The following is a 57,671-nucleotide window of genomic DNA, read 5'->3' as shown; positions in this document are numbered from 1 at the left end:
CCTTTTGGGGGACGCAAGATTCTGTATGTGTGGGAACAGATAGAAAAAGACATGATTAAACCCCTTGGGGTCGATCAGTTGATGGCTGGTATTCAATAGGAGGATAAACAATGTCCAGTATAAATCAACGTCACGGAAAGCTCTTTTTTGATTTTCGTTATCAAGGTATACGTTGCCGGGAGTACACAAAACTTGGAGATTCACCAGCCAACAGAAAGCGCTTACTGGCAATTCTCGACCGCATTGAAGCCGAAATTCTGCTCGGAACGTTTAACTACGCTACTTACTTTCCCGGCTCCAATCGAGTCGAACAGTTTAACTCGATAGACCAAAAGAAAGCGATCACCCGAACATCAGTGCCCACATTGGTTGAGTTTTCAGAGGTTTGGTTCAGCGAAATGACGCCGCAGTGGCGAAACTCACACATTAAAAGCACTCGGTTGATTCTGGATGTGCATTTGCTACCTGAGCTGGGCAACCGCCCATTAAATACTATAAAAAAATCGGACATACTGGCCTTTCGCGCCAAACTAGTCAGCAAACCGTCCATAAAGGTCAAATCAAAAAAGCAGATGAGCGCCTCACGCGTTAATCACATAATGATGCCGTTACGCATGATCTTAAACGAAGCAGCAGAACGCTATGGCTTTGTAACGCCCTGGCAGAACATCAAGCCCCTAAAGGTCAACCGCACAGATGTAGAGCCGTTTGACCTTAATGAGGTGAAAACCATCATCAACACAGTAAGAGCTGATTTTAAAAACTACTACATTGTTCGTTTTTTCACGGGATTACGCACTGCCGAGATAGATGGCCTTACATGGAAAAAAGTCGACTTTAAACGACGACAGATCTTGGTACATCAGGCATGGGTTGAAGGCGAATTTGTACCCACCAAAAATGATGGGTCTCATCGCTCCGTGGATATGTCATCCATGGTGTACGACGCCCTGAAGGCCCAATTTAAAGCCACCGGAGACAAGGCAATGGTTTTCTGCAACAGCCTTGGTAATCCGCTATCGCATCAGACCGTCACCAACAAAGTATGGCACCCACTGCTTCGCCATTTAGGCCTGAACAAACGCAGGCCCTACCAAACGCGACATACCGCAGCCACTCTATGGCTTGCCGCCGGAGAGTCCCCCGAGTGGATAGCCCGACAGATGGGGCACAGCACGACCGAGATGCTCTTTAAAGTGTACAGCAGATATGTCCCTAACCTAACCCGCCAAGACGGCAGTGCAATGGAACGTTTGCTCACCGAGCACGCGCTGCAAACTCAAGACGCTAAAGAGGAGGAGTAACCAATGTCGAATGTTATCTATCTAGACAACTTTAGCAGCTACGATACAATTCCCCAGCTTCACTCCGATATTTCGCGGCGTAAGTTCGCGAGAGCACTATTACTTAAGCTTAACGCGCCAAAGGATGGTGACATTGCCACCATCTTAAAACCCACATCTGACCAAACAGACCTAGAGTGCGTACTCCGTTGGCTAGCTGACAGTATTGATCACGAAGCCATACCGCTCGATCTTGATCAATGCTATGAGCTTTTATGTAGCGAGCTAAACGATCGACTTAGATCGCCTTAAAGTTAATGCTCGTATTAATATCGTCATCAAAAACGAAGTAAAGAACGATTACAATCCCTCCGCGACTTGTCAATGCAACAGGATTAGTTGCCCCCGCGCCATAGCAATTTATACGTATTTATCTCTACTGCGTGTAATTACACACAGTAGAGATAAATACGTATAACCGCGAAATTTAAGTTCAGAACAAAAATTTTCTACCCCCCCCCACACACTACGAGCCTGTTCAGCATGATATTGAATAATATATACTATATATATTTGAAAAATATTCCGCATTATCACCAACTGTTCCTTTAATAGCGTAGCCGGACAGGCACTGCATATAGCCGCTCAAATCTAATCTTAACGGCCCAAAGCAGAAAACAATTGAATACCAGACCAATCTTGAACTACGAGAACCTGGGTACGTATAGCTAGAGTATCCGCTTACATCTAGCTCCGAAAACCCGACATCTTCCGCTGCAGGCCGAGGAAAATTGATTCTTAGTTTCGCACCAGAATACTCAGCTAAACCAGTGCTTGCGCTTTGCCGTCGCTTTTCTATTCGGGCGATGGGGTAACACCTTGCGTCGAAACTTTCTCCTCCCAAAGAGAGCGAAGCCACACATTGGCCTGTATACGAGTATCGCCCCAATCCTCATCCGCCCACAAGGCTTGAGACTCCCAGTCGGCGTTAATATAGGCAAAAACACCAATGATATCGGCGTGCTGCTCGATATGGGCAAACACCGGGCGGTACCAGCTATCCCACAGAGCAAGCGATTCGGACTCGGAGAGTTCATCCAATTGATAACCTCGCGGCGCAGCTTCGGCGATAAACACCGGCTTTTGTTTGTTCCGGGCGAACTGCACCGTAGCGGGCTCGGATGCACCTAAAACCAGACCACTGTCAAACAGCGAATACCCCACCCAGTGCACATAATCATCCCCGGGCCAATACTGCTCCCAGCGGCCCGCCTTTGTGGCGGGTGTGACCGAGCTCATTACAGTATTAAAGTTGCTCAATTCATACTCAAGGAAAGTATCCACGATACGGCGGTAGGCCTGTTTGAAGGCCTCGGGCTCGTAGTGGTTATGCGCACCGTCAAATTCGTACCCCGGACGTACAAAGAAAAACACCTCTGGGTAATCGCCCATAAAGCGGGCCATTTGTTCAATGCAGGCGTCTTTGTCGCCATTGGCGATGGCCACTTCTGAGTCACCATAGGCCATGTCAAGGGACAGGTGTATCCGTACTCCATCGAGGGTGCCCGAATCCAGATAATGTTTCAGGTTAATGGGGCCAGCGCCATAGTCGACGCTGGTGGCCAACCCAGGTAACACCGGTAGACAGTCAAACCCAAACCCCAGATAAGAGGTAATTCCCGCCGGCACACCCAGGTGATCGACATAGCCGTTGCTGTAGGTGAAGTTGCCTCCGACGGACGCATTATCCTGGCCAATAAACACCCAGGTCTTCTCGGTTTCAGGGCGATTCAACGAGGGCATGTCCGATACCGGCTCTTGCGGAGTGCTGGGCTCAGGCTCAGTTGGTTCGGGGGCCGGGGCTTCTGGGTCAGGAGAGCCGGACCCATTGGAAGCCGGTCCGGCAGAACCACCGCCCGCCCCACCACAGGCAACGAGGCTCAGTATTAACACGGCCATCAGGGCCAAAGCGGTTTTAGTGAGTATTTTACGCTTCATCGGAAAACGCCTCACGAATCATGGCCATTTGGCGCTGAATGGCCAGACTGTCTCGCGCGGCCACCACCGAAGAGCCTGCCCTGCCCGCAAGCAGATCGTTGGTGACGGCCTGAGCTTCGTAATGAAAGCCCTCGGTAGCACGCTTATCTACAAAGTGATCAACTCGATCATCCAACACATACAGAGACGCTTCGCGTGCGCGCCAAAAATCGGGGATAGCGATATAGCCTTGCTCACCAATGATGTACGCCCAGTTTTGCAGCTTACAACGGAAGGACGTACCTAAGGTCACAACGGATTCTGGATAATTAAATAAGATGGCCAGATCATCTTCGACCCCGTTAGGCGCATGACGGGCCACTACCTGAATCTCCGCCGGGTCTTGCCTCATAAATAGCCACGCCAACGCTACGGGATATACTCCCATCTCCAACAGACAACCGCCTGCCAAGCTCGCATCGTACACACGCTTTTTAGAATCGAAAGGAAACTGAGGGTACCCAAAATCAGCTTTAATCTGGCAAATGCGACCAATGCGCCCCTCTTGTACCCAACGCAAAGCCGTCTGCACCGGCGGGAGAAAGTACGTCCACATGGCTTCCATCAAGTAGCCACTTGTACGCAAGGCGACACGCTGTAGCTCTTCGCATTCTTCGGGGGTTACCGTCATCGGCTTTTCGCACAGCACTGCTTTGCCATGCTCCAACGCGGCCTTGGCATGTTCGAAATGCAAGCTGTGGGGAGTCCCGATGTAAATCACATCGATTTCTGAATCCGCCAGCAGCGGTTCGTAACCTGCGTAGGCCTTCTCTATACCGTGCTCGCGGGCGAAGGCGCGAGCAATGTCACCATTGCGAGCGGCCACTGCATGGATTACCGCATTTTCCACCGCGCTAAAGTCCTGGGCAAATTGCCCCGCAATATTGCCCGCACTTAAAAGCCCCCAGCGAATAATTCGGCTCATGGCGTCTCTGCCCGGGTAAACTCCGCCTCTAATTGTTCTAGGGTTTTACCCTTGGTTTCCGGCAGCAGCCAATACACCAGCACCAACCCAATAATTGCAAAAACCCCGTAGTTCAAGAAAGTAATGAATGAGCCCCAGTTGGACAGCTGCCACGGAAACACAAATTGCACCAAAAAGCTGACACCGCTGTTGATCACTCCGATGAAAGCCATACCGATACCGCGCAAATGATTAGGGAAAATCTCCGACAGCAAGACCCACATCACCGGCCCTAGCGACACCGCAAAAGAAGCCACAAAACCGAGAATACCGATCAGGATTAACGTCGGCTGCATGTTGATAGCCGCTTTAATAATTTGTCCCTGTTGCTCGCGTAATTCACTTTCGCTGAGATACGCTCGCAAAGCCCGTTTAAAAGCCACATCGCTCTCGTACACCACCCCCTCTAATGGCTTCAAACGGCTTTTTAACTCGGTGTTTTGAATTTCAATGGCCTGAATATCGTCTATCACGTAAGTGGCCTGCTTGAACCCATAGGCACACACAGCCATGCTGATGACGACCCCCAGTAAACCCACAAGCAACAGCGGCCGTCGTCCGTAGCGATCTATGCAAAACATCGCCACCAAGGTGAACACCACATTGGTAACGCCCACCCAAATAGCCTGAGCAAAGGCGGCATTGGTACCCACACCACTTTGCTCAAAAATGGTCGGCGCATAAAAATATATCGCGTTGACCCCGGTAATCTGCTGTGCAACCCCAATCACAAGTCCCACCACCAGCGCGAGACGTACACTCGGTTTCATTAACCCCGACAGCCGCTTTAAGAAAGGCTCCATCGCGCTGGAATGGCTCGCGCGAATTTCACGTACTTCTTGCTCAGCATCCACGCCGGGCATCAGTTTGTGTATCACGCGTTGGGCGCGCTCGGGTTGATGATTTAAAACCAGCCAACGAGGGCTTTCGGGTATGTGCAACAACATTAATACGTAAATGCCGGCGGGTAGCAGCTCAATACCAAGCATCCAGCGCCAGGTGTTTGAATCCAAACCAATCGAGCCCACCCAATCAGCGCCAGAGGCGGCTGCTTGCAACAGGGCATAGTTGGCAAAATAGGCGGCAGAAAATCCCACAACGATATTCAGCTGGTTGATGGACACCATTCGCCCGCGCTGGGATGGGTGAGATATCTCCGCTATGTAAATCGGAGCCAGCGTTAACGAACCAAACCCCAACCCCCCGATAAAGCGAGCTAGCGTGATGGTAAGAAAATCTGGTGCCAGCGCCGAGAAAGCGGCTGAAACGGTGTAAAGAATAGCGATAACTAACAGTATCGGCTTGCGCCCAAAGCGGTCACTTAACGGCCCGGCGGAACCACCCGCGATAATGCCACCCAAAGTGGGTGAAGCGACCACTAAGCCCATCTCCCAATCGGATAAAGCAAAATCAGCCGCAATGGCGTTAATGGCTCCAGAAATAACGGAGGCATCAAAACCGAAAAGAAAGCCACCTAAAGCAACCACAATCGCCAGGCGAAAAGTCTGAGCGGAGCCGCTCACGGGTGCTGTCGGCACCGACGACGTTGGCTGGCTCATGCATCACCCCCCGCCATACGATCTTCCACTACCGAACTGGTTTCAAACTTGTAACGCATGTTGCGGTAAACACACACATCGGTAATATTTTCCGGCGTACCTTGCGGACAGCAGCGGTAATTGGTGGACACCCGATAGCCTCCAATAACGGGGCGAACTCGATGCCAGGTATGGCCATGAAGCATCACTAAGGTCCCTTTTTTAGGTGTCAGTACTGTTTGATCTGCAAAATCCTCGTTCACGTCACCCACGGTGATAGTGCCCCGCCGATGAGAGCCGGGTATAACCAGTGTCTGGCCGCCGATCTCTTCGCGGATATCCTCAGTGTAGATTAGCCGATTCACGTTGAAGCGGGCGGCGCTTTCCTGCGGATCGCAGTCCTGATGCCACGCCTGACCTTTGGTTCCTTTGCGAGAAAACATGGTCATGCAGTACAGCGAATACCACCCCTCGCCTAAAATCGCTTCTGTCAGCGCTTGCAAGCGCTCATCATTCTGCGCCACATCAAAGGCGTTTTGCCCCTCTTGCTGAGGAAACCAGGGGATGACCTCTGTAGCAGATTTGTTCAAAAATTCATCGGTGTGAAGAAATGCCGGACTTGAACCAAAATGACGAACTATCAACTCCTGATACTGATCCATCAAATCGGCAGAAAAAAAATCCTCTAGCACCAAATAACCATCGCGCCAGAATTGCTGGGCCAACGCTTCGTAGTTCATAAAACCCCCAGAACCATAGATATTTCGTTATTGTTAAGTCGGGTATCAACAGCGCAATTACGCCGCACTCACTGACCGTGCTCGTGCGGCTTATTAACGTTATTCGTCTCGTTGGTAATAAAAATGATGAAAATCAGCAGCCCGCGCTGTGCCGGTTAAATCCTGACACGCCATACCAATAAAGGTACCAGTAAAGCTTGCGCCCTCGCCTTTTCCCGCTTCGCAAGACAAATGCCGATAATCTAACGTAACAGGCAACTCACACCATTCACTATCGTCATAGCGATAACTGAAAGTCAGTTCAGCCCGCCTAATCACGGCTTTTAAATGCACTTTCTTATTCTGCTCCAACGCAATCGGAGCAACCGGGAAACTCGCCTCCAGCCCCAACTTCGCATCGCAGGACATGATCGCCAAATGTTTGCCAAGTGCCTCATCGTGAGAGATGTATAAATAATGAAACTTCTGCGAATTGTAGTAACACACCAAACCAGCCATTTGCTGAAAATTTTCTGGATTAAATTCCACCAGTGTTCCCGCTTCACAGCTCAGACAGTCTTGGCGTAAAGCTACTAATGCCGATTCAAAATGGCTCCCCAAAGATTCTCGTCCAAACAGCCGCAAACACCCGGCCCGCTCCGTCAAGCTAAATAAACGTTCATGGCGCGGAGTTCGCAACCACTGAAACGCTTGAGGCAGTTCGCTGCTTATAAAATCAAAATCAGTCGCTTCCGCTGGCCACGGGTGTTCTGGCAGGTTCGGCGCCGGCACCGAAGTTTCCGGCAAGTTCGAATCATTGTCGAGGCGCAGCCAGCCTTGATCATCCCACCGCACTCGCTGTATCGCCGACTCTCGCCCCAACGGACTGAAGCGATCATTAGGCGAAAACGGCCGCGAGCACAAGTGAACAGCATAGTGCTCACTTCCGTTAGGCGTATCCACTACCGCACCGTGGCCACATCTTTGTATGGCAAGCTCAGGGTTATCTTTAGCGGTAATAAAGTGGCCATTGGGGTCCAGCTCGTAAGGGCCGGTTAAAGAACGCGACCGGGCTAAGGTCATTGCATGATCGTAGCCTGTACCACCTTCAGCCGTCAGTAGATAGTAATATCCATCGCGCTTGTATATATGGGGCCCTTCCGTAAACCCTAACGTCGAGCCTGCAAAAATATTTTTCGCGGTGCCGATAAGCTGTTGCGAAGATACATCGTATTCCTGCAGTAAAATTCCGCCGAAAAACGTTCGCTCGGGTCGGTGGTCCCACACCATGTTCACAAGCCATTTGCGGCCATCCTCATCGTGAAACAGCGAGGGGTCAAAACCACTGCTGTTTAGGTACACGGGATCGCTCCACTCACCATCAATACTTTCGCAAGTGGTGAGGTAATTATGAGTGTCTTTAAAGTTACCATCAAAGCGCTTCACATCGGTGTAAATAAGCCAAAAGCGCCCATCTGCCCAACTGAGACAGGGAGCCCAAACACCGCAAGAATCGGGTTCACCCGTCATGTCCAATAACGCAGGGCGGTTAAGTGGACGACTCACCAAACGCCAGTTTTTCAAATCGCGAGAATGGTGAATTTGCACACCGGGATACCACTCGAAAGTTGACGTAGCGATATAATAATCATCGCCAACTCGAACAATAGATGGGTCAGGGTTAAAGCCCGGTAAAATGGGGTTACGAATATTTTGATTCTTCATGGCGTAACTTCTGCCTATTACTGATGGTAAGGTCTATCGGTGCACAGTGAGCGTTACACTCACCGAGCTGCGTGCGCGTACAAAACGCAATTACGGCCCACTCAGTCAGTACCACTTCAACTTGAGGGCTCGTGCAATTTCACGATGCTTTCAATTTTTTATGCTTTATCGTTTTTAAATTCACCCCTGCCGACCACAAACTAACGCCTCAGCAAAAAATAGCTGCCCGCAGGCAGCCCAAGGCACTTAGGGAGGAGGGTTACCTCTTACTAAGTCTAGCTTTGGAGAGCTCAGCTAGAAGGTTGCGTAAACTTAGAATCCAATCCGTCAACTACCCAGTTTTCTAACGGGACACTTACCTTGATTGTTCCAGGCCCTGCTTTATTAAGCTTATCCGGCGTCACAAGTAGAGTATGAACCCTGCCAAGCACGACGCTATACCAAGCATCACGACCAGTTTTCAATACTCCGCAGCCACTTTAATTTCGTTATCGTTAACGTTAACAAAAGTGCCTTACGGTGGTCAATAAATAATTAACTCAAGCGGTTAAAAGCTCTCGCCAATCAATCAAATTTACGCAGAATAAATAGCCGTTGCTTGCGCAAAAAAACTGATAACAACGAAAGCAGCTCAAAGAGGCAAGCTTTTTTAAGCCAGCCTCTGACTACTCACTAAGAGCAGCACTTACGGCAAAGCGAACTTGTTTTAATGCTGCAACGCTCAATGAGTCGAGAAGATGCACCTAACGTTAAGCCTGTAGGCACGCCTTGCTAAGTCGACCCCACCAAACTCTGATGAGACCTTTACACCGAAAGGTAGCGCTTTAGAAATTCCGCGTGACTGGGTAGCTTGGCAATATGCGACTGCACACTTTGAGATAATTGCTTTAGCATTGCGGCCAGCTCACTCTCTGGCATTTCATCCACAACGGCGTGATAGGTTTTTGGAATGAGGCCCTGCCCGATCATCACCTGAAACCAAGAGTCGACAAACAGCTCGCCATCTTCCAGAAAGAATCGCCCCGTTTCCTGGAACTGCTCCATACGATGTGCCAGAGAGTCAGGCACGCTCATGGTGCGACAATGCCGCCAGAATGGCGAATCACTTCGCTCGGTCAAGCGATAATGCAAAACGATAAAATCCAGCACCTGGCGATACTCAGCATCCGCCCTTCGGTTAAATTCATCGCGGTCCAATGCGCACTCAACACTGTCCGGAAACAACTTAATGAGCTTTAAGATATTCTGCTGAATAAGGTGAATACTGGTGGACTCCAAAGGCTCCAAAAACCCGCTGGCAAGCCCCAGAGCAATACAGTTTTTATTCCACTGCAGTTTCCGCTTTCCTGTCACAAACCGAATCTTATTGGGCTCTGATGTCAGCCCTCCTTGGACGGAGTGGTTTAATAAATTTAGCGCTTCATCGTCCGGCAAATATTCGCTGGAATACACAATCCCGTTACCACGACGATGCTGAAGGGGAATCTCCCATCGCCAGCCAGCCTTGTGCGCGACTGCGCGAGTATAGGGCTTGGGGTCTCCGGTTAACTCAGTTTGCAGAGCAATCGCCCTGTCGCAGGGTAACCAATGGCTCCAATCTTCATAACCTGTCTGCAATGTCTTTTCAATCAGCAACGCTGCAAAACCCGTGCAATCAATAAACAAATCACCGTCAACACTTTTTCCGTTATCCAAGGTAACCGACAGAATATTTCCGCTATCTTTGCATTGATCCACTCGCGTGACTTTGCCTTCTTCTCGTATTACTCCGTTACGCTCAGCTATTTTCCGCAAATACTGGCCATATCGGGTAGCATCCAGGTGGTAGGCGTAGTTCAAGCCACTGTCAGGGCCAATTGCAAATCGATCCGCTTGGGCAGCCTGAACTTCACGGCAATACCTTCCGAACGATTCAGCGAGCCCCAACTCGTCACCACGGCGCCAAAAATTATGAAAGCCCGCGGCCCAATAGTTCTTGCCGGTTTCACCAAAACCGTGGATGTACTTTTGCTCCGGTGAACGCCAGCCCTCGAATTGAATTCCAAGCTTAAACGTGGCTTGAGTCTCTCGAACAAAGTCGCGTTCATTAATGCCCAGCAGCTGATTAAAAAATTGCAGTGTCGGTATGGTGGCCTCACCGACACCCACGGTACCGATGGAATCCGATTCCACGAGAGTGACTTTTAATCTTTTAAAAACCTTGCTCAACGCTGCAGCGGCCATCCAACCTGCGGTGCCACCGCCAACAATGGTTAACGACTCGACTCTCTGGCTCATATCCAACCTCTGTTATTATTTTGACTCAACAAAAAGAGCCGCTATCGCTGATACGATAGCGGCTAAATACCACTAACAACAAGTTTGGTTAAGTGTCACGACTAGAAAGAATAGCGTGCACCCAATGCATACCGAGCACCTTGCTCACCATAAAACACCAGCATGTTGTCAGTGCGCCCATGTACACGAATATCTTCTTCGGTGATATTCAAGCCTTCCAAGAAAATAGACAAATTATCCGTCAGGTCATAATTAACAGAAATATCTACCTGGCCATACGCCTCGGTGTATACAGGCTCCTGCTGACCATTCCCTTGCTGTGTACCACTTAGAAACTCGTCACGCCAGTTATAAGCGATACGAGCTTGAAGACCATAATTATCATAAAAAGCAACCACGTTAGCCGAATCACTCAAGCCTAACAAGGCAAACTGATTTTCATTAATCACATCATTGTCGTAGCCGATATCGCCATCTACGGTAGTGAAGTTAACAATACCCCCGAAACCTGACTCGCCAAACATATGCTGCAACGCAAATTCAAAGCCATCGATAGACGCTTCTTTTTCGTTGACCGGCACACGTATGGTGTACATCAACGGGTCGTAGCTACTGCGATCTCCCAGCAGCTCACCGCTGGTTCCGTCAATCCAACCTTGCGCGACGTAATAGTCGCGAACATCCTGACCAAAGTTATCAACAGACGCTTGAGCAGCGGCCTCTTCGTAACGGGGACCGGTTGCGGGGTTTGCTACTGAGGGAAACAGCACTTCGTTTTCAATGCTTGTGCCGATAAAGTTTTCTACGTCTTTTTGGTAATAACCCAGAGAAACATAGCTGCCTTCACCGTAATACCATTCGGCGGAGAAATCAAAGTTAGTGGATTCAAACGGATCCAGATCCGGGTTTCCCGAACCTGCGGTACTGTTATCGAAAGTACGCGCCTGCGGACTATCCGGAATAGCCGTGCCTTGTAAGTCGCCATAATTAGGACGCGCAATCGTCTGACTGAACGAGGCACGCACAACTACGTCTTCTGTAGGCTGGATGGAGAAATCAATATTGGGCAGTAAATTATCGTAAGAGCCCGTTCCCTCACGGAAAATTCCACCATCGGCTTGCAGCAGCAATTCGTTCGGCGTGCGCCACTGACCGTTAAAATAATTCGGCAACAAAGAGTTAGACGTTACGTCAGTTTCTTCGTAGCGCAAACCCAGCGCCAAGTCAGTCGGCATGCCGGCGGTATCCCAGCCCAGGTTTACTTGAACGTAAGCGGAAGACTGCTCTTCTTCCATGCGGTTATCGACCGCGTATTCAGGGTTGATGCACAGAGTGCCCGGGTCACAGAAAGCAAAGGCATTGCCACCAGCGCCCTGCCCATCGGGATACTGCTCGTAAAAACGCGCAATGTCACCGGCAAACTGATCGTAATTTACATCAACAAATTGACCATAAATCCCGCCAGCAGACAAATCATCAAACTCACCCGCCAGGCTCTTAAATTCAAACGCGGAATCATCAAAGTTATTGTCGCCATCACCTGCAGCAGAGTTCCAGTCGCCACCGATATTGGTGTAACCCAGCCCACCCCAGTTGCCACCCTGATTGAGGCTAAACGCTGTGCGGTTTTCTATTTTGGTGGCCGCCAAACCAAAGTCCAGACTCTTAACCACAGACTCATCGAACTCGTAGCTACCGTCTAACTTAACCTGATCGATTTCGGTTTTCTGGTATGAGTTACGGTGACTGGTACCCGTAGCAATAATATCGCTTGCCGTAAGAGCACCATCATCCATTTCGACCGTCATTAACGGTAAATCCTGGCGGAAGTCGACGGTCGTTCGGGTACGGGTAAATGCAGCAGCGGTCACTACGTTATCACTGCCACGATAATCCTGAGGCTTGGCTTCTGCTTTTGACGAATGTGCATCCAAGGCCAAGGTGAGGTTGTCGGTCGCTTGCCACTCTACATTTAAGCCCAAAGAATCCATCTGGCTGTCGGTGCCCCAGCTACCCACACCAAAACCCACGTCACAGCAATCTGTAGCCACCAGATACGAGGGGGTAACGACACTGCTTTCGCTGTACAGCTCGCTATCACCTTGAGAACTGAAACCGCCACCAAACCAGGCCGAAAGCTCTTGACGCTCACGATCTACGGACTGCTCGGTGTAGGTGTAATCAGCTGTAGCCGTAATACTGTCGACAGGCTGCCATTGCAAGGTTGCCTGGGCGTTGGTGCGTTCGCGCGAATAGTCATCCACACGGTACATATAGTTTTGCGGGGTAGACATTAAATCGCCAGCAGCTACTGGGTAGGCGTCGATCAGCGCATCCCCCTCACCGACCCGCAGACTGTTCCAGCCGGATGAAACAGTGCCAGATAATTGCGCTGAATCGCGCTTCTGATAGCTCGCCGATACCGCCACACCAAAGGTATCGTCGGCAAAGGTGTTGCTGTAAATACCGGAAATCTCTGGGGTTACATCGTCGCCAATACGATTGGTGCTGTCTGCAACGGCTTTTACCCCAAAGCTCGCGTTCAACCCGGCGTTTTCCAGCGGACGAGTCGTTTTGATATTAATGGTCGAACCTATGCCACCGGTGGTTAAGCTCGCCTTGCCAGTTTTGTAAATTTCTACACCACTGACGCTTTCCGCCGCTAACTGAGAGAAGTCAAAAGAGCGGGAATTGTTGGTACCGGTTTCCCCGAGGTTGGCCGTGGGCATTTGACGACCATTGAGGGTAATCATGTTGTAATCGGGTCCAAAACCACGAACGGTCACACGAGAACCTTCGTTGTTCTGACGGTCAATGGACACACCGGTCACCCGCTGCAGAGATTCAGCAAGGTTGGTATCGGGGAAGTCACCGATATCCTCGGCAGAAATCGCGTCAACCACACCCTGAGAGTCACGCTTAACATCCATTGCTCGGTCCAAAGAGGCGCGGATACCCGTAACCACCACTTCTTCTAACAACTCAGCATCAGCTTGACCACTTTGCGCCATGGCTCCAATGGCGCCCCCGCCCATCACCAGGGCAATGGTCGAGGATAAAAGACGTTTTTTAACAGTAAATTGGCTCATTATTTTTTTGCTCCAGTTATTACTTAACGGTGAGCTGGAAATGGCCTCGTCTCCATATCCAGCAAGCGCACCTTAATGCGCGTTACCGTTAACGTTAACAAAAGCCTTCAGAGTGCGTCAACAGAATTTTTAATAATTACATTCGCCCTCTAGGGGTCGGCTATTTTTACGTGCGAAAAGTAGATACTGCAGGCTGGGTGAGCTTACTCAGGAGCCGTTGAGCCGCGCTGCACAAGGGAGTGGGCCAATACCTCATGTTTTTGAAGCTTTATCCCCAATAAGCTATCGGCCTTAACCACTTCAATTAACAAGTTAACGGACTGAGAGGACAGCTCTTCAATCGGCTGACGCACGGTTGTGAGCTGAGGAAAAATAGAGGTGGCAATGTTCGTATCGTCAAAACCCGCAACGGCCAAGTCCTCAGGAACCCAAAGGCTGCGACGGTGTGCCGTTGCAATGACCGCGCTGGCCATATCGTCATTACTGGCAAAAATTGCCGTCACAGGTTTACCGGCATCCAATATTTTCGCGCAGGCCTTCATCCCGCTATTAAAAGAAAAGTCCCCTTCTGCGACAAGCGCTTCATCAACGACCAAGCCATGCTTGCTCATTGCATCCTGGAACCCTTTGTAACGGCTGACGGCGATTCCTTGGTGGGTATCCCCCTTTATGAATCCGATAGACGAATGCCCTTGCGCAATCAAGTGCTCGGTCATTTCAAAGGTGGCCCGGTAGTCGTCGATAGAAACGTAGGAGGATCGCTCCAACTCTAAACCCGGCCCCACACGCACGTAACGCACACCGGCTTTATCCAGCGCATCTAACAAGGGGACATATTCACACAGCGGCGGGGGGATGATCATGCCATCCAGTTTGTAACGCTTGGTTAACTCGCCAACCACAGCGTCCACGTCATTGTCGCCGTAAGAGCAAGGCTCAATGACGAGGTGATACCCAAGCTCATTGCAGCGCTTAAGAACACCAATCAGATACTGACTGATGTAGCTACCGAGAGAGTTATCGTAAAAAAAACCGATCAGATAAGACTGCGCCCCAGATAAGCTGCGAGCTGACGCGTCCAAGCGATAGTTTAACGCCTCTACCGCTGCCATTACCTTGTCGTAAGTGGCGGCCGCCACTCGATCTTTATTGAGAACCCTTGAAACCGTCATTAAAGACACGCCAGCTCTTTCGGCGACATCTTTCATGGTGACCCGTGTCGATTTACCCGCGCGTTGTTTTTTACTCATCCAGCGTCCACACCATCATGTTACAGCAAGCCATATTTTCTGCGGCCACAACCCCGCCCCTATCGGGACGGGGTCACTAAGTAACACAAACCCAAGGGAAATTCTATGCCCAATTACGGTGAGCCCCCTGACTCTTAGCGACTAAAGCGACATCAAAAAGTCGATCATCGCCTGCCGCGACCCACCGGTAGCGCCGTTATAGGCGGCCTTGCTCGCCGACGCATCGCCGTTGTGCCTCTGTACCGCCTCATCAATCGAGGCAGCCTGACCGTCATGCATCAACTCCAGCGCAGAAGTCGAGCCATTGCTGACGTAGCCGGACAAACCCAGCCCCCAAAGCGGCGCCGTACGAAAGGCCCCCTCACCCAAATCGTGCAACAGCAAGTCCGTGAACGGATGAATCGTCTGGTTAGCAATCTCGGGAAAATCAGTATTGCTGCCAGTGGTGGCTGTGGGCCTGTGACAGCCGGCGCACCCAAAAGACTCGAACTGCGCCAAACCTGTCGACCCGGCCAGGTTATCGCGCGGCACAGGCACCGCGAGCAAAGAAGAATAAGTCACCAGATCCATAAGCTGGGCGTCAGTAAGCTCCGAAGGACCAAAGTCGGCCACACTGGTGCCCACGCCGATGTCGTCGTGAAGCGCCTTGGCGACCTGATGCTCGACGCTCACGGCCTCCGCGCGCCAACCAAAACGCCCGATCTGCTGGGCGCCACCCACCGTCACACGGCTGACAGTGCCACCATTCTCCGCGGCCCAGGCCTCAATCTGGCTGTCGGGAATAGCCCCCAGCAACCCCAGGCCAATCATTTTGGGCGGCACCACATCCGCACCGGTCTGCATGGGGCCCACGCTGTTGTTGGTATGACAGGCTGTGCAGCTCGTCTGTACCGGGTTGGTCGCCTTGCCGGCCATGGCCGGGAACGGCAGATTACCGCCAATGGCCTGAGGCCCGGGAAGCAACTGCTCCACATGGTTTCCATACGCAAAGTCGGTATGGAACAGGCGTCGCCCCTGCAACCAGTTCTCGATGTTTGCAGGGCTTATATTGTAGGCGTGCTGCATAAATGACAGCCGGCGCTGTTCACCGCCCGTGTCAGACAGGTGAGGCACCGTGGTATCACCGCCCAGTTTGGCAAAGCTGTCATTAATGCCCACCGGTCCAATGGCCGGATCCTGATTGTTGACCACAAAACCCTCCCCCAATACATAGCGGAAGGTCTGACCATAGTAGTTGACGTTGTCACCCGTTACCTGGGCCCGGTCAAAGTTAATGGTGACCTCAAACTCCACTTGTGCGCCGCGCTCAAAATCCCGCGGAATATTGGCATCGGTGCGCATCACAGCCTGCCAGCTGGTGGCGTTCGCGCGCTGGCTCTGCGTGGCACTGCACGCCGGCACCACGGTACCGTCTGGCAGCAAAATATCCATAACGTAGCCGTAGTAAAAGTTGGTCTCATCCCCGTAAAACTTGTGGTACCGGAAGTTAGGCGATTGCTGATTGCAGTCTTTGCTGTTGCCCGCCCCATCCGTCATAGACAGCGGCACCGCGCTATCGAGGCGAACCACCACACAGGGGTCTGTGCTGCCACACGCCGCTTGGCGCTGACTGGCGGCGGCCGCACGCGTATAGTCGCGCAACTGCAGGGCGCCATAGCGAGCACGCCAATATTCCACATTGAAGTTATTGAAATTACTTGCAGACAATTCGTGACGCACGCGGTAGCGCTCGCCCACCTCGGCAATCACCACGCCGTTCTCGACGCGCACACCGCCAGCACTGCCAAAGCCGTTGCCGGCACCGCCATTACCTCCGGTATCGTCATCGCCAGAACCGTCATCGCCCGAGCCCGAGTCGCCCCCAGAGCCACCCGTGCTGCCACCCGCGGCGCAGGGCGAGCTGGTCACACCGCCACCGGGGGTGAGCCCCGCCGCATCGGCAATACACTGAGAGCTGGCATCGTCCTGGACTTTAAACTGCACATCATAGCTTTGAGCGCTGGAGACATTGAACATGTACTCGTAGCGCCCACCGTTCAAACTGGCCGCGCGGCAGTCGCCGTCCAAACACAGATAGACCCAATCGCCGGTCTGTCCACCGTCGGTGTGGTAGGCCGTGCCGTCCGATTCCAGGCCAAACACATTGGCGCCACCCCCACCTCCGGTGCCGACCGTCTCGGGCGTGGCGTTCACGCGTGGGGACACCGCTTCACCCTCGCTGTTCACGGCGGCCACCGTGAAGTCGTAGGCCACACCGTTACTCAGTCCGGCCACTGTATAATCCGTCGCAGAAGTGGTAACACTATTGTCCAGCGCGCCGGTCGCCACGCCGTAATCCACCCGGTAACTGGCAGCGCCGCTGACGCTTTGCCAGCTCAGGCTAACTTCGCCATCGCCTGCACTGACGCTCACACTGGGAGCACCGGCAGGAGGCTGAGGCGAAACGCTGGAACTGGAAGCGGCGCTCGAACTACTCGAACTACTGCCGCCACCGGCAAGGCCGTCACAGCTGACATCCAGGTAATCCTCCGAGGTAGGCCCCGGCAACCAATCCACCTGTGAGTAGTTGCCCTGAATACGCAGGGAGAGGGAATTCCCTGAGCTGCAATTCAAATTACTTTGGTAGCTATAGCGCCACTGACCACCACCAAGGTTGGTCTCTGTGGCGCCCTCGATGATGGTGTAAAACCACTGGCCATTGTCGTAACCCGACAACCACATACCACCGCTTTTTTGCTCATCGAAAGTGTATTCCAGCAACAGCTCGCCACTGGCGTTCAGGCTGACATCAATGGGGGCGGCCTGAGTTGTAGTGGCGGCCGCTCCCAGTGTGAGCGCCGCACTGGCGGCGAACGCTCGTTTGAACGATATAGGTGTAGACATAATCACGTCCCCGTTATTGTTATTGGCTGTGTGGGGTGGAGTCCGCTTCCGGCCCAACGTTTTGGATGTCCGACGCTATCGGGCGCCGGTTTAAGCGGCAAGTTCGAGTTTGCCCGGTACCCGTCAGGGGGTGGATAAACTCGAACTCCCAATATCTTCAACCGGCCGGCAGGCCCCGCCAGCGCGAGACTTAATCAAAAGTGCCAACCGGTAAACTCGGCCTTAAGGCAAAGTGCAGGCATTGTTGAACGTAAAGGTCTGCGGACCGGCTATAAACTGACCGGGCGCGGCAGTTTGCTGCACTTTGAACTCAACACTGTAGCTCTGCCCCAATTGACCGCTCACGGCCCGCGTGTAGTAGCCGTTATTGAGCGTGGCCGAACGGCAATCACTATCCAGGCACAGGTATTTCCAATCGGCGGACCAACCTTCGTCGGCGTGGTAGAGCACCATGGTGGTGTCGTCTTGATAGGCGATGCCAAAATCGCCGCAGTCATTACCGGCCGGCGGGTCGATAGGTTCGCCATCACCGCCGCCATCATTGGCAACTGGGGTGAACTCCACCCAGTTAACGTTGAAGCTGCCGCCGATAATACCCAGGCGCAGTACGCGGTCAGCACCGCCTGTGATGCTTACCGCCGGTACAGTAACGGTCTGCCAGTTCTGCCAGTCACCGGTTTGTGGTACATCCACGGTGGCCAGCGGGTCGCCGTCCAGCGACAAAGTCAGCGCGCGGTTGCCCGCCGTGTTAGGCGTAGCCAGACGTACGTCGATGTCGTAGGTATCGGCAACGACACTGTCGAGAGTGTACTCAAGCCACTCGCCGTCTTCGGTCCATCCCAGATTCTGGCCGGCGTCATCGCTGGTAGCTTGCAAGTCCACCGCCTCGTTTGGACGCAGGGCACCGCCGTTGTTGGTGGCATCCGTGTCGCTGTAGGCCACTCCCTGACCTCCACTATCGAAGGCTTCGACCTCAATGCGACCAGGGATTGACTGGCTGGTGTAGGCACTTTGCTCAGGGTCGTTGGTGCTTCCATCATCACCAGAGCCACCGTCACCACCGCCGGTGTGGCCCCCACCCACAGCACTGCCAGCGGTAGCATAAAGGCTGCCGGAGACTTCGGCGGCGAAGTTATTGAGTACAACGGTATCGGCCTGCAGCGAGGTCACGCCCCAGTAGCCCGATGCGCAGGCGCTGGCGCCCGGCGCGCAATACCAGCGGCCCTGAGATTGCCAATCGGTGTTGATGTAGGCAAACGCGCGGACTTGGTCGGCGTTTTGCTCAATCCAGTTAAAGTAGTCGACAAAATAGGCATCCCACATGGCCTGGGAGCTGGCAAAGCTCTGAGTGTTGGTGCGCGAGGCGGTACAGCTATACGTTTTTGCAGCCATATCAAAGCCCTGGGGGGCAGACTCGGCAATCATCGCCGGCTTGCCGCGATCGCTGGCAAATTGCACCAGAGTATCTTGCAGCGCACGAGGGCTGATATCCGGTACCGTCCAGGGCTTAGAGCCGTCCTGGCAAGACCATTGATAGGCCAGATACTCGCTACCGGCAAAAAAAGAAAGACCCACCCAGTCAACCGCATCATCGCCCGGATACCAGTCACTGTAATGCTGGTATGGGTTGTTGCCGGCATCGAAGTCATAGGCGGAATCGCCATTATCCGGGTAGGTAGCGGCCTGCCACACGGTAGCCACGTTGTTGGCGCCCAAGGTGTCGATGCGATCGGCAATCCAGCGGTAGGCCTGCTTGTAAAAGTCCTGGTTGTAGCAATTCCACGGCCCGTCAAACTCGTAGCCGATACGCAGATAAACCGGACGGCCATCGTTCTTGAAGTAGTTCAACATTCGGTCAATGGCGTAACGGTACTGAGACGTCAGTGACTGCGGGTCGGAGGCACTGCCTACGTCACTGTCGCCGGTGCCGGCAATAGCGCGCAGCGGTTGGTTACCGCAATCGGCCCACTCATCAGACAAATAAAGCCCCACCGCCAGAGCGACCGAGTCGCCACCGGCGAGCTGATCGTAGTCAGCCAACGTTTCCGCAAAATCTACTTCACCGTTGGAGTTATCAACCGGTGGGCCTTCAATGCCGCTCACGTACAGGCTGGCATCGGCCGGCGCGGAATTGGCATTGACCTCCACCGGCAGCAGCGAACTATAGAGTGTTACACCACCGGGCACCGGGGCGCTTGTACCCACCTGATTTTTATAGTCGCGCAGCGTAGAAGTATCCTGCCCGAGGATGTAAAGCACCTTGTCATCGGCGGGCAGATTGACCGCGCCGGAATCAATCGCGGCCGACGCCGCGCCCCAATAGAGCGCGGGCAATACCGCCACAGTTTTCAGGATCTTATGCATTATTGTCACCCGTTCTTTGATTGAAAGTTGAGAGCGTGGAGCGATTCCACGCAAAGCAGAGAAACACGAGGGTGACCCAGGTAAAAGTTTGATCTTAGACAGGAAAAACCGGAGTTTGCGTTTGCGCTACAGTCCGAACAATTTGAACTTACCTCAGAACCAGCGCTGCCAGCCTGGGTTACCAGCTAAGTGCCGAAGCGCATCAAAGGTACGAGTTCGAGCCTTGCGGTTAAAGTCGAACTCGCACTGCCCCTACTTCGTAACCTTTTGGCTCTGCTCCCGGTACTGGTTAAGGGGTATATGCAGACAAATTTATTCAAAGCGGCAACTTATAAGCTAAGACTATACGCCAATAATATTTGCACTATTTGACTTTAAGAATAGGATGTAAAAAAGCCGCTTTAACCAGAGACCAAAGCGGCAAAGAGCCCGTAGAAAACCATCGGGTATAGATGAGGATTAACGACTTACGGCGTCGTCAGACCGTATTTTTCGTGCAGCTGACGCAACTCGCCAGCGGGGATTTTCTCTACCGCACGGTCATAAGTCAGCAGGCCATTGATCTCAGTTTCAACATCCGTAGTTTGGGTGTAGACACCCGCGGCAACGCCACGCTTTTTGTAGTCCCCCAAACCCCGTATTGAGTTTTCATAGCGCGCTTTGTACTCGTCCAAAGACGCTGGCATATTGCCGTAGATCATTTTCTCTCTATCCGGTGCCCATATGTGTCCATCCACCGGCCAGCCGTGCCCGCCAAACTCGCCGATGACTTTGATGTAACCGTCAAACTCGGCGGCGTCCATCAAGAATTTGGGTTCGGGATAATGGTGCGCATCGGCGATGTCTCCTACCGGGAAAAAGTTGCCGCCACTGGCAATATTGAGGTGCCGGGTGGTGTCGTAAGACTCCACGAAGTGTCCCACCTGCAAGCTGTTGTGCTGCCCCCAGCGCTCGTTAAAGGTCGTCCAGACTACGATGGACGGATGGTTGTAGAGCGTGTCGATCATCACCGTCAGCTCCCGCATGTACTGATTGTGCGCCCACGCAGGCCAGGGAGCGTCAATCTCTCCCTGCATACGGTCCTCGTAGGGCTGAGATACATGGTGCCATACGGGCCACTCCTGTTTACCGCCGTCGGTATCGGCGCCGCCGGACACCTGATCCTGCCATACCAAAAATCCCAACCGATCGGCGTGATAGTAGTAGCGCCTCGGTTCTACCTTTTTATGTTTTCGGATCATATTGAAGCCCGAAGCCTTGAGATACTCCATCTCAAACACTATTGCTTCGTCGCTGGGCGGCGTCAGCAAGCCGTCAGGCCACCATCCCTGGTCCAGCGGCCCCCAGTGAAATATCGGCTCACCATTGAGGGTAAACTGCACATTGCCCTGCTCATTGGCGATGCGCCCAACGGAGCGAAACCCCACATAGGACTGTGCACTGTCGAGTACGTCTCCAGAGGCCGATTTAAGCACCAGCTTTAGGTCGTAGAGCTCCGGCGACTGAGGGGACCAAAGCTCGGGGTTGTCTAGTGCCAGCTCTACGCGGTTACCTGAAGCGGCTTTTGTCGCCAGCTTTTTGCCGTTTTTTGAGATAGTCACTTCCAACAGCGTATCTTGCTTATCTCCAGCAATGGACGCATTGACCGTCAGTGCCCCGGTATCGGTTGCCTGGTTGCGCAGGCTCTCAATGTAGGTTGGCCCCGTGCTTTCCAGCCACACTGTCTGCCAGATTCCCGATACCGGCGTGTACCAGATACCCTGATTGTTACGTGTTTGTTTACCGCGGAGTTGATAGCGATCAGCAGCGTCGGTATCGTCAATCACACGCACGACGATCTCGTTGTCGCCATCTTTAAGCGCGTCAGTAACATCAAAGCTAAACGGCAGATTACCGCCCATATGGGCACCAACAAAAGCATCGTTTACCCACACCTTCGTTGCGTAATCCACAGCTTCAAAGTGCAGCAAATGTCGTTTTCCGGCCTGAAGCGCATACTCAAAGTGTCGGCGATACCAGATAGCGCTCAAATCCCCTACCCGCTCGCTGATACCTGATAAAGGGCTTTCTACCGAAAAAGGCACCAGAATTTTCTGATCCCAATTATTCGGCTCAGCGCTTTTGCGATCGATGACGGCCAAATCCCAAAGACCGTTAAGATTGTGCCATTGTTCGCGCCTAAGCTGCGGCCGAGGATATTCCTGCCAGGCGTTGTCAGCATTTACTTGCTCGCCCCAGCGAGTCACCATGCCGGCACCCTGACCAGCGTCAGCAGCTTTTACCAACACACTTGTCAGTGACAGTGCAGCTAGTATCAACCAAAGGTTTTTTGTGCTCATCGAATACACCACGTCTATTGTTTGGAAAAGCGATCTTCTATGCCAAATTCATCCACCAGCTTGTCAAACTCTTTGCGGCTGATGGTGATCATAGCTCCATGGCGCAGCTTTTCGGGTACAGCGTATTTGTCCCAGTCAGAGAAAAAGGTATAGCCCGAGATCTGATACCAGGGTCCGCTTAAACTGTCGGCCACAGACAAGCCATAAGACACTCCCGGGTACTGCTCGTAGTAGAGGTACCAAACCTCTCCGTTGGGGGAGGGAATCAGCATGGGCGCTTCGCGAAAATTTGGACTTATGGGGTCACTCAGCTCTTTGTATGGCCCTAACAGGTTGTCTGAGCGCGCAATGCGAATAGTTTTACCCGTCACCCAATCCAGAGTCGGGTAACGCTCGTCTTTGATCACCGCCCAGTAGCTTCCCTCATCTTTGCGAATAAAGACATCAATCGTACCCATATCCCAGTCAAGCAAACGTTTGGGCGGCCCTTGAAAGTGCTTTAAATCTTTGGACAAAACGTAGAGCGTTCGCTGGCTGGCCCAGTAGCGTTCCGGGTCTTCCTTTGTGCCCTCTTTATGCGGCGTGTGCCATGTCATCACAAACTGCTTTGATGCTTCATCAAAAAACAGCTTGGGGGCTCCAATCCGTTGCAGGGCCTGAGAATAACCAGGCGTTGCTTTTAGCTCGGGCCGGTAGGTGCTGTGTAATGTCCATTGGATCAGATCTTGTGATGACCAAATATTTATATCGGGCGAAGAGTCTGAGGTGTTCCCAGCAATATAGTAAGTACCATCAGGCCCCCGTGTAATGTCCGGGTGCCCCTGGTACTCCGGGAACACGCGCTTTCCCTCGTTCAAACGGTACCAGTGCAGTCCATCGGTACTGACCGAATAGTACAAACGCCCGTAGTCGGCGTGCGTCATATGGGCGAACAAGTATGCCTCATGAACGGGCTTTTCACCTTTCTCCACCTGCCCCGGTGGATCGGGCTGCTGGGCCAGCGCGCCCGCCCCTATAAACAGCGTCGCGAAAGTCGCAACAGTAACCAAACGATGTGCTATTTTCATACGTCAATACCTCATTGAACGATCAGGGAATTCAGCCCCGGCACCTCACGATGCCGGGGGTAAAAGGGAGGTTGCTTCGGCCTACAGCAAATCCAGCTTCCAGCGCTGGCAGTCACCGCCCAGCCATTCCCACTGCTGCACATTCTGACCATCAGCGGTTGAGCAGGCATCCACATCCAGCACACGCCCACTGTTGCGATTGACCAACCGATAGAAACCCTCTCCCACCGGTTCGATACGCCACTGCTGACAGCTCGCACTGTTAGCCGTCCATTGCTGGGCATTGCCACCATTACCCGTCGCACAGGCGTCAATATCCAGGGCCTGGCCACTCAGACGGGAACGAATCTCGTACCAGCCATCGTCAATATGCGTCAGATCCCAGCGCTGGCAGTCCGCTCCGTTCCAGGGCCATTGCTGAACATTGGCAGCAATGGCAGTGGAACAGCCTTGCACGTCGAGCACTTTGCCGCTGTGTTTGGCGGTCAGTCGGTAAGTACCGTTGGCCCAGGGCACATTGAATTCGCCAATGCCAACAAACATTCGGCAATCCCGATTGGCTAACTGGATGATTTCCGTTCCGCCATTTCGAGCGACAAACTGTGTGCTGTAATTGGAGCAGGGGTTGGTACCATCACTGGGGGTCACCAGAGGTGCTTCGCGCTCGGCCCACAAGCCGTTTCCGTTATTGTTGTTGACCATGTACACACGGCCGTTACGCGCCACGTTATTGCCGGCACCATCGCGTAATACCTGTCCGGCAACCAACAGTTCACCGTTGGCGGTGCCATTGTCAATCCACGTAACCGTGGGCGCGTGAGAGAAATGATTGCCGGACACCGACTCAATGCGAGTGCCAATGTTCGTCGGACTGCCCCAGCTGACTGCATCCGAAGAGTGACGGTAGAATGTGTCGCAGTTGTAGGTCGCTCCACAAATTTCATACACCATGATGTAGTCATTGTTTGGCAGACGGGTAACGGTCGGCATTCCCGGCCGCTGAATGGTATCGGCGATGGCAATGTCAATCTGTTCAGCCCCCCAACTTACGCCGCCATCCGTCGACACTTTATGTGCGATCAACTGATTGTAGCCAGACCCCTTGTGCTCCTCGGTGGCGTAGTACATAACCAGTCGCCCCTGAGGGTCCACCGTAAACTCGGCTTCCCACAATCCGGTATTGCCGGTTACGGGTGATGAGAGATAAGTCCACGTGTAGCCATGGTCCGTACTTTGATAAATTTTCAAAGCCCGACTGGCCGGTGCCGCGCCATCGTGTGCCGACACGACCCAAAACAATGTACCTGCCGCCGTACTCCCCAGGTTTTGGGGCACTTCGTACAGTTCCGAGCAGCAGGTATTAGCGAACTGATTTTCGTCGATGGTAGCAATTTGCGACCAGCTGTCACCGTCATCAGTGCTCTGGTAAATATGGCCCGCACCGATCACATCAAAACTCGCGATCAGCCGACCGTTGGCGGCACCGCTGGCCTCCAGACGAATGAGTCTCGGATAGAAGGAATCCACATCTTCCAGCATGACTTCATTGGCCAAGGCACCGGGGGCGACGAATAGGCAGACTAAAATTGTCCACAAAAAAGTGTACAGTGAAGATTTCATAGCGTGTCTCCATATTGGCATTATTTTCAGGTAGACCAGACCGCAGGGCATGCTCCGGTGCTTAAGCGTTTGCTCGGCACCGGTTTGCCCCTGGCATTGATAAAACGATGGTGGATCAGTAGGTAGGGTTGTCCTCCGTCAGCGTTTTGAAAATGTCGATTTCGCTTTGTTTGTAAGGCGAACCATCCCGGTGCAACAGGTCATGAAACCAAAGCTCCGGTTCCGGACTGCCCGGCTCCGAGCCCCAGGGAAAAATCGTATTGCTCTTGCCGCTCACTAGGCCCCAGTTGATGGCACCGACGTTTTCTTGTTTCAGCAAAGGCAGATGACTCTCCACCAAAGAATCATTCGTGCGGGCCATCCACTCGGTACAAATCACCGGCCGGCCCATGCCCTGCATTTCATGGATGCTGCGCTCCATCGCTGCAAGATCGTTGTATTGGTGGAAGGTGATGATGTCCGAATGCATCTTTTGATAGGCATTGAGCAGCTCAAAACCTTCCGACCAGTTCCATATTCCAGCGGTCACTGGCTGTGATGGATTTCCGGCACGCACCCAAGCGAAGGCTTTTTGCAATAGCGGCAAGGATTTTTCCTCGCGCCCGGTATTGCCCGGCTCGTTATACACATCCCAATAGAGTATGCGGTCATCGTTGGCAAACCGGCTAACAACGCCCGTAACATAAGTTTCCAGGCGACCCCAGTTTTCGGGCTGATCTTTCACTGATGCCACCGGACTTTGCACCCACCCCGAATTGTGCACACCCGGTTTCGGTGCTGGCTGCCCGCCTATTTCAGCCGTGGGGTTCCAGCAATCGTCAAAGAAGACAAAGTTGGGCTTGATACCATGCTTATCGGCGATAGACAGGAAGGTGTCAATCCGCTCCAAAAAGCCTTTCGGGTCCGCTTCCCAGGCCAGATCGTGAAGGTAGACTCTGACCGTATTCACACCAAAGTCGGCAGCCCAGCCCAACTCCCGGTCAATGGTTTCAGGATCAAAGCTGCTCTCTTGCCACATTTCCAGTTGGTTGATTGCTGTGCTCGGCAGAAAGTTCACACCCACTAACCAAGGCAGTTGGTCATACCACTGGTTTGCTTTCTCCCGACTCCAGCGTTGATCACTGGGCCCGTCGATGCCAAGGTGCTTCTCTGGCGAAGCTGCGCAACCTGCAAGCAAGGCCAAGAAGAGTAATGTCACCAAGGTACTAAAGCCTGTTCGAATCATATTAAGTTTTCTCATACCCATTGATCCCACTTTTAGTTCACCACCGAGAACCGGTAGATGGTTGTGGTGGTGAAACTCTCACCCCCACGCAAGGTGGTGCGAGGGAAATGAGGCTGATTAGGTGAGTCGGGATAGTGCTGAGTTTCCAGTGCGAGCGCGCCGCGATACGCATAGGCCACTCCTTCTTTTCCCGTTACGCTGCCATCAAGAAAGTTACCGGAGTAAAATTGCAGACCAGGCTGATCGGTTAAAACTTCCATCTTGCGGCCTGAACCGGGATCTGTTAACACGGCCGCCAGATGCATTTGACCTTCGAATTCTGAGCGGCGCAGCACCCAGTTGTGATCGTAACCACCGCCAAAACTCAGTTGTTCGTGCTTTGCTTTAATGTCGCGACCGATTGGCTTGGGTTGGGTAAAATCAAACGGGGTTTGCTTAACAGAGAGAATCTCACCCGTCGGGATCAGGGTTCTGTCCACGGGCGTATAAAAGTCAGCGTTAATCTGTAACGTGTGGTCCAGGATTGAACCATCACCCTGCCCCGCAAGGTTAAAGTAGCTGTGCTGGGAGAGGTTCACCACGGTATCGTCAACCGCCGAGCTTTGGTAGTTGATCTCCAACGCATTGTCATCGGTAAATACATAAGTGACGGCCACAAACAACTGACCTGGGTAACCTTCATCACCATCATCTGATACGGTTGAAAAACGTACGCCGGTACCGAGATCGGTCTCAACTACCTGCCCGTCCCACAAAAGCTTATCAAAACCTAGGTTGCCACCATGCAAATGGTTTTGATCATTATTGGTCGCCAGACTGTAGTTATTACCGTTAAGGCTGAACTCACCTTCATCGATGCGGTTAGCATAGCGCCCCACAACAGCTCCAAAATATGGGCTATCGGTTAGGTAAGGTGCGGGTTCATCAAAGCCCAACACTACATCGTCTAGCTTTCCCTTCTTATCTGGAACTTTAAGCGATAAAATAACCGCGCCCAGATTCGTCAGTTGGATGCTTGCACCACTGCTGTTCTCAATGGTGTATCGATCAACACCACGACCATCAACCAGCTTGCCAAATTCGTCTACCACTACTTTCATACGACTGTCTTGCTCCGCCAAAGCCCAACCGGCATTTAACATGCTGGCGGCAACCAGTAATAAGGTTCCAATGCGTTTCATCACTCACCTCTGTCATTATCGGTGTTGTTACTTATCCGTTCTCGAAGCAGCTTCAGCCTATTTTGGCATTGGCTGTGGTGACACGGTTGGCCCCCAGGCCTCAAGTATGTCCGGGCCATTTTCCTGAGGCACAAACTGCATCCGGTCGATGGACATCTGGCGTGGCTCCGTGGTGTAGAGATCGTTGTGCTGGTGATAGACGATAAACAGCTCGCTGTCATCGGGTGATCTCACCAGGCTGTGATGCGCCGTTCCATGGGCGTAGCTGGTAGACTTCATGATCGGATTGTTTTCATATTTCGACCAAGGGCCCAGCGGATGACTGGCCGTGGCATAACCCACGGAGTAGTGTGGACTCTCAAAGTGGCTGCCTGAATAGGTCAAATAGTAAACCCCCTTGTGCTTGATGATTTCCGCCCCTTCAGCCACATTCGCCATGTGTGTCTCCCAGGGCTCTTCTGGGCTGATCATCAGTTTGACGGAGTCAGGCTTGATCGTTTTCATATCATCATTAAGTTCGGCACCCCAGATGTGATTGCCATTATCAAAGCCCACATAGTAGAAGTAGCGCTTACCATCATCGTCTTCAAAAACATAGGCATCGATTTTTATGGACTCAGGGGCCATAGGCTCCTTCACATCCTGCACAAATGGCCCCAGCGGAGATTCTGAAGTGGCAACGGCGATCCGCTCGTCCACCGCGTAGTAGAGATAAAAAACGCCGTCGCGCGCCACAATGTCCGGAGCCCAAAAGCGCGACTCACCCCAGGAGTCTTCATTTTTTAGTACAAAGCCCTGGTCCTCCCAGCTCACCAGATCATCAGAGGTATAGAGCCTGATTCCGTTTACCATGGTGGGATAATCTGGTGTGTAGGTACAGTAAGCATAGTAGCGACTCTCATGCTTCATCAGGCCCGGATCAGCGCAGCCGGGCTGCACGGGATTCTGATAACTGATCTGGGGGAGTGGTTTTTCAAATGCAGTGACCTTCACATCTTTAAAATCAGCGCTACCACTTGCAACCCTCAGGGCCAAGTCACCACTAGTGTAAGTAGAATCAACGGCGTCGTATTTGGGGAACTGATTTTCGGCCAGCGGATTGTCGTTAACGTACAGCACATAGTTATCGCCACTAACCTCTAGGCGTAACGAGTACCACACACCCGGCTCAACGCTAACAGAGCGGCGCGCCATTTCTTTATTGCCCTTCAGTAAGAATACGGTGTGGGATTTAGCATCAAGCCCAGTGTAAAAACCTTTAAAATTCTCTGCCCCGGTTTGCGCATGAAAGGCCAAGCCCGCATTGGCATTCGCATCCGACAACCGAACCTTTGCTTCTACTGCGTAAGATGTCAGTGATGGAGTGTCCAACCGCTGACGTTCACCGCTGCTGAGCCGATAGTCGGCACCGGACTCCGTTTTCGCTGGAGCATTAACCTTGGATTCGTTACTGCAGCCAAGCAAGGCGATGCAGGTGAAAAATACCAAAATCACATATCTCATAAACACTTTCTCTTTATTATCAATCATCGGTTTTCAGGTTCAGCCTAGCTGATTGTCTGCAGGCTTCTAACGCAGGGAAACATTCTTCCTACTCTTGGTGCGACACCACGACGGTAAACTGTGTCAGGGTTTCAACGTCGGGATTATCAACGCCGCTCACCCGCAGGACCCCTTGATAGTGAGTGGTGACTGTGTTGATCGAGCCACCTGGCGCTGAATTACCGCCACCGCCGCAGCTCGACAACATCAGAATCGTTGTAGCCAAAGTGGCACACACCGCCAATTTGACTCGCCCGCTGCGCATAAGCAACATGCTGCAAAACCAGGGCACTAACAGGGCGCCGGCCATTAAGGTCATATTCGCCGGGCTCAGGTTCTGGACCAGAGTTTCAGGTACTACAGTAAAACTTATGGATTGCTCCCTATCCCTAAGCAGGGTTACCGGAGACTGAGAAAGCTCGACACGTCCTTCCAGCCCTTCGACCTGCAAGTCGAGCGTATAGTCGCCGTCATAGCCATCACTGACTCTGAGGTGTACGGTGCCCGTCAGAGTCTCCCCTGCACTCCCTCGAACCTCATCCACTTGCGCCCGAACGCCACCAAGCGGCGCGACGTTAAACCAGGTTCGACACACCCCGTCATCGGCAAAATCAGAGGACAACTGCAGTAATTTCAACCCACCAGAAAGAGGCAACAGTGGTGAAGAATAGTTTTCACAATAGTTAACGCTGGTTCCTGCGGGAAGGTCTACTGGCGTGGGAGCATCGTAGGCATACCATTGGCCATTAACCGGGTCTGCGCTGGAGTTGATAAATACCGTTGCGCCATTGCCTGGTTGGTCTGCGCCACCTTGAACCAGCGTATGCCCCTGCAGCAGCAACTGCTCGCCGCCACTGGCCTTGGGCGCCAGAGCCAATGTTGGGGTTGCCCAGAAAGTCAATCCATCCGGGGTTTCTAATGCTTGTCCGAGGTCAGTGGGATCCCCCCAATCCAGCCCATCTTCTGACAACCGATAGTAGGCGGCACAATTCAAGCCACCGCATATCTCATAGCTCATCATGAACTGGCCACTTGCTAGGTGCACGACTTCCGGCATGCCTGGCCGATCATTTGGGTTAGTGCTGGCCACTACATTCACCGGATCGCTCCAATTGATACCATCTGAACTCTTCGTGTAGCGGAGTGTTTGCGAGTGATTCTGCGGCGTCTCATCAGCGAAATAGCACACTAATTCGCCAGTCTTTGCGATGATAAACTCGGCCTCCCAAATGCCGCCCTGCCGTTTAGGGGCCTGAGCATCGACGCAGTTGCTTAGGTAGTCCCAACTCTGCCCCCGATCGACACTGTGATAGATTTTCATCTGCATGGGAGTATCTGCGGCTTCCTGCCCTACGGAGCCGGCCCAAAGCAAGGTGCCAGCTGCTAACTCGTTGACGGCACTGGGCAACTCATAGAGGCCCCCGCAACACAATCCTGTCAGAAAATCTTCATCGTAAATTTGACTGAGCCGCTCAAAGCTCTCACCCTCATTCCGACTCACAAAGATATCCGCATGGCCCTGACCACCGGCAAAGCTGGTAACGCTGGCAATGATATCACCGTTATTTTCAGGATCTGCCTGATGGTTGAGCTGCACAAGGCGCGGGTAGAGCGCATCGTCGGAGCTGATCAGCTGAGGCTCACTGGCCTTGGCAGCCAAACCCGAAGTTAAAAACGTACTCAGTAGTAGCGTGGAGACACTTCGGCTCAGCTTGGCAAATGTTATCTGCATTATCTTGCCTTTACTCTGACTGTGGGTGTAAAAAAGGCCGGGCAAGTCATTGCACCCACCCGGCCAAACCATGCACGTTAAAAGCGAGCGCGGATGCTGCCTCCCCAGAATGTATCGTCAATTCTGATATCATGGGGGAACAGCTCAGTGTCAAAGTAGCTGTAGTACGTACCACCATTGACATTTACCCCATCAAGGCTAACGGTAACTTGTGGCGTAATGTCATAACCGATCGACAAATCCAGGCGACCGTTGGCTTTAACGGTATTGAACTTCGCTCCGTCACCTGGAGTGACCAGACCGCCACCAAAGTAGCCGTCATCGAATGACGAGCGCCAGTTGTACATGACCCGCGCGGTGATGCCGTATTTTTCATAGAGCACACCGACGTTGTAGGCATGCTTGGATACCCCCAGCAGTGGCTCACCTTCCAGTGGATCGCCCTCGGTATCAATGGAGGAATCGGCAAGGGTATAGTTTGCAGTCAGACCAAGACCATCGAAGCCCTCAGGCAAAAAGTCCAGGAACCATTGGGCACTCAGCTCTACCCCTTGCAGACTGGACTCACCAATATTGCGCGGACGAGTAACGCTGTATTCAATGCCGTCAATTTCTTCGATCTCGGTACCCGCAGCTACCCGCCCCTCAATCGTGCGATAGTAAACCGCTGCCGACATGTACGAGGAGTCGCTGAAGTAATACTCGATAGTGGCATCATAGGCATCCGACTCCTGCGGCTCCAGATCGGGGTTACCGCCACCGCCGGTCGGGCGAATGTTGGCGTTCAACGGTACATCATAGGTTAACCCTGGATTGAGATCGCCAAAGAAGGGCTGTGCCTGGGTTTTTGCATAAGTAAAGCGAAGCTGAAGATCGTCCGTCAGTTGTAGACGGGCCGATGCATTCGGCAGAAAGGTGCCCTCAGACGTATCGCGGGTCTGCGGCGTAAGCTCACCATTGACGCGGCCGGTGCCGCTCAGGCTGCGGTCAGTGTGGCTATAGCGAACCCCGATGAGACCGTCGAGCAAAATACCCGAATCAAATTCCAAACCGTATTTAGCTTGCAGATAAACAGAGCTGGTAGTTTCACTGGCATCGTAGTTGCGTGAGGGATCCCAGGCCGGATCGCCCGGCTCGGCGCCATAGAGCTCGCGCAACACATCTGTATTATCACGTAAAAAATCCGGGTCGGGGGTATACCAGTGCTCTCCGTTGTTAATAACCGGAATAGTATTTGGAGATTCAATCAAAAAGTCATCAGGCAAGCCGGACTCGCTCACCAGAGTCACGCGATTACCGCCTGGCGCTCCAGGGCCGCCCGGCGCATTCGAGTAAAAACTGGCATCGCGATCAATGATGCGCCCGCCAAATTGAATCTCCTGAATAAAGCCCTCTTCGAGCTTGTACTTCCCGTCTAAACGGATCGCGTTGGCGACAGATTCCGCTCGGTTGTAGTCCTGAAAAAGACTGTTGGCCAGACGGAAATCATCAGGTGTGCTCAACGGCGAACCGGGCATAACCGTAGTACCGTGGCTGTCATCGTTGACAATGATATTAACCGCGTCAATCTGCTTGCCAATATCGACGATGGTATTGCGATTGCCGTTTTCTGACTCCACGCGGGAGAGGTCCACATTCAAATCCCAGCGATCAGAGGTGTACTTCACGCCGCCGCCAAACACATACTGGTCGGTTTCGCCGGTTTTTGCTTGGGTGGAGGTCAGACCGGGCACGTTATTAAAGGTAGCAGTCTGCCCCAGGCGCAGGGACTGGATGACACTCGAGTTGGCGTCGTAGAAACCGGCGTCGTTGACCGGCGCGGTAAACTCATCGCCATTGGCCGTCACACCAGTGATGCTTTGAGCCGAAAAGATGTCAGAGAAAATAAAGTGAGTGGCAAACTCAGCCCGATAGCCCGCGTAGAGCGCATCGGCATACACTTCCAGATTTTCAGTGGGGCGCCATTGGTAGTAAAGGTTTGCCTGAGGACGCTGATACTCCCCCGTATCCGTAAGGCCACCCACACAGGTCGGAAGCACGACACCCGCCGCACCTTGCGGGCCGTTGGTGGCGGAGCGCGGGTCACAGTTAAACGATACCGGGCGATTAAAATCCTGATCCGAATAAGACACATCTACCAAGATACCCATTTCACCGGCATCTGTGTCAAAACGGTTGGACACCAGGATACCACCAGTCAAGCCGAGATCATCGACTTCATCGCCATACATACCTCGAAGGTTTGTGGCGACAGTAAGCCCCTCATCAAACGCGAACGGCTTAACGCGAGTCAAATTGATGACCCCGGCAATACCACCCTCAATCAGATTGGCAGAATTGGATTTGTAAACCTCGGCACCTGACAGCGCCTCGGCGGGCAAGTCCTGGAACGCAAAGCCACGACCCACGCCGGTAAAGATTTCGCGACCATCCAACGTGGTCACAATATCGCCAATACCGCGAATCAGGGGGCTGACGATTTCATTGTTAAAGTTGTTCACCACCTGGACACCCGGCACACGCTGCAAAGCGGCCGCTACGGTATTGTCCGGGAACTTGCCAATGTCCTCAGCGACAATGGCCTCAACCACCTGATCTGCGTCACGTTTAATATCGGCGGCTTGATTTAGACTGCTGCGCAAGCCTCGAACCACAACAATTTCTGTTAAGACTTCACTATCGGCATCTGTGTTTTCACTGTTTTGCTGAGCGACCACTGGCGCACCCCCAGCGATCAACACTGATGCGATGGCGCTGCTGAGTAACTGCTTCTTATACTTATATTTCATACTGCCCTCCTAACCTGACGTAAATCAGAAAGCTTCTTTTATTATTTACTGACCCAATCCGAGCGAAATCGGCCAGACCCGAAAAGGTAAACGTTATCCCTAACTATATACTCTTAAACAGTTAAAGCAACCTTTTTTTGAGGGTAAACGTTAACTTTTTAACGTTAACGAGAACGTAATAATAAATAATTCTAAAAAAGGAAAGGGTTATCCTCCCTTCGCCTATCGAGCACTCACCACCACGCGGTATAAAATGCGATCAAAACCAGTACAACGGCCAGACTGGCCAAGTTGAAACCTCCCGTTGTCGCAAAATCGACTTCATCGAGCTTGACCGCCTGCTCTTTCGTCGCACCCTGCCCCAGTAGCGACACGACAACAGCCGCCAGCACACAGAGCAAAAACACAAGCCCAACTCTGTCCATAAATGGCAACTCAGGCCAAAGCAATTTAAAAGCGAGACTGAGAACGGCCGAACCTACTGCAGCCACCAGGCCTCCAGTAGCCGTTGTCTTCGACCAAAACATACCCAATGCAAACAGCACCACAATCCCCGGGGTAAAAAAGCCGGTAAACTCTTGAATGTATTGGAATGCCTGATCAAACTGCCCAAGCAGAGGTTTAGCAGCAAGCATGGCGACAATCAACGCGGCCAAACTGATCAGCCTTCCCACGCGCACATAGTGCTGCTGACTTTTATCCGGCTGCTTGCTGGCGTAGATATCCATGGTAAAAATCGTCGACACACTGTTGGTCATAGACGCCAGAGAAGACACTATCGCCGCCACCAAGGCGGCAAAAATCAAGCCTTTAATACCCACAGGCATTAAATTCATCAGCGATGGATAGGCTTGATCGGGCTTGCCCAAATCCGGCACCAACAGAACTGCCGCAATGCCTGGCAACACCACAATTAACGGCATGAGCAATTTTAAAAATGCCGCAAATACAATCCCTTTTTGCGCCTCGGTTACGCTCTTTGCCGCCAAGGTGCGCTGAATGATGTATTGGTTAAAGCCCCAGTAAGACAGATTCATTATCCATAAGCCACCAATCAATACCGAGATCCCGGGCAAATCCATGTAGTGCTCGTTCTCCTTGGCGAGAATCATGTCAAATTTTTCCGGCAACTCCGCAGACAGGGTCAAAAAACCCTGGACGACACCGCCGTTATCCGATATCAAATTCAGCGCCGTGTAAGACAAAAACAGACCACCCAATACCAACAGCACCACTTGGATGATATCGGTCATGGCAACGGCTTTTAAGCCACCGTAAAGCGAGTACGCCAGGGAAAATACTCCGAGAAAAGCCATGCCATAGATTAGATCTACTCCAACGATGGTGTTAATTGCCAGAGCTCCCAACCAGAGCACTGCCGTCAGATTCACAAAGACATAGACACCCAACCAGAACACCGCCATGACAATTCGAACCCGGTGGTCATAGCGCTGCTCCAAGAATTGGGGCATTGTGTATATTTTGTTTTTCAGGAAAATCGGGAGAAAGTACTTCCCCACCAGGATCAAGGTAATAGCGGCCATCCATTCGTAAGAGGCAATCGCTAATCCGACTTGATAACCCGAGCCGGACATACCAATGATCTGCTCGGCCGAAATATTAGCCGCAATCAAGGATGCGCCTATTGCCCACCAAGGCAAGCTATTTCCCGCCAAAAAATAGTCATTAGTGTTTTTTTCGTGGCCCGACTTTTCTCTCGACACCCACCAGGCGATGCCAATCAAAGCCACGACGTAGACCACGAAAACGGCTAAATCCAGAGTCTCAATATTCATTGTACTTTGCTCTCGCTGTTATACATTATTGTATTTTCGGTCGCCGCCCTATCGGGAAAACGCGCCGTCTTCTGCGGTACAGATATACACCTTTTCTTCAATACCGGTCTTTGCTTGATACTTATCGGCCACTACACGCTTGACGTCGTCAACCAGCACTGTTGGGCACAGAGCAACTATGCAGCCACCAAAGCCACCGCCGGTCATGCGAACGCCGCCGGCATTGCCGATCACTGAGTGCACCAGATCCACCAGATAATCAATCGGCTCGACGGTAATCTCAAAGTCATCACGCATGGACAAGTGCGAGTCGCGCATCAGCGTACTGACCAGATCGTAGTTTTTCTCGCGCAGGGCGCTGTACATTTGCACGGTACGCTGGTTTTCCGTAACGATATGTCGGGCTCGGCGGAACTCCTTGTCCGCAAGAGAGGCCTTCCCCTTTTGCAGAAGGTCATCGTCAGCCTCTCTGAGCGAAGCTACACCGAGCTTTAGTGCTGCGGCCTCGCACTGCTGACGACGCAGATTGTATTCGCTGTCCACCAGTCCACGCTCGACATTGGAGTTAATGATCACAATCTGATGGTCGGCCGATATAGGCGTGTGAGCCTCCTCCAGCGTGCGGCAATCGAGCAGCATGGCCTGGCCCTTTCGGCCATTCGCCGAGATTAACTGATCCATAATGCCGCAGGAGCAACCGACAAATTCGTTTTCGGCACGCTGACCAATTTTCGCCGCCTCAACACCGTTTAACCCTAGGGAGAAAACGTCGTTCACCGCTTTGAGCAAGGCGACTTCAAACGATGCCGATGAACTCAGGCCGGCGCCGCGCGGCACATTTCCGGAAACCAGAATGTCCAGACCATCAATGGGCCCCACCGCCTCTTGCATCACCCGAAGCACACCACGCACATAGTTACTCCACGTAGAGCTTGCATCAAAGCCAATTTCACCTGCCAACGAGAAGCTATTACGCTCACCGCCATAATCCAGAGCGACAATATTCACATGGCGGTCTGTCCGGGGAGCGGCCAACACTTGAGTTCCAAAGTTAATGGCGGCGGGAAACACAAAGCCCTGATTGTAGTCGGTGTGCTCACCGATCAGATTAACCCGGCCCGGCGCAGACGCCGACACCGAGTGACGTTGATGAAAAAACTCTTCAAAGCGATTGAACTGCATGGAACCACCAAATCGATTTATTGTTTGCTTTTGTAGTGAAGGCTGGGCAGCGAACGGAGCCGCTCTGCGGCCTGCTCCGGCGTAATGTCTCGCTGCGCTTCGGCCATCATTTCATAGCCCACCATAAACTTGCGCACCGTGGCGCTACGCAGTAACGGTGGGAAGAAATGTGCGTGCAGCAGCCACTCGGGGTGATCTTGACCATCAAAAGGTGCCCCGTGCCAACCCATAGAATACGGAAAAGAGGTATTAAACAAATTGTCGTAACGCGTTGTTGTTTCTTTGAGTATGTCAGCCAAGCAGTAGCGCTGCTCATCATCCAACTCAGTCATACGCGTCACTGGCGTACGCGGCAACACCAGAGTCTCAAATGGCCAAGCCGCCCAGTAAGGTACGACCACCACCCAATGATCGTTAAGACATACAACCCGCTCATTGAGTATTAACTCGCGCTCGACATAATCACTCAGCATGTTGCTCGCATGCTGAGCGTGATAAAGGGAAAATTGCTCGCATTTTTTCGCCACCAGTGTGGGCAGCTGACTTTGCGCCCATATCTGGCCGTGCGGATGGGGGTTGGAGCACCCCATAACCGCGCCCTTATTTTCAAACACCTGTACCCATTGATAGCGCGCCGACAGCTCTGCGCACTGCTCCTGCCAACAACGAATAACCGCTTCGATCTGCTCAGCAGGCAGCTCGGGTAGCGTTTTTCCATGATCCGGCGAAAAGCAAATCACCCGACTGCAGCCACGCTCAGCCGCCAAGGTGAACAGCGGATCGTCATTGCAAAAGTCTGGCCCCTGCTCGTGCAATGCGGCAAAGTCGTTGTCGAACACAAAAGTCGAGCGATATTCGGGATTACACTCGCCATTGACGCGCTGATTACCGGCGCACAGATAGCAACTCTCGTCGTAAGCGGGGCGCGCACCGTCATCGGCCGACTCTGACTGCCCCTGCCAGGGACGCTTAGCTCGGTGAGGCGACACTAGTACCCACTCCCCCGTCATAGGATTGCGGCGGCGGTGGGGATGCTCTGCCGGATCAAAAGATTCGTTCATGGTGAAAACCTGTACAACAGTAACTGTTTATCGATCTATTCAATGACTGGTATCACAATAGCCAGCCTATAAGTCACGACGCTTACCCACCCTGCATTTCCTACAGCGACACAAGGTTAAACGTTTACACTTTTGCGCCATTTAATTTTTGCGGCGTCAGCGATAGCCCTCGGGATTCGACGACTGCCAGCGCCAGAGGTCAGCGGTCATCTGCTCAATACTGCGCTGCGCTCGCCAATCCAGCTCGCGCTCGGCCTTCGTAGCATCAGCCCAGCACTCGGCGACATCACCAGGCCGGCGCGGCTTAATCCGGTAATCAATGGCTCGCCCCGAAGCCGCCTCAAAAGCTCTGACCATGTCCAGGACACTACACCCTCTTCCAGTGCCCAAGTTAAATCTGTGCACCCCGGGCCGGGCCGCCAGTTTTTCCAGCGCCGCCACATGTCCGGCCGCCAGATCCAGCACATGGATATAGTCTCTAACCCCTGTGCCATCGGGCGTTGGGTAGTCATCGCCAAATATCGACAAGCTCTCACGCTTGCCGATAGCCACCTGAGCAATAAATGGCATCAGGTTATTGGGAATACCGTTCGGATCCTCGCCAATCAAGCCACTCTCATGGGCTCCAGCGGGGTTAAAGTAACGCAAGAGGACCACACTCAAATGGCTGTTGGCGGCGGCCACATCGGCGAGCAGAGTTTCTACCATCAGCTTGGTTCGACCGTAGGGGTTGGTCGCACTCAAAGGGAAATCCTCACGAATCGGTACCGTCTCAGGGTTGCCATAAACGGTTGCCGAGGAGCTGAACACCAAACAGTTCACGCCGTGGCGGCCCATGGCCGCGGCCAATTCGCGGCTGCCGCAAAGGTTTACATCGTAGTATTCCAGTGGCTTTTCATTGGATTCTCCCACCGCTTTGAGCCCAGCAAAGTGAATCACCGCATCAAATTCATGAGCGGTAAACACTTGGTCTAGCGCCTCAGGGTCACGCACATCACCCTGCACACAAGGCACCTCACTCCCACTGAGTTGCTCGAGCCGCCCAATCACCCCGGGCTTGCTATTGACAAAATTATCCAGTATGACCAGGTCGTGCCCGCTCGCCAGCAGCTCTAGACAAGTGTGGGAACCAATATAGCCGGCCCCACCGGTAACCAAAACCTTCACAGTATCACCTCATGGGTACGCGATTTTCGAACAGGGTATACGTTTTACCTAGAAAAGGGAAGATCTGAATCGAAAATGCAAATACGGGCAGTTTTATCGGGAAAATAGGGTTACATCCGGACAAATTGTCCGTTAAAATTTGTAGAACTGAGGGGAAAGGTTTACATAAGACAGGAAAATCGAGGTTAAATGGCCACTATTAAAGACATTGCGGACGTCGCCGGCGTCTCGCTCGCAACGGTATCTAGAGTGATCAACAACGGCCCCAAGGTGGGCGATGCTACCCGCGAACGAGTCAAAAAAGTCATGGAAGAGTTGGGCTATCGCCCCAACGCCAACGCCCGTGCTCTGGTAACGCGCAAGAGTGCTTCACTGGGCGTGGTAATCGCCGAGCTGCTGGATCCCTTCTTTGCCACTCTTGCCCACGGAATCGATGCCGTAGCACGTCGGCAGAATGTGCAAATTCTAATGAGTGCTGGCTCCATTGAAAAGCAAACCGAACTAAAGGCTATAGACACTCTACTACAACATCGTTGCGAAGCTATGGTGGTTCACAGTAAGGCGCTGGACGACAAAACCCTCGTAGAGTTCGCCGCTCAAGTGCCAGGCTTTGTCCTAATTAACCGGTATATTGAGGATATAGGTCACCGCTGTGTGTGGCTAGACAACGTTGCAGGCGGTCAGACTATGGCGCGCCACATGCTAAGTCAGGGACATAAGAAATTCGTGGTGGTCAGCAGCAAATACCAGATTGACGACCCTATCCAGCGCTTGTCCGGTATTCGAAAAGAGCTGGCGCTCTCCGACATTGAGCTCCCAGAGAGCCATATTGAGTTCAGCACACCTGACCAAGAAGGTGGCGAAATCGCCATGCGTAACTTGCTTGCACGTGGGATAGAGTTTACTGCAGTACTTGCCTACAACGATGCGATGGCTTCGGGCGCCATGACCTTGCTACAAGATCACGACGTAAACGTACCCACTGATGTATCTATTATAGGTTACGACGATGTTCTATTGGCTAAATATTGTCGCCCTAAACTTACCACTTTGCATTACCCCGTTGAAATGATGGCAACAAAGGCCGCAGATTTAGCATTGGCATACGCTAGAGGCGATGTACCTGACCCGTCAGTCACTTATAAATACACCCCCACTCTAGTGAAACGCGACTCCGTTATGAATCGCCACGCAGGCCAGAGCACGTGAAGCAATTTAGTGTCAGCCACCTCCGCAACTTGACCTTTACCAGGTCTCGAATAACTAAGCTCTCTCGTGCTGCGCCCGCTGACGGAGGTTTAAACACCTCCACAGCTGTCAGGGTCATTATTCGCACCCGTTAGCGAGCTCACGGGCTTTAGAGAGCCACGCGGATGACTTGCCTGAAAGTTTGATCTTAGACAGTAAAAACCGGAGTTTGCGTTTGCGCTAAAGTCCGAACAATTTGAACTTACCTCAGAACCAGCGCTGCCAGCCTGGGTTACCACCTGCGCGCCGACGCGCATCAAAGGTACGAGTTCGACCCTTGCAGTTAAAGTCGAACTCGCAATGCCCCTACTTCGTAACCTTTTGGCTCTGCTCCCGGTACTGGTTAGGGGTCATGCCAGCGTACTTGCGAAACAAGGTGAAAAACGAAGATTTCGAGCGGAACCCCACCGACTCGTATATCTGCTGCACAGATTTATCGGCCCAGCCCGGCGAACGCAAACGAACGCAGGCCTGCTCCAGGCGGTAGTCATTAATAAACTCGAAGTAATTTTTGTGGAAATAGTGATTGATCACGTGGGATAACTGACGAGGCATCATATCGAGCTCATCGGCCAGACGCTCAATATTCATTCGAGGTTGAGCATAGAGCATCCGCTCTCGCATGGTTTTATCCAGCTGACGCAACATTTCGCCGGTGGGTTGGCCAGTGTCGGGGCGGGGCTCGTCCCATACCGGCTCTTCGCTCACTCGCTCCAGACGCCGGGCGTTCATCAAACCGGCGACGATCACAAAACTGACCATCAACATCTCCACAACGCTCGGTAGGTGGGAGATCACCTGCTGCACAAACCAGGGCACCAGGTGGTAGCTGAATGGTGCGATCACCTCCATGATCCAGATGCTCAAAAAACCCCAGGTGAACACTCTAAGCCAGAGAAAATCCAGACTCTCGATCGTACAAAAACGGTCCTCAAGACGCTGTGAGTAACGGCGAATCACGCCAATGCTGGCCATTCCGTAAACGGTAGACACCACGAACCCTACTGTGCCAATCAGCACAAACGGTCGCCAAAAAAAACGCTCCAGCAGCGGCGGCCAGTACAGCAAAAAAACGGCGGAAACAGCCAGCCAAACACCCACCGGAATCCAATTGACGCGCCGGTGGCGGTAATGACCAAACGTCAGCGTTCGCAAGTAATGAAACAGCAGCGGCCCCTGTAGATAAAACACTAACGCCAGTACAGCGAAGCTCCACTGCCCCAAATGACCTAAAATACCGGCCAAGTAAGGATTGTAGCTGGCAAAAAACACCAATTGGCCAACCCCTACAGAAGCCACAAACAGGGACAGCAAATGATGGCTAGCGCTTTTTTCACACCGAAACTGCAAGAGCATGGCAAAAATCAGCCCCTGCAAGGCCGTCATCCAAAGAATGAAGTCGTATAGATTAAAAATAGGTTGGTTGAGCGTTTCCAGTATCGTCATCGAATGGTACCTTTACACAACTCGGACTAAACACCCTGCCTTGCCACCGATCAAGGCAGAAGACGACCGAGTATTATTTCTATCATCCGTGGTGATTGCGCCCTATGCCGACTGACAACACGCCCCATATCGACAGGCATTGATAGCAGAACCGAAATTCTACAGTAGGCCCGTAGGATGAAACTTGATGTTCTTCCTCAGCCCAGGGGTTGATTGGCCCTTCTTGCCTCATTTTTATTGAAGTAACGGCGATGCTGACTCTACTTCGAGCTTCTGCTCCAGCATTGTCGCGGGCTGCGTTCTAGTATAGATAATGCACCAAACAAGTCGCCACGTCTCCCCATCAGGGACCCTCGACAAAAGGTCGCTAATGCATGTGTGTAAACTCGAACTTTTTTCTGACAAAATCGAACTCTATTTGAGAGGTTTTACAAAGGTACCGGCCTGCTTAGAACGCAGGGGACTGGCATAATAACGCCAATCAATTTCCAGTAAATTCGAATAATCAGGAACGTCTATGAATTACCAATCACTGTCCCGCTTAGTGGCCTTTTTCTTTATTACGCTAGCTTTAACGGCTTGCCAGCCCCTAAATAAAACCGTCCACGACGTGCGAATTTATCACGTCGCGCCTGATGGTAAGAACCAGGCCAGCGGTACTGTTGACGATCCTTTCAAATCGATCAATGCTGCCGCACAAAAAGCGCAGCCAGGCGATACCGTGCTGATACACGCCGGGACCTATCGCGAATGGGTTAACCCGCCGCGCGGCGGAAACGCCGAGCAAGGCCCGATTCATTTTAAAGCGGCCGATAATGCGCAAGTCCGCATCCTCGGGTCCGAGCGCGTAACTGGCTGGCAGAAACAAGCAAACGGGTTTTACCGAGTCTCTCTCAACCCCGAGTTTTTTGGTGAATTCAATCCCTTCGATCAATTAACGCGTCACCCCGAATACGTCAGCGCTGACGAAGAAGGTGACGGATGGGGCTGGCTAAAGTACGGCCGCTGGACTCACCTTGGTGACATTATCGCCGACGGCCAAGGACTGACCGAACGCAAGACACTGGAAGAGCTAACCGATAACCCCATGAGCTGGCATGTCACAAAAGACGGCGAAAACACGGTCTTGTGGGCTAACTTTGCCGCGCTAAACCCCAATGAAATTAACGTGGAAGTCACCAGCCGGCCTTTTGGTTTTTTTCCAAGCAAAGCGGGCCTTGGCTATATCACTGTTGAAGGTTTTTCTATTGAGAATGTTGCCACTCACTGGGCACCACCCACTGTTTTTCAGCCTGGAGCGATTGGCCCAAATGGGGGCCATCATTGGGTGATCAAAGACAATACCGTGCTATACGCCAAAAATTTATGCATTTCTCTTGGCAATCCCAACAGCGCGGCGAACGAAGCCGCCAGCGGCCACCATCAGGTGATCGACAATGTTCTGCTGCGCTGCGGCCAAGGCGGTATTGCGGGACAAACCTGGAATAAAAATTCAGTAATTGCCGGCAATCGTATTGAGGATGTGAATTACCGCAAAGAGTTTGGAGGCTGGGAGACCGCCGGAATCAAACACCACACCACCTCGAACCTGGTGATCAAAAATAACCTTGTTCGCAATGTGTACACGTTGGACCCAGAGCGTGGTGCAGCTCACGGCATATGGAATGACTTTCAAAATAAGGACTGGCGCATTGAAAGCAACGTGATCATCGGCGCAGAAGCCTCATCAATCTTATTTGAGGCGAACTGGGATGGCCACCCGAACGTATTCGCTAACAATATTATCGTCGGCGGACGAGTTTCAGCTTTTTCGTCTCGGGGGGAAGTCATGGCGCACAATTTATTTCTAAACACAGAGCACACCTGGGGAAACCAAGATTGGCAAGACCGCCCTACTATTGCCGACAGCTATTGGCTAAACAATCTGTTTATTGGCAATGGACTGGATCCGGAAATTGAAGCTACCAATTTTCACTATAGCCACAACGTGTACCTTGCAGGCTCCAAACCTTTACCCAACGAAGACAGCGCCACCGTCATACAAGGCGAAGCGGAGTGGTCATTACAACAAAATCTGACGAGTTTGAGCCTGCAGCTGACCTTACCCGAAGCCGTTGCAACATTATCAGCACCACCCGTAACGGCCGACAACATTGACCTATCACTTACCATCAACCCCTCGGTACCTGATACCTTTAGCGGCACGGCTCGCCCGCCCGGCAATCACACGCCAGGCCCTTTCGCTCAATTAAAACCCGGAACTCATGTTTACCCATTGCTACCTCTAAACAACCGGTATCGCCGAGCGAAAGCCTTTGTAGAGAGCAGCCACTAGACACTAACCGCATCCTTTACGGCAAGAAGCTGGGCCTGCATATGTGGGCCCTGAACAAACCGTTACCGAAAAATTTACCGTGTTTTTCCAAGAACCCAAACCGCCCCACACTTCGCCGATTGGCCGCACGGTGCGCTGGGGGCTTAAGCAAAGAGGCACGGTCACAGCTTAGATTAAGGAGCGATGCAGCAGAGCTGCCAATTAAAACCCTTTACTGAAAAGATAGAGCAAGCTCAAGACAAGCTATGCACGAGGCTCTAACGCGACATCAAGGACAACATTTTCCTCGCGATATTGACTGGGCGTCATACCCACATGCTTTCGAAACAATGTAAAAAACGACGAGCGTGAACGAAAACCGACAGACTCGTAAATTTCTTGTACCGACGCTTGGGACCACTGTTCACTGGTCAAACGCTGCTTCACCTCTTCCAGTCGATACCCATTGATAAACTCAAAAAAATTTTTCCCAAACTCCCGGTTAATAACTTGAGAAAGGTGGCGCGGAGACAGAGCCAACTCTTCCGCCAAGCGCTCGATGTTTAAGCGGGGGCGGCAATACAATTTATCTTCCGCCATACGCATGGCTATATAGGCCTGCACTGTTTGAGCCTCTTGCTGGCAAGGCTCATCACTGGCGGCCTCTCTCTTTTCTGACGGCGCGGGAATCTGGCGTGTGGCAGCCGCATAAAACAGCCCCGCAAAAACAATGAAATAAATTAATCCCAACTCCAACACTCCCGGCAAATGAGCCACTGTTTCCATCAGCTGCCAGGGCGCCCAAGGGTAGAAAAACGGCGGCAGAACCTCCAGGCACCACACTAATAGAAAACCCCAGACCATAAGCCTGAGCCACCCGTGCTCCATCAGTTCGACCGTGCAGAAGCGATCTTTTAACTGCTCAGAGTAACGTTTGATATGGGTAAGCGCAGCGACTGCAAAACCGACAGAAATAGCAAACCCCAGCACACACACCAGCACAAACTCTCGCCAGAACATTACCCCAAGCATCGAATGCCAACCCAAAGGCTCAGAAGCTACAACGACCAGCCCCGGCACGAGAGGCCACAAATAAGACCAGCGCCACGGGTATGACTCTGAGGTTAACGCGCGCGTATAGTGGAACAGCAGCGGCCCATGAACACTGTAAACCAATGCCCAGAGTGCAAAGCCGCTATCGCCCCAGATAGGGTGCAAGACTCTAAACAATGCGGGGTTATAAGTGAAAAGAAAAACCAGCTGCCCTGCCGCGAGCGAGATCAGAAAGGCAGACAGTAATCGCTGACTGAGCGGCCGCGGGGGCCGAACCAGCATCAACAGCCCAAACATCAGGCACTGGAACATCAACATGATCAAGATCAGATCATAAACATTAAACTGAGACTGGTTGAGCCATGCGTAAAATAGGTGCATTACGGTACCTTGACGTTGCTTTTGCGCCGGTATGCTTATCGTTATTGTTGAATTCCGTGCTCTACCCAAGCTTCAACTTGCCCACCATCATGATATACGTTACAGTTAACGTTAACAACTGGTCACGGCACAACGGCTAAAAACTCAGTCGGAGAGGCTCCAACATCAATAAACCACGAGCCCTCTGAAGCCAAAGTAGTTCTTTTACCGCTTAATCCAGGCAGTTGCATTAAAGGGGACTCCGTCGAATAGATCATTAACCTAAGTGAGGCTGGATGACGGATTGGTGAATGTTTCCACACGGTCTTTGATCGAATTACGACGCATCTGGACTCGTCACATAATGTTTTACTGCGGCGTGCATCGTCAGATTGTGTGCGATTCCACCGCAGCCCCGACCAATACTGGCCCCTAATAAAAAACGAACACAACGAGACACACTATGTACTTTCTTGGTTTAGATATCGGCAGCTCCTCGGTTAAATTGTCCGTTATTGATGGCGACAGCGGCGAGCGGGTGGCCAACGCCACCTACCCTCCGCAAGAGATGACCATCAAGGCCCCTCAATCTGGCTGGGCCGAACAAGCACCGGAAGATTGGTGGGACGCCGTTAAAAAAGGTTGCGAGCAGCTGTGGCAAATCAAACCGGAAGCCAGAGATAACATCGGCGCTATCGGGATCTCCTACCAAATGCACGGCTTGGTCGCCGTGGACAAAGACGGCGAAGTGCTGCGCCCGTCCATCATCTGGTGCGACAGCCGCGCGGTAGCCACCGGCGAGCTGGCCTTTTCTGAACTGGGCCAGGACTGGTGCATGGCGCACTTGCTAAACGCCCCCGGCAACTTCACCGCGGCCAAACTGCGCTGGGTTCAGGAGAACGAGCCCGAGCTCTACAGCCGTATCGACAAGATTCTGCTTCCCGGTGATTACATTGCATTCAAACTGACCGGCGAATGTACCACCACCGCCTCCGGGTTATCCGAAGGGGTGTTTTGGGATTTTTCAGAAAATCAGGTAGCGGATACGTTGCTAAAACATTGGCACATTGACCCCGCTTTACTGGCCAGACAAGTGCCTAGCCTAGGCATACAGGGTGAGGTGAATGAAATCGCCGCCCGCGAGCTCGGTATCAATGCCGGTGCCAAGCTGGCCTTCCGCGCAGGCGATCAAGTTGCCAACTCAATAAGTCTTAATGTATTAGAGCCCGGCGACGTCGCCACTACCGCTGGCACCTCTGGGGTCGTGTACGCCGTGACCGACAAAAACATCGCCGATCCAGATCAGCGCATCAACACTTTTTTACACCTAAATAAAGGTAATGCCGAGGCACACCGCGGCCTACTCGCTTGTATTAACGGTGCGGGGCGAATGAACAGCTGGCTGCGCGGTGTGCTGAGCACAGGCGGCGACCTTTCTTACCCCGAATTAAATGAACTGGGGGAATCCGTAGCGCCGGGCAGTGATGGATTAAACGTATACCCGTTTGGTAACGGCGCCGAGCGCATCATGCGCAACAAGTTATTGTCTGCACAATTGGACGGTTTGGATTTAAACCGCCACGGGGTCAATCACATCGCCCGTGCCACGCAAGAAGGTGTGGCCTATGCAATGAACCTGGGCTTTGACTTAATCAAAGGTTTGGGCGCCGAAACCCGAGTTGTTCGCGCCGGCCACAGCAATATGTTTTTGAGCCCGGTTTTCACTAGCGCCTTCGTCAACCTGATCGGCGCACCACTGGAGTTGTACCAGACCGACAGCGCCGACGGCGTCGCCCGTGCCGCAGCCTGGGGCTGCGATTTCTACGCCAGTCGTGACGATGTGTTCCGCACCCTAACGTGCAAAGCCATACTCGAGCCACAAGCCCAACTGCAAAACCAATATCAAGATCTGTACGCGCAATGGCGCACGGCGGTCGAGCAGCGTTTAACACAAAACCACTAACCCACAAAAACACAGGCCACCTTTAGGGCAAGGCCAATCTATTAACCACAGAGCCAAAAGGTTTTTTTATGAGCATTACATTAGGTGATAAAGAGTATTTCCCCGGAGTCGAAAAAATCGAGTACGAAGGTGCCGAGTCCGATAATCCACTCGCCTTTAAATGGTACGACGAAAACAAAGTCGTCGCCGGCAAAACCATGAAGGAGCACTTCAAGTTTGCAGTCTCCTACTGGCACACCTTCTGCGGCGCCGGTCACGATCCTTTCGGCCCTGGGCCCTTCATCTTCCCATGGAACGAAGGCAAAGATGCCGACACCCGCGCACGCATGAAGTTGGACGCAGCTTTTGAATTCTTCACCAAATTAGGTACTCCCTACTACTGCTTCCACGATGTAGATGTGATTGAAGAAGGCAGCTCCCGCAGCGAAACCAGCGCACGTTTAGCCAAATGGGTAGGCTGGGCCAAAGAGAAACAAAAAGAGTCTGGCGTTAGACTTTTGTGGGGTACCTCGAACTTGTTCAGCAACCCACGCTTTATGAACGGTGCCTCCACCAACCCAGACTTTAACGTGGTTTCCTACGCTGGTGCACAACTTAAAGACGCTATGGATGCCACCATCGAACTCGGCGGTGAAAACTACGTATTCTGGGGCGGCAGAGAAGGTTACATGAGCCTTCTGAATACCGATGTAAAGCGCGAACAGGAGCACCTAGCTCGTTTTCTGACGATCGCCCGAGATTACGGACGCGCCAATGGTTTTACAGGTAACTTCCTGATTGAGCCCAAACCAATGGAGCCGACCAAGCACCAGTACGATTTCGATAGCGAAACCGTTATAGGCTTCTTACGTCATCACGGCCTCGATAAAGACTTTAAGCTGAACATTGAAACCAACCACGCCACGCTGGCACAACATACCATGGACCACGAAATGCAAGTCGCCGCCAACGCCGGCATGCTGGGCTCCATCGATGCAAACCGCGGTGATTACCAGAATTCGTGGGATACCGATCAGTTCCCCTACAACATCAACGAAACCGTTGAAATGATGCTGGTACTGCTGCGTCACGGCGGCTTCCAGGGCGGCGGTGTAAACTTCGATGCGAAACGTCGTCGCAACTCCACCGACCTGAATGACACTTTTCACGGTCACATCGGTGGTATGGACGTGTTCGCTCGTTCACTGCTGATTGCAGATGACCTGATCCAAAAGTCTCCGCTAGAGAAAATGCGGGCCGAGCGTTACGCTTCGTTCGATAATGGTAAAGGCGCCGATTTTGAACAGGGTAAACTAACTTTGGAGCAACTGGCTGACATTGGCAACAGTGTAGGTGAGCCTAATCAGACCAGTGGACAGCAAGAGCTGTATGAAAACATCATTAATCGTTATGTACGCTAAGCGGCTCTCGCGATAAGGCAACCACACCAAAGCGGTCTTTGCCGCGTAAAGACCGCTTTCGACACTAATCGCATATCGATAGGAGCTTCTGCTTGACATTTGAGAGGCAGTTGAGAGAATGGACACGCATTTTATTCATGGATACAAATGGAGCATAAAATCATGGTCGGACCTCGATTACGCTAGCGACCTGCTGAACTGCAGTAGCCTCAGATACTGCAGCCTATTCTAATTTTAGGGCTGAGCGATGGAGACTTGCTCTGTGAAGACCCATGGCGAAAGGCAACCGGTAAAACCTCCCGAAAAGCGATTATTGGTTTTAGATGTCGATAATACGCTGCTTCACCTTCCCCGCTATGATCCCATGTTATTTGCGCTAGCAGAGCTTAAGGTTTCTAGTGAGGACTTTTACCGCGACCTCCCTGCTGGCGGTGTACCGCTAGAAAAGGCCTCACCCGTCAAGGTCTATCCGCGACCACATTTACAGGAGTTTTTGCACTCCGCACAACAGCTAGGATATGACCTCGCTCTCTGCACGACAGCCACCTCTGATTATTTGGACGTCGTTTTGCCATTGTGTGGCATTGATCGTGGGATCTTCTGTGAAGTCATACACCGTGACACACTGAAATATAATCCTAAACGGCGATGTAAGGATCTTGGGCAATTTATTCACCTCGGGTACAGCAAAGAACAAATGGTCGTCATAGATGACCGACCGGACCTTTACTTCCAACGGGAGAATGTCCTGCAGATAGAGCCATTTGAAGTAAATCCTGAATTGGGTGAGTATCACAAGGATGCCGAGCTCCTGCAGATGATCGAAAAGCTTAGATATCTTGGCGATGCATCATTAGCCAAGCTCAGAAGAGACGCTCGTACAGAATCCCAGCGTGAAGCTGCCATTCGCGACATTGCTCTCAAGGCTTTCAATCGCAACAAATACCGGGACTTGCCGTTCCACCCTGACATTACAACCAAATTTACGCCTGATATCGATAGGTACCCTAACATTGGGCCCGTGACGTTAGACATCGTCACATTTCTAGTCTTTAAGGACTATGGGCTCGTTGGGGTAATAAAAAAGGAGGAAGGTGGCTACGCCATCAATAATTTATGCCCCAAAGAGTGGACAGAAGTGCCTGGCGGGCTGAACCGTTATAGCACCTCAGATCCGTTACTGGAGCGTATGTTTTGGTTCCGCAATGCCCCCCCCAGCCTGGCCGATGTCTGCGCTTCACTAGGGTACATCGTCGCAGAAAACGACCCCCTGACCCTGGGCGCGGTGACTTTGACTGAAACATGCGACAACTTGCATTTTTTAGCTTACTTTAATTGGTTTGATGATGAAGACCCGATGCTCTTCAAGTAGGTCATGCGGAACCGGTCGCGTTCACACGGCAACCGAAGAAGTATAATGAAATGTGGCATGCGGCAGAAACCTACGTATCAGGAATTAACTTTAGCCATTTTCCGCAGGATAAGTCTGCAGAATTACCTATGTTTATCTCCTTCGTGTGTAAATACACAACAAGTGTGTAATTTTAGGTAATGGCCACCCCAATATGGCAAGGTGTTCTGTCTCCTTGAGTTTAACGTATGGAGCCTTGAGCCGTACAATAAAGTTTCATAGTCATTTGGGGGATGGCCTTTCTAGTCCGTGGCTCAGATAATGCATTCCACCCCCTTATTGATGAGTGTTGGGGCGCAGTGTTTTAATCGACTCCCTGTCGAGTAACTTTTGCCTTGTTAAGAGTGAGTGAAAATGGTAAATGACCCCTCGCCGGAACCCTCAGATAAGGCTCCGCCACGTAAGCTAACCCTTGCATTCTCTGAAAAAGAGTTATTGGTAGATCTTGATACACGTAGCTCGCATGCAGATGAGCTCTTTCCCTTGCTTGCTATAGAGGCTAGGAAAAGAGGCGGCGAGCAGGAGATATGAGCTTAATATGCTCAGCAGCCTTATTGGAAAAGCACAGTATGAGTTTTGGGTATAAGCGTTCGTTTCTACGCTAAACGACTAGTCCTCGAGGAGCACCTTATCGGGATCCTAGCCACTCGCTCAGATAGCGACTTATTAAATTACCTACGATTACACGCCTAATGTGTAATTACGCAAGTTTTGAATAATCGTAGGTAATGGCCTTGTTTTAAAGTGCAGAAGTTTTCAGTTTTTAAGTTCGTTACGTTGAGAGGTGAGGCATTCACAGTCCGCCAAGCTTGGTTTCCATGATGCTCAAATCGTAAGATAATTTAGAGTATTCAGCTGAATTGCACCACGGGGAAAAATACGTCCATATTGGACCTTTTAAGACGAGGAGCTTAGAATCAAGAAATACTTTCCGAAAATTTACGTTAATGTGCTGATTTGATCACAAGGTAATAGAATGAGCGTAGAGAATAAGCCGCCTGCAGGCATTGATTACAGCGAGTTTTATCGCTTGAGCCCTGAAGAGCAGAGAAGAGTTATAGCGGAAAGCCGTGAAAACGGTTCATTTAACGCGGCCGGTCATTTGGCCGCCAGCCCTATAGGAAGGGCGTTCAAGCAAGGTCTCCCTATGCCTAAACTGTAAAGTTTTGCCCATCGGTTCCTGCTAATTAAGGTGCAAAGCATCTAAACCAAGGCCTCCCAATGACTTCTAACTCACTCTGTAAACATCGGGAAAGATTACTTACTGCAAGGCCAGCTATAGCTCAGGCCTAGAAAATCAGCTAATAGTAACCAAGTCCGAGCTTTTGGTCTGCTTTACTCAATTCTCGCAAGTCTGCAAGACGATCCGATTGAAGCTTACTTTGGTAAGCCACCAGGTCAAGATATCTTACTTTTAGCGTATTGCCATTGAGGACATGCGGGATCTGCTCTTCATCCATCAGTTTTATCATGGCCTTACGAGGAATATTAAGCAGGTCAGCCGCTTCTTGGGTGGATAGTTCGGCTCGGACCGGCAATAAATTAACAGCATTACCTTCTCCTATCTCCTCGAGAGCGCTGACCAGTAATCGTAAAGACGATACTGGCAGTGTAATACTGTGGAGCACACCATTCGTATCGGTGATACTCATAGCCTGAATCTCAGAGCTAGTCGAAAGCAGGGCCTCAAGTTCTCGACTAGATTTTTTGGCTATAGCTGCCTCCTCTGGAGTAGGCAGCCTTGCTTTAAGAGTATTCATGCCATTACCAGCGATCTTTTCGAAGTATTACCTTAATGTATTCCAGACCAATATAGAAATCAATTCACAACCGCGGGTCGAACGATTACGGCTCGCTAAGACAAAGTAGCTGCGCCTATATTTATTTGACAACAACTCTCAGTTCGAGTTTATAACTGTCACTTTCTGTATCTTAGGACTTCAAAAGGCTGAAGGCGCTGTACACCCAAGTATTTTGATGGCTAGATATTCAAACTTATTAAGTTACCGCTAATGTCCGTAAAAATATTAACTTAGGAGCGTACCCTAAGTAACATCTGAAGGCCGAGGGTTTATTTACTCCCCTAACATTAACGTCAAAAGTACGAATTTAATAAATCGCCGCCCATGAGCCAAAAACATTAAAGAATTCCGGTCCAGACACACTCACAACCGACATAAGTAAAGGGCATTTATGGCTCTGGGGGGGAGCCAAAACCGCCTCTGATAGCCGCATAGCACTATAAGTAAAGGGCATTTTTCGAACCTCAGGTGGTGTCGAAAGGCTGAAGCCTTTACTTATGTCGCTAAAATTAACTTCAAAACCGCGAATTTAATAAATCGGCGCTCATTAGCCTTAAAACATTAAATAATTCCAGCCCAAGAAACTCTCACAACCGACAACCAACATAAGTAAAGGGCATTTTCCGCGCTCCAGGCGATGTCGAAAGGCTGAAGCCTTTACTTATGTCGCTAAAATTAACTTCAAAACCGCGAATTTAATAAATCGGCGCTCATTAGCCTTAAAACATTAAATAATTCCAGCCCAAGAAACTATCACAACCGACAACCAACATAAGTAAAGGGCATTTTCCGCGCTCCAGGTGATGTCGGAAGGCTGAAGCCTTTACTTATGTCGCTAAAATTAACTTCAAAACCGCGAATTTAATAATTCGGCGCTCATTAGCCTAAAAACATTAAATACTTCAGGCCCCTGACATGTTCAGAAGCACGAGCCGTTTATAAGTAAAGGGCGTTTCGAGTTTGTAACAGTCATTTTTTAGTATCCTAGGTGACTTAAGAAGGCTGAAGGCGTTACAAACTCAAGTATTTTGATGACTAGACATGAAAATTTAATAGTTTACCGCCTATCGCCGTATAAATATTAAATCAGGGGCGTACCCTAAGTAACATCTGAAGGCCGAGGGCTTTATTTATTCCCCTAAAATTAACATCAAAATCGCAAATTTAATAAATCGGCGCTCATGAGCCTAAAAACATTAAATAATTCAGTCCTCTGACAAGTTCAGAAGCACAAGCCGTTTATAAGCAAAGGGCATTTCGAGTTTGTAACAGTCATTTTCGGCTGTTAGCGTGAAAATCTCACCAGATTTAAGTTCCAAGTTCGGCTAGCACCTTTCGGAAGCTATCTAACCCTGCCTCCAGGTTCTCGATAATTTCCTCTGCCAGCTCGTCGGGCTCGGGCAGATTATCCAGATCCGTCAGGCTTTTGTCTTTTAGCCAGAACACATCCAGGCTGGTTTTATCGCGGGCAGTGAGCTCCTCATAGGAGTACTTGCGCCAGCGTCCGTCCGGTTTTTTCTCAGGGTGCCAAGTAGAACGACGCTTGTGACGATTCTCGGGCTTATAGCACTTGATGAACTCCGCTAGATCCTCATAGCGTAATGGCTTTTTCTTCAGGGTGTGGTGAACATTGGTGCGGTAGTCGTAATACCAGACGCTCTTGGTCCAGGCCTTGGGGCTGGCTTCGCGGTTATCAAAAAACAGCACATTTGCCTTTACGCCGTGGGCATAGAAGATCCCGGTAGGCAAGCGCAAAATGGTATGTAGATCAGTTTCTTGCAACAACCTCTTGCGAATAGTTTCACCCGCACCGCCTTCGAACAGTACGTTATCCGGCACTACCACAGCCGCCTTACCTGTGGTTTTCAGCATGGTGCGAATATGTTGCACAAAATTAAGCTGCTTGTTTGACGTCGTGGCCCAAAAATCCTGGCGGTTGTAGGTCAGCTCGTCTGTTTCCTGCTCACCTTCCTCATTGGTAAAGCTCATGGAGCTCTTTTTCCCGAAGGGCGGGTTGGCTAATACATAGTCAAAGGTCTGAGGACTCTGCGCTACCAGGGCGTCATTGGGGAATACCAGGCTCTCACCGTCGATCTCACCAATATTGTGCAGGAACATGTTCATCAAACACATACGGCGGGTGTTGGCGACGATTTCATTGCCGTAAAAGGTGTTGTGCTTAAGAAAGGTCTTTTGAGCCTTGTCCAGCTTGTAGTTTTCCGGGTTGGTAAGAAAATCATAGGCCGCCAAAAAGAAACCGCCGGTACCGCAAGCCGGATCGGCAATCGTTTTCTTCGGCTCAGGCCGCACGCAGTCCACCATAGCGCGAATCAAAGCACGAGGCGTAAAATACTGGCCCGCGCCCGACTTAGTATCTTCAGCATTCTTTTCCAGCAAACCTTCGTAGATATCCCCTTTAACATCGGCGTCCATCACGGTCCACTGGGTGCTATCCACCATCGCGATCAGGCGAGCGAGTTTGGCGGGGTCCTGGATCTTGTTCTGGGCTTTGGTAAATATTTGCCCCAACATACCCTTCTTTTTACCCAGGGCCTGCAATAACTCGTAATAGCTGACTTCCAACTCCGACCCGGTTTTTCGTTTTAACGTGGACCAGGAATACTTTTTGGGTATGCCCACGTCACGGTTATGGGGCGGTGCAGCGTACTCGTCCGCCATTTTCAGAAAGATCAGATACGTCAGTTGCTCCAGGTAGTCACCGTAACCCACGCCATCATCGCGCAGCGTGGTACAGAAGCTCCAGACTTTGGAGATAATTGGGGCCGTAGGGCTCATAGCCGCTCCTTTCGGTTTACTCGTTTATACCCAATACCCGACGCAACTCGGCCAGTGAGGCCTCTCGCTTGCTGTCCGGCATCCTGGCAATATTGTTCAACTTCCACTGCACCGCAGGAAGGTTGCTCGCGCCTTCCAATCCCAACGCCGCCCAATTCGCAGAGCGCTGGTATAGACTCATTAAAAACTGCTTTTCCTGGTCTGTCAGAGTGGAGAGTACTGTATGCAGGGCCTGGCTTCCCGCCGCCTCAAGATCCTTAACGTTCACTTGTCTGAACGCCATGCCTTTAAATTCATTTTCAAACGTTGTTTGCAAAGGCCCCCAGCGCGGTTCAAGCAATTCTTCCATCGGTCTGGCATGACTCACCAAATAGACTAAAAAAGCCTTGCGGAGACTATCACCAATGCCCTCATTTTCGAGAAGCAACAGCACATCGAAAAAGTCCCTTGGGTGCTGCCGGTCCAGTGCTGCGCAGATCTTCCCCGCATACAAATCCGCAAAATCCACCACTGGCGCTTCTGCAAACCCAAACTGCTCCTCAACCGACTCCACTACGGGTCGGACTTGTGGTGTATGGAGCACGCCACGCAGTACGGGTGACAGCTCCACCTTAATCGACACGCCTTTGTGGCCAACAACCAGGCGCAAGGCGTCTGGCTTTTGTTCATAACTCTTTTTGACTGAAGTCCCTCGGAGCGCCTGCTCAATGGCCGCAGCAACGCGATTCAGGGCTTGATGAATTGCAGGCAGCGCTGACTGTCGATCGCCACCGCCCAGGTAGACCAAATCAATGTCTACCGAGAGTCGCGGGAGATCCCGAACAAATAAGTTAATGGCGGTACCGCCCTTGAGCGCAAAACACTCCTGCTCAAATACAAAAGGCAGCACTCGAACAAGCAGTTGCACCTGCCGGTAATAAGGATTATTCCGATCCATGAAATGACTCCGGCACCGTAATAAGGTAGGTTTGATCCAACTTGCCACCGGGCACTATGCTGCGCTTGCCAACGCCAAGGTCATAGCTCTCCGCGGAAAGGTGCTTGCGCCAGGGGTATTGATGACGATCGGCAAAGAAGAAAAACAAGCGTTTGACCTGCACGTGGCGACAGGCGCGTAACAGGGCATCCAATCGCCGGGGGGAGAGCGAGCTGAGCCCCTGCATCAGGTTGTCCGCATGCTCAAAACTCACCTCACTCGGCACTCCGGCCAGCATCTCAAAAAATGCCTGCTCTGGCGAAGCCAGCCGCCAAGACCAACCCGCCTCAGCCGTTTGCTCCCGCAAGCTTTTGGCCATCTGTAGCCCACGTTCATCCCATAAACGCACCGTACTGTGCCAGAAGAGCTCTACGTTTAACTTCAACTTGGGCAGCCAGCTCGGCTGCGCAGCGGCGGAGTATAGGTGCATCTGTGAATCAAAGTTGACGTAATGGCCCAGACCATGCTGATTCAAGGCCGACAAGCCACCGACATAGACAGCCGAAGGCAATATCCTGTCCAGCGAAGCTACTACTCCCTGCCAGCCCAGGGGGATCTCTGGCCGCGCCACAACACCCCGAGCTACGGCAACCAGCTTGCCGGATTTGAGGGCATTATCCAGTGAATGGCGGGAGACGCCTCGTTCTAGCAGCCATTGGCGAGTAGCCAATTGGCCTAACGGTAACCATTCGCTTAGATTGGGATGTGGCTTGGTCATGGCAAGAGGTTTACTTAATGCTATATATACGGCGTTTTTCGCCGCAAACTTGAGCTTGGTAGAACTATAGCATAATATTGGTTTATTAAAATATCGATTTGCGGCTTGTATCGCCGTACATTAACAACTTTTCAAACTTAAGTCTTTGGCTGCGCCAACAGCTATTCTTGCTGGTGCACGCAAGTCCCCCAGCGCGACAACGCAAACCAATACACGCTACTGGGCAACCGCACCAAGGAGGCTCGCGCCTGAACACCGATGACCCCGTCCTCCCCGGTAGCCGCCAAATGGTCTATCAATTCCACTTCTTTTTTGCGAGCGGCATCAACCACATCACCACCGGCGCCTCGGTGTTCCAAAGCTTGATACAGCCAGGGCACGAACAAGACGTACCGCAAACGCGTATGCAGCACCGACGTGCCGGGGAACAAGGCATCGGAAAAGGCATCACGCAGACTGCCTAACCCGAGCTCATCAACCGTACCTTGTTCGCTGAACAGGTCCAGAATGCCACGAAATTTTTCGCGGTCCGAGGAAGTGAGGTCCAGCCAACTAAGAGTTGCAGACATATGCACCCGCGCATCTAATCATCCGACACACCTTCCTGCGGCGATTAGGGCGTTGATATTTTGGTGCCCCCAAGTGTCTTTCAGAATTATCGTCATACTTTTGTTTGAGTCTCACACTTGCTTATTCGCTCATTTAGCCTGGATATAGCTATCCCAGTTCTTCACCAAAAAGCCCCGAATGCCCATTGCCATATCGCATGGGGGATATAAAGCCTTGAATTGTTGTTCAGCCTCCACAAAGCTGCTTTGTGCTATAAGTCCTTGCTTAGCGAGAAATAGCAAAGTAATACCAGCAGAACGACTCATCCCTTGATTGCAATGCACAAGTACCTGTTTTCCAGCGCTCAAGCTTTGGTCGATAAACAACAGCGCAGCATCTATGATTTCCTTCGGGATATATGCTGGATTATCAACATCAACCATGTTCAAAATCAAACGATTATCCCTAGTGGCTACCAAATATTCAGGATGGCTTTTGGGCGCACCGCGCCCCGTATAGCCGAGCGCCTGTCTATGATAGGGTTCCTTACAGGCATGGACTACACACCAACCTTCGGAAAATCGTACTTTACTTTCATAAGCCAACTGATCACCGACAAAAAGATTTTTTGTTACTTCGATCATTAGATAATCCTCTATAGGTGGGGTAAGCCCGCAAACCTTAACGGGTACTTGTCGAAATCATGGTCATATTGGGATTCATATTGCCGCTTTCCATCAATTCTTGGTCGTGTCGTGGCACAGCTTGTGGGTTTCCTCGACTTGTCCGAGATGGGTTGCAGTAA

At 51.8% G+C, this 57,671-nt stretch carries 37 protein-coding genes (1 of these 37 only partly in view); 7 read left to right on the top strand and 30 right to left on the bottom strand.

Annotated features, from left to right (window positions below; translation table 11 throughout):
* Together M6D89_RS16870 and M6D89_RS16865 are read left to right on the top strand one after the other, a co-directional pair.
* Window positions 1-99 carry the 3' portion of a hypothetical protein gene (locus M6D89_RS16870; protein ID WP_253969265.1) on the top strand. It extends 117 nt beyond the left edge of the window, so 99 of the gene's 216 nt are visible here — the last part of the coding sequence; its start codon lies beyond the left edge, outside the window; its stop codon occupies window positions 97-99.
* An 11-nt stretch (window positions 100-110) separates the two neighbouring features.
* Entirely contained in the window at window positions 111-1,304 is a 1,194-nt protein-coding gene (locus M6D89_RS16865) for an Arm DNA-binding domain-containing protein (RefSeq protein WP_253969264.1), read from the top strand.
* 834 nt (window positions 1,305-2,138) lie between these two features.
* On the opposite strand, the gene M6D89_RS16860 is transcribed toward M6D89_RS16865, so the two are convergent.
* From M6D89_RS16860 to galE, 22 genes are all read right to left on the bottom strand, one after another.
* Complete coding sequence (locus M6D89_RS16860) at window positions 2,139-3,281, bottom strand: glycoside hydrolase family 26 protein (RefSeq protein ID WP_253969263.1); 1,143 nt, start codon at window positions 3,279-3,281, stop codon at window positions 2,139-2,141.
* Window positions 3,271-4,245, bottom strand: coding sequence for a Gfo/Idh/MocA family protein (locus M6D89_RS16855; RefSeq protein WP_253969262.1), 975 nt, complete (start codon window positions 4,243-4,245; stop codon window positions 3,271-3,273). Before M6D89_RS16855 ends, M6D89_RS16860 begins: the two co-directional genes overlap by 11 nt.
* Window positions 4,242-5,843 carry a sugar porter family MFS transporter gene (locus tag M6D89_RS16850; protein WP_253969261.1) on the bottom strand — a complete coding sequence of 534 codons (1,602 nt, stop codon included), beginning with the start codon at window positions 5,841-5,843 and terminating at the stop codon, window positions 4,242-4,244. The genes M6D89_RS16855 and M6D89_RS16850 overlap by 4 nt, the downstream gene beginning before the upstream one ends.
* Window positions 5,840-6,562, bottom strand: coding sequence for a phytanoyl-CoA dioxygenase family protein (locus tag M6D89_RS16845; protein ID WP_253969260.1), 723 nt, complete (start codon window positions 6,560-6,562; stop codon window positions 5,840-5,842). Before M6D89_RS16845 ends, M6D89_RS16850 begins: the two co-directional genes overlap by 4 nt.
* Window positions 6,563-6,661: 99 nt before the next feature.
* Entirely contained in the window at window positions 6,662-8,266 is a 1,605-nt protein-coding gene (locus M6D89_RS16840; protein WP_253969259.1) for a glycoside hydrolase family 43 protein, read from the bottom strand.
* A gap of 804 nt (window positions 8,267-9,070) precedes the next feature.
* On the bottom strand, window positions 9,071-10,543 hold the full coding sequence (locus M6D89_RS16835; protein ID WP_253969258.1) for a tryptophan halogenase family protein: 1,473 nt from the start codon (window positions 10,541-10,543) through the stop codon (window positions 9,071-9,073).
* Between the two features lie 101 nt (window positions 10,544-10,644).
* Window positions 10,645-13,632, bottom strand: coding sequence for a TonB-dependent receptor (locus M6D89_RS16830; protein WP_253969257.1), 2,988 nt, complete (start codon window positions 13,630-13,632; stop codon window positions 10,645-10,647).
* A 203-nt stretch (window positions 13,633-13,835) separates the two neighbouring features.
* Window positions 13,836-14,882 (bottom strand): LacI family DNA-binding transcriptional regulator, encoded by a 1,047-nt coding sequence (locus M6D89_RS16825; RefSeq protein ID WP_253969256.1) that lies wholly within the window; start codon window positions 14,880-14,882, stop codon window positions 13,836-13,838.
* A gap of 141 nt (window positions 14,883-15,023) precedes the next feature.
* Window positions 15,024-17,765: a di-heme oxidoredictase family protein gene (locus tag M6D89_RS16820; RefSeq protein WP_253969255.1), complete on the bottom strand. Its 2,742-nt coding sequence runs from the start codon at window positions 17,763-17,765 to the stop codon at window positions 15,024-15,026.
* Window positions 17,766-17,987: 222 nt separating this feature from the next.
* The gene (locus M6D89_RS16815; protein ID WP_253969254.1) at window positions 17,988-20,129 is read right to left on the bottom strand and encodes a family 31 carbohydrate-binding protein; all 2,142 of its coding nucleotides are present in this window, start codon (window positions 20,127-20,129) and stop codon (window positions 17,988-17,990) included.
* 467 nt (window positions 20,130-20,596) lie between these two features.
* Window positions 20,597-22,468 (bottom strand): glycoside hydrolase family 2 protein, encoded by a 1,872-nt coding sequence (locus M6D89_RS16810; RefSeq protein ID WP_253969253.1) that lies wholly within the window; start codon window positions 22,466-22,468, stop codon window positions 20,597-20,599.
* Between the two features lie 14 nt (window positions 22,469-22,482).
* A complete protein-coding gene (locus M6D89_RS16805) occupies window positions 22,483-23,535 on the bottom strand; it encodes a family 43 glycosylhydrolase (RefSeq protein WP_253969252.1) in 1,053 nt (350 codons plus the stop codon).
* Window positions 23,536-23,616: 81 nt separating this feature from the next.
* Window positions 23,617-25,155, bottom strand: a complete 1,539-nt coding sequence (locus M6D89_RS16800; RefSeq protein ID WP_253969251.1) for an RICIN domain-containing protein — start codon at window positions 25,153-25,155, stop codon at window positions 23,617-23,619.
* A 115-nt stretch (window positions 25,156-25,270) separates the two neighbouring features.
* A complete protein-coding gene (locus tag M6D89_RS16795; RefSeq protein WP_253969250.1) occupies window positions 25,271-26,395 on the bottom strand; it encodes a cellulase family glycosylhydrolase in 1,125 nt (374 codons plus the stop codon).
* A 17-nt stretch (window positions 26,396-26,412) separates the two neighbouring features.
* Window positions 26,413-27,561 carry an aldose epimerase family protein gene (locus M6D89_RS16790; RefSeq protein WP_253969249.1) on the bottom strand — a complete coding sequence of 383 codons (1,149 nt, stop codon included), beginning with the start codon at window positions 27,559-27,561 and terminating at the stop codon, window positions 26,413-26,415.
* 57 nt (window positions 27,562-27,618) lie between these two features.
* The gene (locus tag M6D89_RS16785) at window positions 27,619-29,091 is read right to left on the bottom strand and encodes a family 43 glycosylhydrolase (RefSeq protein ID WP_253969248.1); all 1,473 of its coding nucleotides are present in this window, start codon (window positions 29,089-29,091) and stop codon (window positions 27,619-27,621) included.
* 61 nt (window positions 29,092-29,152) lie between these two features.
* The gene (locus M6D89_RS16780) at window positions 29,153-30,835 is read right to left on the bottom strand and encodes a hypothetical protein (RefSeq protein WP_253969247.1); all 1,683 of its coding nucleotides are present in this window, start codon (window positions 30,833-30,835) and stop codon (window positions 29,153-29,155) included.
* Window positions 30,836-30,912: 77 nt separating this feature from the next.
* A complete protein-coding gene (locus M6D89_RS16775) occupies window positions 30,913-33,624 on the bottom strand; it encodes a TonB-dependent receptor (RefSeq protein ID WP_253969246.1) in 2,712 nt (903 codons plus the stop codon).
* 233 nt (window positions 33,625-33,857) lie between these two features.
* Window positions 33,858-35,420 carry a sodium/sugar symporter gene (locus tag M6D89_RS16770; RefSeq protein WP_253969245.1) on the bottom strand — a complete coding sequence of 521 codons (1,563 nt, stop codon included), beginning with the start codon at window positions 35,418-35,420 and terminating at the stop codon, window positions 33,858-33,860.
* A gap of 48 nt (window positions 35,421-35,468) precedes the next feature.
* Window positions 35,469-36,602 (bottom strand): galactokinase, encoded by a 1,134-nt coding sequence (gene galK / locus M6D89_RS16765; protein ID WP_253969244.1) that lies wholly within the window; start codon window positions 36,600-36,602, stop codon window positions 35,469-35,471.
* 17 nt (window positions 36,603-36,619) lie between these two features.
* Window positions 36,620-37,663 (bottom strand): UDP-glucose--hexose-1-phosphate uridylyltransferase, encoded by a 1,044-nt coding sequence (locus M6D89_RS16760; protein WP_253969243.1) that lies wholly within the window; start codon window positions 37,661-37,663, stop codon window positions 36,620-36,622.
* A gap of 156 nt (window positions 37,664-37,819) precedes the next feature.
* Complete coding sequence (gene galE, locus M6D89_RS16755; RefSeq protein WP_253969242.1) at window positions 37,820-38,830, bottom strand: UDP-glucose 4-epimerase GalE; 1,011 nt, start codon at window positions 38,828-38,830, stop codon at window positions 37,820-37,822.
* Window positions 38,831-39,019: 189 nt separating this feature from the next.
* On the opposite strand from galE, the gene M6D89_RS16750 reads away from it, so the two are divergent.
* Window positions 39,020-40,039: a LacI family DNA-binding transcriptional regulator gene (locus M6D89_RS16750; protein WP_253969241.1), complete on the top strand. Its 1,020-nt coding sequence runs from the start codon at window positions 39,020-39,022 to the stop codon at window positions 40,037-40,039.
* A 345-nt stretch (window positions 40,040-40,384) separates the two neighbouring features.
* On the opposite strand, the gene M6D89_RS16745 is transcribed toward M6D89_RS16750, so the two are convergent.
* The gene (locus tag M6D89_RS16745; protein WP_253969240.1) at window positions 40,385-41,524 is read right to left on the bottom strand and encodes an AraC family transcriptional regulator; all 1,140 of its coding nucleotides are present in this window, start codon (window positions 41,522-41,524) and stop codon (window positions 40,385-40,387) included.
* A 517-nt stretch (window positions 41,525-42,041) separates the two neighbouring features.
* Between M6D89_RS16745 and M6D89_RS16740 the strand changes: the two genes are divergently transcribed.
* On the top strand, window positions 42,042-43,859 hold the full coding sequence (locus M6D89_RS16740; RefSeq protein ID WP_253969239.1) for a right-handed parallel beta-helix repeat-containing protein: 1,818 nt from the start codon (window positions 42,042-42,044) through the stop codon (window positions 43,857-43,859).
* 243 nt (window positions 43,860-44,102) lie between these two features.
* On the opposite strand, the gene M6D89_RS16735 is transcribed toward M6D89_RS16740, so the two are convergent.
* The gene (locus M6D89_RS16735; protein WP_253969238.1) at window positions 44,103-45,272 is read right to left on the bottom strand and encodes a helix-turn-helix domain-containing protein; all 1,170 of its coding nucleotides are present in this window, start codon (window positions 45,270-45,272) and stop codon (window positions 44,103-44,105) included.
* A 442-nt stretch (window positions 45,273-45,714) separates the two neighbouring features.
* On the opposite strand from M6D89_RS16735, the gene M6D89_RS16730 reads away from it, so the two are divergent.
* The 3 genes from M6D89_RS16730 (at window position 45,715) to M6D89_RS16720 (ending at window position 49,986) form a co-directional block, all read left to right on the top strand.
* A complete protein-coding gene (locus M6D89_RS16730; protein WP_253969237.1) occupies window positions 45,715-47,214 on the top strand; it encodes a xylulokinase in 1,500 nt (499 codons plus the stop codon).
* A 68-nt stretch (window positions 47,215-47,282) separates the two neighbouring features.
* Window positions 47,283-48,614 (top strand): xylose isomerase, encoded by a 1,332-nt coding sequence (gene xylA, locus M6D89_RS16725; protein WP_253969236.1) that lies wholly within the window; start codon window positions 47,283-47,285, stop codon window positions 48,612-48,614.
* Window positions 48,615-48,876: 262 nt separating this feature from the next.
* Window positions 48,877-49,986 (top strand): HAD family hydrolase, encoded by a 1,110-nt coding sequence (locus M6D89_RS16720; RefSeq protein WP_253969235.1) that lies wholly within the window; start codon window positions 48,877-48,879, stop codon window positions 49,984-49,986.
* 1,340 nt (window positions 49,987-51,326) lie between these two features.
* Here M6D89_RS16720 and M6D89_RS16715 read toward each other — a convergent pair.
* The 6 genes from M6D89_RS16715 to M6D89_RS16690 all read right to left on the bottom strand — a co-directional run bounded on the left by M6D89_RS16715 (window position 51,327) and on the right by M6D89_RS16690 (window position 57,510).
* Window positions 51,327-51,785 carry a helix-turn-helix domain-containing protein gene (locus M6D89_RS16715; RefSeq protein ID WP_253969234.1) on the bottom strand — a complete coding sequence of 153 codons (459 nt, stop codon included), beginning with the start codon at window positions 51,783-51,785 and terminating at the stop codon, window positions 51,327-51,329.
* 1,350 nt (window positions 51,786-53,135) lie between these two features.
* Window positions 53,136-54,623 (bottom strand): class I SAM-dependent DNA methyltransferase, encoded by a 1,488-nt coding sequence (locus M6D89_RS16710; RefSeq protein WP_253969233.1) that lies wholly within the window; start codon window positions 54,621-54,623, stop codon window positions 53,136-53,138.
* Between the two features lie 16 nt (window positions 54,624-54,639).
* Window positions 54,640-55,560, bottom strand: coding sequence for a nucleotidyl transferase AbiEii/AbiGii toxin family protein (locus tag M6D89_RS16705; RefSeq protein ID WP_253969232.1), 921 nt, complete (start codon window positions 55,558-55,560; stop codon window positions 54,640-54,642).
* Window positions 55,547-56,317: a type IV toxin-antitoxin system AbiEi family antitoxin domain-containing protein gene (locus M6D89_RS16700; protein WP_253969231.1), complete on the bottom strand. Its 771-nt coding sequence runs from the start codon at window positions 56,315-56,317 to the stop codon at window positions 55,547-55,549. The genes M6D89_RS16705 and M6D89_RS16700 overlap by 14 nt, the downstream gene beginning before the upstream one ends.
* Window positions 56,318-56,478: 161 nt before the next feature.
* Window positions 56,479-56,886: a DUF6361 family protein gene (locus M6D89_RS16695; RefSeq protein ID WP_253969230.1), complete on the bottom strand. Its 408-nt coding sequence runs from the start codon at window positions 56,884-56,886 to the stop codon at window positions 56,479-56,481.
* A 129-nt stretch (window positions 56,887-57,015) separates the two neighbouring features.
* A complete protein-coding gene (locus M6D89_RS16690; protein ID WP_253969229.1) occupies window positions 57,016-57,510 on the bottom strand; it encodes a dual specificity protein phosphatase family protein in 495 nt (164 codons plus the stop codon).
* Between the last annotated feature and the right edge of the window lie 161 nt (window positions 57,511-57,671).

It is taken from the genome of Gilvimarinus xylanilyticus, assembly GCF_024195295.1.
Taxonomy (GTDB): Bacteria; Pseudomonadota; Gammaproteobacteria; order Pseudomonadales; family Cellvibrionaceae; genus Gilvimarinus; species Gilvimarinus xylanilyticus.
Note: the sequence above shows the minus strand (reverse complement) of the source record. Positions and strands in the feature narration are given on the sequence as shown.

What these genes read in the sequence shown, in the direction of transcription:
- M6D89_RS16865 (WP_253969264.1), top strand. Translation starts at nt 111, where the DNA reads ATGTCCAGTATAAATCAACGTCACGGAAAGCTCTTTTTTGATTTTCGT.
- M6D89_RS16860 (WP_253969263.1), bottom strand. Translation starts at nt 3,281, where the DNA reads ATGAAGCGTAAAATACTCACTAAAACCGCTTTGGCCCTGATGGCCGTG.
- M6D89_RS16855 (WP_253969262.1), bottom strand. Translation starts at nt 4,245, where the DNA reads ATGAGCCGAATTATTCGCTGGGGGCTTTTAAGTGCGGGCAATATTGCG.
- M6D89_RS16850 (WP_253969261.1), bottom strand. Translation starts at nt 5,843, where the DNA reads ATGAGCCAGCCAACGTCGTCGGTGCCGACAGCACCCGTGAGCGGCTCC.
- M6D89_RS16845 (WP_253969260.1), bottom strand. Translation starts at nt 6,562, where the DNA reads ATGAACTACGAAGCGTTGGCCCAGCAATTCTGGCGCGATGGTTATTTG.
- M6D89_RS16840 (WP_253969259.1), bottom strand. Translation starts at nt 8,266, where the DNA reads ATGAAGAATCAAAATATTCGTAACCCCATTTTACCGGGCTTTAACCCT.
- M6D89_RS16835 (WP_253969258.1), bottom strand. Translation starts at nt 10,543, where the DNA reads ATGAGCCAGAGAGTCGAGTCGTTAACCATTGTTGGCGGTGGCACCGCA.
- M6D89_RS16830 (WP_253969257.1), bottom strand. Translation starts at nt 13,632, where the DNA reads ATGAGCCAATTTACTGTTAAAAAACGTCTTTTATCCTCGACCATTGCC.
- M6D89_RS16825 (WP_253969256.1), bottom strand. Translation starts at nt 14,882, where the DNA reads ATGAGTAAAAAACAACGCGCGGGTAAATCGACACGGGTCACCATGAAA.
- M6D89_RS16820 (WP_253969255.1), bottom strand. Translation starts at nt 17,765, where the DNA reads ATGTCTACACCTATATCGTTCAAACGAGCGTTCGCCGCCAGTGCGGCG.
- M6D89_RS16815 (WP_253969254.1), bottom strand. Translation starts at nt 20,129, where the DNA reads ATGCATAAGATCCTGAAAACTGTGGCGGTATTGCCCGCGCTCTATTGG.
- M6D89_RS16810 (WP_253969253.1), bottom strand. Translation starts at nt 22,468, where the DNA reads ATGAGCACAAAAAACCTTTGGTTGATACTAGCTGCACTGTCACTGACA.
- M6D89_RS16805 (WP_253969252.1), bottom strand. Translation starts at nt 23,535, where the DNA reads ATGAAAATAGCACATCGTTTGGTTACTGTTGCGACTTTCGCGACGCTG.
- M6D89_RS16800 (WP_253969251.1), bottom strand. Translation starts at nt 25,155, where the DNA reads ATGAAATCTTCACTGTACACTTTTTTGTGGACAATTTTAGTCTGCCTA.
- M6D89_RS16795 (WP_253969250.1), bottom strand. Translation starts at nt 26,395, where the DNA reads ATGAGAAAACTTAATATGATTCGAACAGGCTTTAGTACCTTGGTGACA.
- M6D89_RS16790 (WP_253969249.1), bottom strand. Translation starts at nt 27,561, where the DNA reads ATGAAACGCATTGGAACCTTATTACTGGTTGCCGCCAGCATGTTAAAT.
- M6D89_RS16785 (WP_253969248.1), bottom strand. Translation starts at nt 29,091, where the DNA reads ATGATTGATAATAAAGAGAAAGTGTTTATGAGATATGTGATTTTGGTA.
- M6D89_RS16780 (WP_253969247.1), bottom strand. Translation starts at nt 30,835, where the DNA reads ATGCAGATAACATTTGCCAAGCTGAGCCGAAGTGTCTCCACGCTACTA.
- M6D89_RS16775 (WP_253969246.1), bottom strand. Translation starts at nt 33,624, where the DNA reads ATGAAATATAAGTATAAGAAGCAGTTACTCAGCAGCGCCATCGCATCA.
- M6D89_RS16770 (WP_253969245.1), bottom strand. Translation starts at nt 35,420, where the DNA reads ATGAATATTGAGACTCTGGATTTAGCCGTTTTCGTGGTCTACGTCGTG.
- galK (WP_253969244.1), bottom strand. Translation starts at nt 36,602, where the DNA reads ATGCAGTTCAATCGCTTTGAAGAGTTTTTTCATCAACGTCACTCGGTG.
- M6D89_RS16760 (WP_253969243.1), bottom strand. Translation starts at nt 37,663, where the DNA reads ATGAACGAATCTTTTGATCCGGCAGAGCATCCCCACCGCCGCCGCAAT.
- M6D89_RS16750 (WP_253969241.1), top strand. Translation starts at nt 39,020, where the DNA reads ATGGCCACTATTAAAGACATTGCGGACGTCGCCGGCGTCTCGCTCGCA.
- M6D89_RS16745 (WP_253969240.1), bottom strand. Translation starts at nt 41,524, where the DNA reads ATGACGATACTGGAAACGCTCAACCAACCTATTTTTAATCTATACGAC.
- M6D89_RS16740 (WP_253969239.1), top strand. Translation starts at nt 42,042, where the DNA reads ATGAATTACCAATCACTGTCCCGCTTAGTGGCCTTTTTCTTTATTACG.
- M6D89_RS16735 (WP_253969238.1), bottom strand. Translation starts at nt 45,272, where the DNA reads ATGCACCTATTTTACGCATGGCTCAACCAGTCTCAGTTTAATGTTTAT.
- M6D89_RS16730 (WP_253969237.1), top strand. Translation starts at nt 45,715, where the DNA reads ATGTACTTTCTTGGTTTAGATATCGGCAGCTCCTCGGTTAAATTGTCC.
- xylA (WP_253969236.1), top strand. Translation starts at nt 47,283, where the DNA reads ATGAGCATTACATTAGGTGATAAAGAGTATTTCCCCGGAGTCGAAAAA.
- M6D89_RS16715 (WP_253969234.1), bottom strand. Translation starts at nt 51,785, where the DNA reads ATGAATACTCTTAAAGCAAGGCTGCCTACTCCAGAGGAGGCAGCTATA.
- M6D89_RS16710 (WP_253969233.1), bottom strand. Translation starts at nt 54,623, where the DNA reads ATGAGCCCTACGGCCCCAATTATCTCCAAAGTCTGGAGCTTCTGTACC.
- M6D89_RS16705 (WP_253969232.1), bottom strand. Translation starts at nt 55,560, where the DNA reads ATGGATCGGAATAATCCTTATTACCGGCAGGTGCAACTGCTTGTTCGA.
- M6D89_RS16700 (WP_253969231.1), bottom strand. Translation starts at nt 56,317, where the DNA reads ATGACCAAGCCACATCCCAATCTAAGCGAATGGTTACCGTTAGGCCAA.
- M6D89_RS16695 (WP_253969230.1), bottom strand. Translation starts at nt 56,886, where the DNA reads ATGTCTGCAACTCTTAGTTGGCTGGACCTCACTTCCTCGGACCGCGAA.
- M6D89_RS16690 (WP_253969229.1), bottom strand. Translation starts at nt 57,510, where the DNA reads ATGATCGAAGTAACAAAAAATCTTTTTGTCGGTGATCAGTTGGCTTAT.